Annotated in this window: 50 protein-coding genes (1 of these 50 only partly in view); 21 read left to right on the top strand and 29 right to left on the bottom strand. The window is 74.7% G+C overall.

The genetic code is table 11. From position 1 onward, the window contains the following. A protein-coding gene (locus tag Ani05nite_RS38760) for a Tex family protein (protein ID WP_239131064.1) crosses the window boundary here: on the top strand, nt 1-198 show its end. It extends 2271 nt beyond the left edge of the window; 198 of the gene's 2469 nt are visible here — the last part of the coding sequence; its start codon lies beyond the left edge, outside the window; it ends in the stop codon at nt 196-198. 52 nt (nt 199-250) lie between these two features. Here the strand turns inward: Ani05nite_RS38760 and Ani05nite_RS38755 are convergent, their stop codons facing one another. The 6 genes from Ani05nite_RS38755 to Ani05nite_RS38730 form a co-directional block, all read right to left on the bottom strand. Continuing rightward, nucleotides 251-2014, bottom strand: a complete 1764-nt coding sequence (locus Ani05nite_RS38755) for a serine/threonine protein kinase (RefSeq protein ID WP_203776802.1) — start codon at nt 2012-2014, stop codon at nt 251-253. Between the two features lie 213 nt (nt 2015-2227). Beyond that, nucleotides 2228-4042 (bottom strand): serine/threonine-protein kinase, encoded by a 1815-nt coding sequence (locus Ani05nite_RS38750; protein ID WP_239131063.1) that lies wholly within the window; start codon nt 4040-4042, stop codon nt 2228-2230. A 2-nt stretch (nt 4043-4044) separates the two neighbouring features. Beyond that, nucleotides 4045-4866, bottom strand: coding sequence for a cytochrome c biogenesis CcdA family protein (locus Ani05nite_RS38745; protein ID WP_203776846.1), 822 nt, complete (start codon nt 4864-4866; stop codon nt 4045-4047). 39 nt (nt 4867-4905) lie between these two features. Next, nucleotides 4906-5466, bottom strand: a complete 561-nt coding sequence (locus Ani05nite_RS38740) for a TlpA family protein disulfide reductase (RefSeq protein WP_239131062.1) — start codon at nt 5464-5466, stop codon at nt 4906-4908. Further along, nucleotides 5463-6935 carry an NADH-quinone oxidoreductase subunit NuoF family protein gene (locus Ani05nite_RS38735; RefSeq protein WP_203776800.1) on the bottom strand — a complete coding sequence of 491 codons (1473 nt, stop codon included), beginning with the start codon at nt 6933-6935 and terminating at the stop codon, nt 5463-5465. Before Ani05nite_RS38735 ends, Ani05nite_RS38740 begins: the two co-directional genes overlap by 4 nt. Before the next feature lie 61 nt (nt 6936-6996). Then, on the bottom strand, nt 6997-8856 hold the full coding sequence (locus Ani05nite_RS38730; protein ID WP_239131061.1) for a translation initiation factor III: 1860 nt from the start codon (nt 8854-8856) through the stop codon (nt 6997-6999). Between the two features lie 456 nt (nt 8857-9312). Between Ani05nite_RS38730 and Ani05nite_RS38725 the strand changes: the two genes are divergently transcribed. Continuing rightward, on the top strand, nt 9313-10116 hold the full coding sequence (locus Ani05nite_RS38725; RefSeq protein WP_203776796.1) for a hypothetical protein: 804 nt from the start codon (nt 9313-9315) through the stop codon (nt 10114-10116). A gap of 122 nt (nt 10117-10238) precedes the next feature. Further along, nucleotides 10239-10826 carry a DUF3455 domain-containing protein gene (locus tag Ani05nite_RS38720; RefSeq protein WP_203776794.1) on the top strand — a complete coding sequence of 196 codons (588 nt, stop codon included), beginning with the start codon at nt 10239-10241 and terminating at the stop codon, nt 10824-10826. 106 nt (nt 10827-10932) lie between these two features. On the opposite strand, the gene Ani05nite_RS38715 is transcribed toward Ani05nite_RS38720, so the two are convergent. The 6 genes from Ani05nite_RS38715 to Ani05nite_RS38690 form a co-directional block, all read right to left on the bottom strand. Next, nucleotides 10933-11772, bottom strand: a complete 840-nt coding sequence (locus Ani05nite_RS38715; RefSeq protein ID WP_203776792.1) for an LLM class flavin-dependent oxidoreductase — start codon at nt 11770-11772, stop codon at nt 10933-10935. A gap of 125 nt (nt 11773-11897) precedes the next feature. Then, complete coding sequence (locus Ani05nite_RS38710; RefSeq protein WP_203776791.1) at nt 11898-12377, bottom strand: GNAT family N-acetyltransferase; 480 nt, start codon at nt 12375-12377, stop codon at nt 11898-11900. A 243-nt stretch (nt 12378-12620) separates the two neighbouring features. Then, nucleotides 12621-14306: an RCC1 domain-containing protein gene (locus Ani05nite_RS38705; protein WP_203776790.1), complete on the bottom strand. Its 1686-nt coding sequence runs from the start codon at nt 14304-14306 to the stop codon at nt 12621-12623. 105 nt (nt 14307-14411) lie between these two features. Continuing rightward, a complete protein-coding gene (locus tag Ani05nite_RS38700; RefSeq protein WP_203776789.1) occupies nt 14412-15272 on the bottom strand; it encodes a methyltransferase domain-containing protein in 861 nt (286 codons plus the stop codon). Next, the gene (locus tag Ani05nite_RS38695; protein WP_203776788.1) at nt 15269-15697 is read right to left on the bottom strand and encodes a hypothetical protein; all 429 of its coding nucleotides are present in this window, start codon (nt 15695-15697) and stop codon (nt 15269-15271) included. The genes Ani05nite_RS38700 and Ani05nite_RS38695 overlap by 4 nt, the downstream gene beginning before the upstream one ends. 61 nt (nt 15698-15758) lie before the next feature. Next, nucleotides 15759-17528 carry a glycoside hydrolase family 6 protein gene (locus Ani05nite_RS38690; protein WP_203776787.1) on the bottom strand — a complete coding sequence of 590 codons (1770 nt, stop codon included), beginning with the start codon at nt 17526-17528 and terminating at the stop codon, nt 15759-15761. Nucleotides 17529-17711: 183 nt separating this feature from the next. Between Ani05nite_RS38690 and Ani05nite_RS38685 the strand changes: the two genes are divergently transcribed. Both Ani05nite_RS38685 and Ani05nite_RS38680 read left to right on the top strand, forming a co-directional pair. Next, on the top strand, nt 17712-18551 hold the full coding sequence (locus tag Ani05nite_RS38685; RefSeq protein ID WP_239131060.1) for a methyltransferase domain-containing protein: 840 nt from the start codon (nt 17712-17714) through the stop codon (nt 18549-18551). Further along, a complete protein-coding gene (locus Ani05nite_RS38680; RefSeq protein WP_203776783.1) occupies nt 18548-19105 on the top strand; it encodes a hypothetical protein in 558 nt (185 codons plus the stop codon). The genes Ani05nite_RS38685 and Ani05nite_RS38680 overlap by 4 nt, the downstream gene beginning before the upstream one ends. Here the strand turns inward: Ani05nite_RS38680 and Ani05nite_RS42485 are convergent. Beyond that, nucleotides 19080-19187, bottom strand: coding sequence for an MFS transporter small subunit (locus Ani05nite_RS42485; RefSeq protein ID WP_438846025.1), 108 nt, complete (start codon nt 19185-19187; stop codon nt 19080-19082). The two genes, Ani05nite_RS38680 and Ani05nite_RS42485, sit on opposite strands and share 26 nt — an antisense overlap. Beyond that, complete coding sequence (locus Ani05nite_RS38675) at nt 19184-20575, bottom strand: OFA family MFS transporter (protein ID WP_203776781.1); 1392 nt, start codon at nt 20573-20575, stop codon at nt 19184-19186. The genes Ani05nite_RS42485 and Ani05nite_RS38675 overlap by 4 nt, the downstream gene beginning before the upstream one ends. A gap of 101 nt (nt 20576-20676) precedes the next feature. Here Ani05nite_RS38675 and Ani05nite_RS38670 point away from each other — a divergent pair, with 101 nt between their 5' ends. Both Ani05nite_RS38670 and Ani05nite_RS38665 read left to right on the top strand, forming a co-directional pair. Next, nucleotides 20677-21249: an RNA polymerase sigma factor gene (locus Ani05nite_RS38670; RefSeq protein WP_239131059.1), complete on the top strand. Its 573-nt coding sequence runs from the start codon at nt 20677-20679 to the stop codon at nt 21247-21249. After that, the gene (locus Ani05nite_RS38665) at nt 21246-22076 is read left to right on the top strand and encodes a hypothetical protein (RefSeq protein ID WP_203776777.1); all 831 of its coding nucleotides are present in this window, start codon (nt 21246-21248) and stop codon (nt 22074-22076) included. The genes Ani05nite_RS38670 and Ani05nite_RS38665 overlap by 4 nt, the downstream gene beginning before the upstream one ends. 39 nt (nt 22077-22115) lie before the next feature. On the opposite strand, the gene Ani05nite_RS38660 is transcribed toward Ani05nite_RS38665, so the two are convergent. After that, nucleotides 22116-24620 (bottom strand): LamG-like jellyroll fold domain-containing protein, encoded by a 2505-nt coding sequence (locus Ani05nite_RS38660; RefSeq protein ID WP_203776775.1) that lies wholly within the window; start codon nt 24618-24620, stop codon nt 22116-22118. 212 nt (nt 24621-24832) lie between these two features. Here Ani05nite_RS38660 and Ani05nite_RS38655 point away from each other — a divergent pair, with 212 nt between their 5' ends. Continuing rightward, nucleotides 24833-25501, top strand: coding sequence for a copper homeostasis protein CutC (locus Ani05nite_RS38655; RefSeq protein ID WP_239131058.1), 669 nt, complete (start codon nt 24833-24835; stop codon nt 25499-25501). A 3-nt stretch (nt 25502-25504) separates the two neighbouring features. Here the strand turns inward: Ani05nite_RS38655 and Ani05nite_RS38650 are convergent, their stop codons facing one another. After that, nucleotides 25505-26872, bottom strand: coding sequence for a UDP-glucose dehydrogenase family protein (locus Ani05nite_RS38650; RefSeq protein ID WP_203776771.1), 1368 nt, complete (start codon nt 26870-26872; stop codon nt 25505-25507). Nucleotides 26873-26999: 127 nt separating this feature from the next. On the opposite strand from Ani05nite_RS38650, the gene Ani05nite_RS38645 reads away from it, so the two are divergent. The 3 genes from Ani05nite_RS38645 to Ani05nite_RS38635 all read left to right on the top strand — a co-directional run bounded on the left by Ani05nite_RS38645 (nt 27000) and on the right by Ani05nite_RS38635 (nt 30917). Beyond that, nucleotides 27000-28526: a diguanylate cyclase domain-containing protein gene (locus Ani05nite_RS38645; RefSeq protein ID WP_377882777.1), complete on the top strand. Its 1527-nt coding sequence runs from the start codon at nt 27000-27002 to the stop codon at nt 28524-28526. 577 nt (nt 28527-29103) lie between these two features. Continuing rightward, complete coding sequence (locus Ani05nite_RS38640; RefSeq protein ID WP_203776769.1) at nt 29104-29868, top strand: ThuA domain-containing protein; 765 nt, start codon at nt 29104-29106, stop codon at nt 29866-29868. Further along, nucleotides 29865-30917 carry a Gfo/Idh/MocA family protein gene (locus Ani05nite_RS38635; protein ID WP_203776767.1) on the top strand — a complete coding sequence of 351 codons (1053 nt, stop codon included), beginning with the start codon at nt 29865-29867 and terminating at the stop codon, nt 30915-30917. Before Ani05nite_RS38640 ends, Ani05nite_RS38635 begins: the two co-directional genes overlap by 4 nt. A 34-nt stretch (nt 30918-30951) precedes the next feature. Here Ani05nite_RS38635 and Ani05nite_RS38630 read toward each other — a convergent pair whose 3' ends face one another. From Ani05nite_RS38630 to Ani05nite_RS42310, 3 genes are all read right to left on the bottom strand, one after another. Then, nucleotides 30952-31593, bottom strand: a complete 642-nt coding sequence (locus Ani05nite_RS38630) for a DUF4360 domain-containing protein (RefSeq protein WP_377882780.1) — start codon at nt 31591-31593, stop codon at nt 30952-30954. A gap of 229 nt (nt 31594-31822) precedes the next feature. After that, nucleotides 31823-32464, bottom strand: coding sequence for a class I SAM-dependent methyltransferase (locus Ani05nite_RS38625; protein WP_203776766.1), 642 nt, complete (start codon nt 32462-32464; stop codon nt 31823-31825). A gap of 137 nt (nt 32465-32601) precedes the next feature. Next, a complete protein-coding gene (locus Ani05nite_RS42310; RefSeq protein ID WP_203776765.1) occupies nt 32602-33525 on the bottom strand; it encodes a Sir2 family NAD-dependent protein deacetylase in 924 nt (307 codons plus the stop codon). A gap of 153 nt (nt 33526-33678) precedes the next feature. Here Ani05nite_RS42310 and Ani05nite_RS38615 point away from each other — a divergent pair, with 153 nt between their 5' ends. Next, the gene (locus Ani05nite_RS38615; RefSeq protein WP_239131056.1) at nt 33679-34536 is read left to right on the top strand and encodes a L,D-transpeptidase; all 858 of its coding nucleotides are present in this window, start codon (nt 33679-33681) and stop codon (nt 34534-34536) included. A gap of 7 nt (nt 34537-34543) precedes the next feature. On the opposite strand, the gene Ani05nite_RS38610 is transcribed toward Ani05nite_RS38615, so the two are convergent. Continuing rightward, nucleotides 34544-34846, bottom strand: a complete 303-nt coding sequence (locus Ani05nite_RS38610) for a helix-turn-helix transcriptional regulator (protein ID WP_203776764.1) — start codon at nt 34844-34846, stop codon at nt 34544-34546. A gap of 64 nt (nt 34847-34910) precedes the next feature. Between Ani05nite_RS38610 and map the strand changes: the two genes are divergently transcribed. Then, nucleotides 34911-35693: a type I methionyl aminopeptidase gene (gene map, locus Ani05nite_RS38605; RefSeq protein WP_203776763.1), complete on the top strand. Its 783-nt coding sequence runs from the start codon at nt 34911-34913 to the stop codon at nt 35691-35693. A gap of 157 nt (nt 35694-35850) precedes the next feature. After that, nucleotides 35851-36303, top strand: coding sequence for a DoxX family protein (locus Ani05nite_RS38600; RefSeq protein WP_203776762.1), 453 nt, complete (start codon nt 35851-35853; stop codon nt 36301-36303). Between the two features lie 28 nt (nt 36304-36331). Here Ani05nite_RS38600 and Ani05nite_RS38595 read toward each other — a convergent pair whose 3' ends face one another. Together Ani05nite_RS38595 and Ani05nite_RS38590 are read right to left on the bottom strand one after the other, a co-directional pair. Further along, a complete protein-coding gene (locus tag Ani05nite_RS38595; protein ID WP_203776761.1) occupies nt 36332-36937 on the bottom strand; it encodes a class I SAM-dependent methyltransferase in 606 nt (201 codons plus the stop codon). 10 nt (nt 36938-36947) lie between these two features. Further along, the gene (locus Ani05nite_RS38590) at nt 36948-38099 is read right to left on the bottom strand and encodes an acyl-CoA dehydrogenase family protein (RefSeq protein WP_239131054.1); all 1152 of its coding nucleotides are present in this window, start codon (nt 38097-38099) and stop codon (nt 36948-36950) included. Nucleotides 38100-38143: 44 nt separating this feature from the next. On the opposite strand from Ani05nite_RS38590, the gene Ani05nite_RS38585 reads away from it, so the two are divergent. Next, the gene (locus Ani05nite_RS38585) at nt 38144-41080 is read left to right on the top strand and encodes a glycine--tRNA ligase (protein ID WP_203776760.1); all 2937 of its coding nucleotides are present in this window, start codon (nt 38144-38146) and stop codon (nt 41078-41080) included. Nucleotides 41081-41091: 11 nt separating this feature from the next. On the opposite strand, the gene Ani05nite_RS38580 is transcribed toward Ani05nite_RS38585, so the two are convergent. Both Ani05nite_RS38580 and Ani05nite_RS38575 read right to left on the bottom strand, forming a co-directional pair. Further along, a complete protein-coding gene (locus tag Ani05nite_RS38580; protein ID WP_203776759.1) occupies nt 41092-41829 on the bottom strand; it encodes a DUF6392 family protein in 738 nt (245 codons plus the stop codon). A 185-nt stretch (nt 41830-42014) separates the two neighbouring features. After that, on the bottom strand, nt 42015-43160 hold the full coding sequence (locus Ani05nite_RS38575) for a hypothetical protein (protein WP_203776757.1): 1146 nt from the start codon (nt 43158-43160) through the stop codon (nt 42015-42017). A gap of 150 nt (nt 43161-43310) precedes the next feature. Between Ani05nite_RS38575 and Ani05nite_RS38570 the strand changes: the two genes are divergently transcribed. Next, complete coding sequence (locus Ani05nite_RS38570; protein WP_239131053.1) at nt 43311-44429, top strand: glycerophosphodiester phosphodiesterase; 1119 nt, start codon at nt 43311-43313, stop codon at nt 44427-44429. Here the strand turns inward: Ani05nite_RS38570 and Ani05nite_RS38565 are convergent, their stop codons facing one another. The 3 genes from Ani05nite_RS38565 to Ani05nite_RS38555 all read right to left on the bottom strand — a co-directional run bounded on the left by Ani05nite_RS38565 (nt 44430) and on the right by Ani05nite_RS38555 (nt 49003). Next, nucleotides 44430-46640: a helix-turn-helix domain-containing protein gene (locus Ani05nite_RS38565; RefSeq protein WP_203776753.1), complete on the bottom strand. Its 2211-nt coding sequence runs from the start codon at nt 46638-46640 to the stop codon at nt 44430-44432. It lies immediately after the preceding gene. 93 nt (nt 46641-46733) lie between these two features. Next, the gene (glpK, locus tag Ani05nite_RS38560; protein WP_203776751.1) at nt 46734-48227 is read right to left on the bottom strand and encodes a glycerol kinase GlpK; all 1494 of its coding nucleotides are present in this window, start codon (nt 48225-48227) and stop codon (nt 46734-46736) included. Between the two features lie 20 nt (nt 48228-48247). Beyond that, entirely contained in the window at nt 48248-49003 is a 756-nt protein-coding gene (locus Ani05nite_RS38555) for an IclR family transcriptional regulator (RefSeq protein WP_203776749.1), read from the bottom strand. Between the two features lie 126 nt (nt 49004-49129). Between Ani05nite_RS38555 and Ani05nite_RS38550 the strand changes: the two genes are divergently transcribed. From Ani05nite_RS38550 to Ani05nite_RS38540, 3 genes are read left to right on the top strand one after another with little or no spacing between them, the layout of a single operon-like run. Beyond that, nucleotides 49130-49969, top strand: a complete 840-nt coding sequence (locus Ani05nite_RS38550) for an MIP/aquaporin family protein (protein WP_203776748.1) — start codon at nt 49130-49132, stop codon at nt 49967-49969. After that, nucleotides 49962-51479, top strand: coding sequence for a glycerol kinase GlpK (glpK, locus tag Ani05nite_RS38545; protein ID WP_203776746.1), 1518 nt, complete (start codon nt 49962-49964; stop codon nt 51477-51479). Before Ani05nite_RS38550 ends, glpK (Ani05nite_RS38545) begins: the two co-directional genes overlap by 8 nt. Further along, nucleotides 51472-53178 carry a glycerol-3-phosphate dehydrogenase/oxidase gene (locus tag Ani05nite_RS38540; protein WP_203776745.1) on the top strand — a complete coding sequence of 569 codons (1707 nt, stop codon included), beginning with the start codon at nt 51472-51474 and terminating at the stop codon, nt 53176-53178. The genes glpK (Ani05nite_RS38545) and Ani05nite_RS38540 overlap by 8 nt, the downstream gene beginning before the upstream one ends. 65 nt (nt 53179-53243) lie before the next feature. Here the strand turns inward: Ani05nite_RS38540 and Ani05nite_RS38535 are convergent, their stop codons facing one another. Beyond that, nucleotides 53244-53756: an SbtR family transcriptional regulator gene (locus tag Ani05nite_RS38535; protein ID WP_203776744.1), complete on the bottom strand. Its 513-nt coding sequence runs from the start codon at nt 53754-53756 to the stop codon at nt 53244-53246. Nucleotides 53757-53831: 75 nt separating this feature from the next. On the opposite strand from Ani05nite_RS38535, the gene Ani05nite_RS38530 reads away from it, so the two are divergent. Next, on the top strand, nt 53832-54242 hold the full coding sequence (locus Ani05nite_RS38530; RefSeq protein ID WP_203776743.1) for a nuclear transport factor 2 family protein: 411 nt from the start codon (nt 53832-53834) through the stop codon (nt 54240-54242). A gap of 3 nt (nt 54243-54245) precedes the next feature. On the opposite strand, the gene Ani05nite_RS38525 is transcribed toward Ani05nite_RS38530, so the two are convergent. Continuing rightward, nucleotides 54246-54935 (bottom strand): hypothetical protein, encoded by a 690-nt coding sequence (locus Ani05nite_RS38525; RefSeq protein ID WP_203776742.1) that lies wholly within the window; start codon nt 54933-54935, stop codon nt 54246-54248. A 172-nt stretch (nt 54936-55107) separates the two neighbouring features. On the opposite strand from Ani05nite_RS38525, the gene Ani05nite_RS38520 reads away from it, so the two are divergent. Then, the gene (locus tag Ani05nite_RS38520; protein ID WP_203776741.1) at nt 55108-55638 is read left to right on the top strand and encodes an RNA polymerase sigma factor; all 531 of its coding nucleotides are present in this window, start codon (nt 55108-55110) and stop codon (nt 55636-55638) included. Nucleotides 55639-55812: the final 174 nt, after the last annotated feature.

Genomic DNA, 55812 nt, shown 5'->3' with positions numbered 1-55812 from the left:
CAGTCCGCCGGCCAGGGTGGCCGGCCCCGCCAGGGCGGCCAGCCCTCCGGTCAGGGTGGTCGGCCGCGCCAGGGCGGGCAGCCGGGTCAGGGCGGCGGGGGTCAGCGCTCCGGTGGACAGTCCGCCGCCGGGGGCAGCAGTTTCGGCAACAGCGCGATGGCCGACGCGCTCCGGCGGGCCGGGCTGACCAAGGACTGAAGGTGGCGGCCGGGCCCGGCTCTCGGGCCCGGCCCGGCCCGACCGCGCCCGGTCAGCGCTCGATCGGCCAGAGCTTGATGTCGTTGAAGGCGACCGCGTAGGGCCCCTTCACCGGCGCGCTGCGCTCGGTGTAGATGCCGAGCACCACCCGGCCCCCGCTGATGTCCTTGTCCTGCACCGGCACGGACCCCAGCAGCTCGCTGTCGCGCAGCACCTCGAGGGTCTCGCCCACGATGCTCACGGTGATGAGCGTGGCGGGCGCGCCCACCTCGATCGGGCGGTCGTCGAGCGGGAAGGTCTTGTAGACCTCCGTCACGTCCGACTTGTGCGTGCCGACGTAGACGTTGCGCTCGCAGACGCGCACCTGATAGCCGCGGAACTGCGCGAAGCGCATCCAGATCGAGGCGCAGCTGTTCGGGGTCAGCAGCCGCACCTTGACCTCGGCCTGCACGTCCGGGGGTTCGTAGTCCACCGGGCCCTTGCAGCGGAACACGCCGCGGGTCTCGCGCCGCACCACCAGGCCGCCGTCGAACGAGCAGCCGGCCCGCTCCTTGTCGTCCGACGAGGCGATCCAGAGCCGTTGCCGGCCCAGGGGGTCGGCGAGCAGCACGGTGGCGTCGGATCCGCTGTCACCCGGATCGTCCGGGCCGGTCGTGGCGCCGGGGTCCGCCCCGCCGCGCGGCCACAGCGCCGCCACCACGCCGCCCACCGCGAGCATCGCGATGAGCAGCAGGCTCACCGCGGCGGGCAGCACCCACGGCCGGCGCGGCGTGGGATCGTGCGTGAACGGCGTGTCCGGCCCGGCCGCAGAGGTCGGCACCGGCTGGGTGACGATCGCGTTCTCCGAGTAACCGACCAGGGTCGGTTCGGCGGCCGCCGCGGCGAACTGCTCCACGGGCTGGACCCCGGTGACCGCCTGCGCCTCCTGAGCGGCGAAGCGCAGGCCGGGCTGGTGGTCGAGGGCGGCGCCGGACGCGGCCGGCCGCTGCGGCCCGTCGACCAGCAGGTCCAGCAGCTCGCGGGCGCTGGGCCGATTGGCCGGGTCCTTCTCCAGGGCGTGGCCGATGAGGTCGCGCAGCGGTCCGCTCAGCCCGCTCAGGTCCGGGGCCTGGGTCAGGATCCGCGCGGCGGTCGCGGGGGGCGAGTCGGCGCTGAACGGGGTACGGCCGGTGCCCGCGTACGCGACGACGCCGCCCCAGGCGAACACGTCGGCCGCCGGGGTGAGCGGCAGGTCGGTGTCGGGCCCGAACCGCTCGGGCGCCATATAGGCCACCGTGCCGAGCATCTGGTCGGTGCGGGTGTGCGCGCTCGTCGCCTCCAGCGCCCGGGCGATGCCGAAGTCGATGACCTTGGGGCTGCCCGGGGCGAGCAGGACGTTGCGCGGCTTGAGGTCGCGGTGGATGACGCCGGCGCCGTGGATGGCGGTCAGGGCGGTGGCGACGCCGATCGCCACACTGTGCAGATTGGACGCGGTGAGCGGGCCGCGTTCCTCGACGACCTCGGCCAGGCTGGGCCCGTCGACGTACTCGACCACCAGGTAGGGCTGCTCGTGGTCGGGGTCGGCGTCGAGCACCTCGGCGGTGCAGAAGGGCGGCACCTGGCGGACCCGGTTGACCTCGCTGCGGAACCGGCGCCGGAACTCGTCGTCGGGCGCCAGGTCGGCGCGGACCATCTTGACCGCCACGAGCACCCCGGCGGCGCTGCGGGCCAGGTAGACCGTGCCCATGCCGCCCTCACCGAGCCGGCCGACCAGCTCGTACGGCCCGAGCCGGCGAGGGTCACGCGGGCGCAGCGGGCTGGTCCGCTGGTCCGACATGCCGTTTACTCCTACGCCCCGGCAGCATGACGCCGCCCCACCCCCGACAGGAAAGGTCACCCTATCGGGACAGGTCGCCGCCTGCGAACACCCGTCCGGCGGTTGCCGCTCAACCGACACAGACGGCGGCCGACCGGCCCGGCCGAAACCCGACATCCCGCGGCGGCGGAACGCGCTGCGTCATCGCGCAGGAGCCGCGGGTGATCCGTCGCCCTACAGGGAGCGAATGTCCACATTGGCGAAGGTGACCGCGTACGGCGGCCGGGCGTCGACGGCCTCGGCGCTGAGGCCCAGCAGCACCGCGCCCTCCTCCGGCCCGTCCCTGGGCAGCCGCACCGACCCCGCGAAGTCGCCGCCCCGGAACACCTGCGCCTCGCCCTCCCGGACGACCAGGTGGATGCGGGTCGACCCGCGCGGAGCGATCCGTTCCCGCAGGGGGATCCGCCCGTACACCCGCCGGTCGTCCGGCCGGTCGGCGGCCACCGACATCTCGCCCGGGCAGACCCGGAGCACCTGCCCGCCGCGCCGCGCGTCCCAGTGGAACCAGATCGCGGCGCAGCTGCCCGCCGACTGCAGCGCGACGGTCACCGCCACGCCGAAGTCGTCCGCGATCGGCTCCTCGGGGCCGACACACTGGTAGGTGCCGCGATCGACCCGGACCACCCGCATCACGCCGAGGGTGGAGCAGGTCGCGTCCTGCTCGCGGATCTCGCTGTCCCGCCACTGGCCGGGCCGGGTCAGCGGGTCCTGGATGATCGGCTCACCACCGGTGGGTTCCACCGGCGACCGGCCGCTGTCGTCGCCGGGCTCGTCGTCCTCGTAGTCGGTCGGTGTCGTCGCAGGGGGGTCGTCCGGGGCGGGCGCCCCGTCGTCCGGCCGCGCCGTGGACTGCTCCACGCCGGCCGCCGCGCCGCCGCGCTGGGTTCCGTTGGTGCTCAGCGGGTCGCCGGCACGGCTGTGCGCGTTCAGCACGAGCGCCACCGTCGCCACGCCGGCCAGCACCAGCAGCACGGCCAGCACAGCGAGCAGCCGGTGACCCCGGGGCCGTCCGCGCGCACCGTACGGGACGGGGTGGCCGCCGTAGGTGCGCGGGCCGTACGCATCGGCGGACTCGAACGGGTGGGAGTCGTAGGACTCGTCGGGGTCCGCGGCCGGCGCGCGGCTGACCACCGTGGCGCGCTGCCGCGCCGCCGGACGGTCGCCGTCCAGCAGCATGTCCAGCAGCTCGCGGGCGGACGGCCGCTCCTCGGGGTCCTTCGACAGCGAGAGGGCGACGAGCTCCCGCAACGGCTCCGGCAGCCCGGCCAGGTGCGGCGGCTGGGTGAGGATCCGGGCCGCGGTCGCCGGGGGCGAGTCGCCGTGGAACGGGGTCCGGCCGGTGCCGGCGTAGGCGACCACGCAGCCCCAGGCGAAGATGTCCGCGGCCGCCGTCAGCGGCGTGCCCGGTTCCGAGGAGAAGCGCTCGGGCGCCATGTAGGCGACCGTGCCGACCATCTGGTCGGTGCGGGTGTGCTGGCTCGTCGCCTCGAAGGCGCGCGCGATGCCGAAGTCGATGACCTTGGGGCTGCCCGGCGCCAGCAGCACGTTGTCCGGTTTCAGGTCGCGGTGGATCACCCCCGCGCCGTGGATGCCGGTCAGCGCGGTCGCCACGCCGACCGCCAGGGAGTGCAGGGCCGCCGCCCGCAGCGGGCCGCGCTCCTCCACCACCTCGGCCAGGCTCGGCCCGTCGACGTACTCCACCACCAGGTACGGCGGGTTGTGGTCCAGGTCCGCGTCCAGCACCTCGGCGGTGCAGAAGGACGGCACCTGGCGGGCCCGTTCCACCTCGCTGCGGAAGCGGCCGCGGAACTCCGGATCGTGGACCAGCGTCGCGTGCACCAGCTTGATGGCGACGTAGTTGTCGTCGCGGTCGGTGGCCAGGTAGACGACGCCCATGCCGCCGGAGCCGAGCCGGCCGGTGAGCCAGTACTCCCCCAGCTGCTCGGGATCGCCCCGGCGCAGCGGGGTCACGCGGTACGCGGTGTCCACGGTCAGCTCCCCACTGAGGCACGGCGACGACGGGACAGCAGCAGCGCCGTCAGGACGAGCCCGGCCAGGACCAGCCCGAACCAGCCGGCCCCGAGCCGGCCGACCAGACCACTCAACCCGCGCTGGACCGCCGCGGCCAGCTCGACCACCGGATCCTGCCCGGAGGTCCGCCGGTCCTGCACCAGACGCAGCTCGTACCACCCGTAGTAGGCCACGTACGCGCCGGCGACGATCAGCACCGCCCCGCCGATCCGGGGCACGAAGGCGGCCGCCCGGCGCAGCCGCGCCACCGCGGACACCCGCAGCAGCGCGACGGCCACGGCGGTCACGCCGACCACCAGCCCCATCCCGGCCGCGAAGCTGACGAACAGGGCCACGCCCTCGATGATCGAGCCGGCGCGCAGGCTGGAGACCACGATCGCCAGGAACGGCCCGATCGCGCAGCCGAGCGACGCGACCGCGTACGCCATGCCGAACAGCACCATCGACGCGGCCGTGCCGGTCAACCGGGGCGCGCGCAGCCCCCGGCCCGGCGTCGGCACCGACCGGCCGGCGAGCAGCCAGCCGCCCAGCCCGGCCAGGCCGAGCCCGAACACGACCGTGAGCCACGGCAGCCGCGGCATCAGCACCCCGGTGAGCGGAGCCAGCACCAGCCCGAACAGGCCGAACACCACGACGTAGCCCGTGGTCAGCGCGACGGTGCACCGCAACGCCCGGCCGACGGCCCGGCGCGGCCCCGGGGACGCGGACTCATCCCCGGCGACCAGCACCGACAGATAGGCGGGCAGGAGCGCGAACCCGCAGGGATTGACCGCCCCGAGCATCCCCGCGGTCAGGGCGAGCACCAACGCGGCCGGCACGGCTCACGCCACCAGCGACTTGACCTCGGTGGTCAGCTGCAGGTCGTCCAGGTAGCCGGTGGTCACGATGCGCCCGGCCGGGTCGAGGATGACGTACGTGCTCTGCTGGGTGATGCCGAACTTCTTCCACAGCCGGCCCGGCGCGTCGTCCAGGTGCGGCACCGTGCCGACCTCCAGGTCGGCGACGAACTCGTGCATGTCCCTGGTGGTGCCCAGGCCCGCGATCCCGAGGATGTTGAGCCGGCCGGCGTACTGCTCCTGCAGGTCGGCGATCGACATCGCCTCGCTCGCGCAGGTCGCGCACCAGGGCGCCCAGAACCACAGGATGGTCGGCTTGCCGGCCAGGGTGGCGGCGTCGAAGGTCTTGCCGTCCAGGGTCGTGCCCGTGAACGCCAGCGACGCCGGCACCGCGACAGCCGGCGCGGCCGCCGCGGACGGGCCCGGGGCCGGGACGGCAGCCGGGCCGGGGGCCGGCGACACCGCGGCCGACGACCCGCAGCCCGCGAGCAGAGCGGTGAGCAGCCCGGCCGCGGCGCGTCCGGCGAGTCCGCGTCCGGAGGTCACTTCTTGACCGCTTCGGTCAGGCGCAGGGCCAGCGCCGGGCAGACGTTGACCGCCTTGCGGGCGCCGTTCTCCAGCCACGGCGGCAGCGGCGTCTGGGGGAACGCCGGGAAGCCGTTCGCGTCCAGCCGGATGATCTCCGGGGCGACCGCCGAGCAGAGGCCGTGGCCGTCGCAGCGCGACCAGTCCACCGCGAGCTTCCGCGCGCCCTGATCGGTGTGGTACGGCAGGGGCAGGATGCCGCGCACCTGCTTGCCGCAGCCCTCCCCGTTGGCGTGCAGTTCGACGTCGCGGGCGAAGACCTCGAGCGCGGAGAGGGCGAAGCGGGCCGTGCCGTCGGGGTGGCTGCACGCGCCGCGGCCCTTGACCACGCCGGCCGCCTGGCGCACGTTCTCCAGCGCGCTGCCGCCGAGCGCCACCAGGGTGACCGCGCGGGCCAGGTCGGGCAGGCCCAGCCGGCACGGGCCGCACTGGCCGGCCGACTCCCCGGCGAGGTACTGGGTGACCTGGGCGACCTCGCCCAGCGGGCAGGTGGACGAGCCGATCGGGATGAGCATGCCCGCGCCCAGCGTGCCGCCGACCTTGGCGAAGCCCTTGCGGGAGATGGTCACCGTCTTCGCCGCCTCGGCGGTGATCCACTTGCCGTGGTAGCCGCCGACCAGCAGGCCGGGGCCGATGTCGGCGCCGCACATGGTCAGCACGTCCATCAGCGGGGTGCCGGTCGGCGCCTCGACCACGGCGGGCGCGGTGGCCGAGCCGCCGACGGTCAGCATGACCGTGCCCGGCTCCTCCGGGATGCCGACCGCGTTGTACTCCCACGGGCCCAGCCGGGCGGCGATGGCCAGCTGCGAGTACGTCTCGGCGTTGGAGAGCAGCGTGGGCAGCCCGCCGACCCCGTTGTCGCTCGAGCGGACCTTGCGGCCGGGCGGGATGTGCGCCTCGCCATTGATGCCGCGGACCAGCGCGCCGCCCTCGCCGGAGATGAAGCGGTGCGGGACCGTGACGATCCGGGTCGGCACCGGCATCCGGCGCTCGGCCAGGGCCGCGGCCAGCGACTGCTGGCCGATGCCGTCGTCGGCGATGCCGATCACGATCTCCTCGGCGTCGAGCGCGGCCGCCGCCAGCGCCGCGCCGTCCAGGATCAGGTGCGGACCCCGGGTCAGCACCGCCTTGTCCTTCCAGGACGGTGGTTCGCCCTCGGTGGCGTTGACCACGATCACCGGGGGCAGGTCCTGGCGCTGGCACGAGTCGAGCACCGCGCGCACCTTGCGGGCGAACGGGAACCCGGCGCCGCCCCGGCCGCGCAGCTCGATGCGGTCGGCCAGACCGATCAGCTCACCGCTGGACAGGGCCGCGAAGCCGCCGTGGACCTCCTGGTGCGCGATCAGGTCGAGCCGGCCGTACTCGTCGAAACCGGCGGTGATGCGCGGCGTCCCGATGCTGGTGACCGGGGGCACCAGGTCGGCGCTCACCGCGTCACCCCGCTCGGCGGGGCAGCGCCGCGCGCGGCGGTGTCATCGGTGGAGCGCTCGGTCACTGTGCTTCCCCTCGCAGCTGACGCCAGTACACGTCGTCAGCCGATTCGTCCGTTCTGCCCTTGCTGCCGCGGCGAGCCCCCCGGCTCGCCGCCCGGGCGGGTTCCGGCATGCCGGCCCGGCGGGCGCGGCGCGACGCCATGTCGACCAGCGTCGGCGTCTCGTCGGGCTCCAGGTCCTCCCCGACCGCGAGCCGGGGGTCGCCGGCCAGGTCCACGAACTCACTGCGGCTGTGCCGTCCCGAGTCGGCGCTGTCGACGTCGGCGCCCCGGTCGCGCCGGGCCCGGGGCGCAGTGTCGGTCTCGTCGGCGTAGCGGGACGAGCGCGTCGGGCGGGGCGGCTCGTCGTCCGGATAGCGGGCGGCCCGGCGCCGGGGGGCGACCTCTTCGTAGGCGTCGTCCTCGGCGTAGCGGCGCTGGCGCGGCGCGGGCGCCTCGTCGTCGGCGTAACGCCGGGAGCGCGGCGCTTCGTCCTCGACGCCGCGCCGGCCGCGCGGGGCCGGCATGTCGTCCTCGTCGGCGTAGCGGCGGCCGCGGCTCACCGGCTCCTCGAACTCGGTGCCGGCGTAGCGGCGCGAGCGGGCGGGGGCGACGGGCGGCTCGTCCTCCTCGAACTCGGTGCCGGCGTAGCGGCGCGAGCGGGCCGGCGCCTCCGCCGCGTACGGGTCCTCGGCACGCCGGCGGGCGCGCGGCGCGGGCAGCTCGTCCTCGTCGGCGTAGCCGGCCGGGCCCTCGTCGAGGGCGCGGCGGGACATCGCGCGGGTCGGCTCGTCGAAACGCTCACCGGCGGCGGCGCGGCGCTGGCGGGGCGCCGGGGCGTCCTCGTCGGCGTAGCGGCGCGCCCGCGGCGCGGGCAGGTCGTCGTCCTCGAACTCCCAGCGCTGGGTGGGCGCGTCGTCGAAGTCGCGGCGGCGGCGCACCCGCTCCTCCTCGTCGACGCCGCGGCGCGGCCGGCGCTGCGGCTCCGGCGGGGCGCTGATCGGCGCGGCGGCCGGCTTGGCGCTGACCGGCCGGGCCGGGGTCTCCACGACCGGCAGCGCGCCCGTGACCGGGGACGCCGGCGCCCAGGGCTGGGGGGCGGCGGGGACGGCGGCCGGCTCGTCGCGGCGGCTCCGGCCGCGGCCGGTGACGCTGGGGGCGGTGGTCGGCACCAGCTTGCCCACCGGCTGGATCTTGCCGGTGCCGGTGCCGGCCTGCGACGCGAAGTCCTTGCGGCGGTTCAGCCGCACGGACAGCCGCACGGCTAGGCCGACCAGCACCAGCAGGATGCAGACGATGTACGACACGATGACCCACGGCTTGGCCGCGCGGCCGGCGCCCAGGCCGTGCAGCAGGGCGATCGGCCACATCAGGTACGAGATGGCGTGCACGCCGCGCCACATCCACGGCTTGCCCTTGCCGATGAACCGCGAGCGGGCGATGCCGGTCCACATGACCATGACCATGATGTAGCCGGAGATCGTGCCGAAGCCGATGAGCATCGTCTTGTACGGCGCCGTGAAGGGCAGGAACACGGCGATCACGCCGACCTTGCTCACGGCCACCTTCGTCCACACGTGGAAGAAGAGCGCGACGACCGCGATGACCCCGGTGGTGCGGTGCGCGGACTGCAGCAGCACCCGCTGGCGGATCGACAGGACCAGCCGGTCGGTGGCGACCAGTCCCACCATGATCGTGATCGAGAGCGACACGAGGGACAGCACGCCCACGTAGAACTCGGTGTACGCGAACACGTACACGTAGGCCATCTGACCGGCCGGGGTCAGCATCGCGGCGGCCCAGATGGCGGCGAGGATGGAGACGCCGAGCACCGCGAAGGTGATCATCGACGGCGGTGTTCGGCCGCCGGTAGCGCTCATCGGGACGTCCACACGACTGGCGGATCGCTGGTTCATCTTCGTCCGGGCCATAACTCCTCGTTCTCCGCAGCGGTGTGGCGTCCGTCCTGGGCGGTCGGGACGCCGGCATCCGTGGGGGATGCCCCGCGCTCGTTACTGTCGGGCCGTGTACCGGCGGGCTGCCCTTCCTCACTGTGTGTGAAAGCCGGTCTCCTGCCCTCCCCCATCTACGTGTACGGCCGAGGTTCGGATGAACGTTCGGGAAGTTCTTTGCGGCCGAGTTTGCGCGAGCATGCTACCGATCTCCGCCGAAAGGGCACTGACCAGGCGGGACACCGTGCGGAAACGCCAGGCTGAGGCAAAAATAAAGTGTTATCGACGGCGGAATCCCCGGCACCCGGTGAACCTTTCGCCCGGCTGCGCCGAACTACCTCACGTGCGTGCTCGTTGACGCCATTGAGTGAGGAGTTGATTGCTGTGCGGCATCGCGCTGCTCTGCTGTCCGCGGTTCTGGCCCTGGCCGCCGCGACCCTGGCCCTGCCGGGCCGGGCAGCCGCCGTGGAACCCGGCTTCCGGGTGGAGATCACCGAACTGCCCGCGACCTTCACCGCGGGGGCCGGCGCGCGAACGGTCACCGTGGTCGCCACGAGCGAACGGAACCGCTGTCTGAAGGTGCGCTGGTCGCTGCTGCTCTCGGTGGACGGCCCCGACCTGGACGACGTCGAGGTCGCCCGGGACGAGGACGGCGACTTCCCGGTGCAGGTCCGCAACGCCGGGGCCGGCGCCGCGCGGATCACCGACGTGCAGCTCGACCCCGGCCAGCTCTGCCGGGGCCGTACGGTCACCGCCCGGTACCGGATCGGCTTCGACGACGACGCCGACCCGGGCAGCGTCACGTTCCGGGTGCAGGCCTTCAACGCCGGCCGGACCCTGCTGCAGGAGGCCAGCTCGCGCAGCGAGGTCAAGGGCGAGCAGGAGGACCGGGACGAGACCCGCTCGCCCAGCCCCGAGGCCAGCCCGTCGCCGACCGAATCCACCGCCGAGCCGGAGGAGACCGCGGAGCAGGGGGCCACCCCGGAGCCCACGAGCACCGACGCCGACATCGCCGCGGTGCCGGCCTCCGGCCGCGACAGCGGCACGCCCAGCCTGCTCGGCGCCGGCCTGATCGTCGGCGGGATCCTGGTCTTCCTCGGGGTGGGACTGCTGCTGCGGCTGCGGCTGCGCGCCCGGCGGACGGAACCGGGCGGCCAGCTCCCCACCGGCTTCTACCCCACCAACTGAGCGCGATCTTCCTTCACAACCCGCTGGGGTAAACCTGCGGAAAACTTAGGCCACAGTTAAGGGACCGTCGCGCACCGTAGCCCTAGGGTGGGTCGGGCGCGACGCCCTACTGTGGAGGATCTTTGAACACCAAGAATGTCCGTATCGCGGCCGGGTTCGGCGCGGTCACGCTGGCCCTCGTCGGGGTCTCCGCCGGGGTCTCCTTCGCCGACGACAAGCCCGCCCCGGCCACCGCGGCGAGCGCGGCGGACCGGTTCCTGGGCGGCGCGACCACGGTGCCGCCCGAGCTGGTCCCCCCGGCCGGCAACACGCTGACCTCCGTCTTCAAGGCCAAGGGGGTCCAGATCTACGGCTGCGCCGACGCCAAGTGGACGCTGATCGAGCCGGCCGCGTCGCTCGCCGGCATCACGCTGAACCCGGTCCGGGTGGCCTCCGCGCTACACTTCCGCGGGCCGAGCTGGGAGTCGCCGGACGACGGCTCGCTCGTCGAGGGCACCGCCCCGGTGCCGGCCCCGTCGGCCACGCCCAACAGCATCCCGCAGCTGCTGGTCACGGCGAAGACGACCCGGGGGGCGGGTGTCTTCGGCGGCGTCACCTACATCCAGCGCCTGTCCACGGTCGGCGGCGTGGCCCCGGCCACCGCCTGCGCCGCGGGCGCCACGACCGCCGTGCCGTACCAGGCGGTGTACCGCTTCTTCAAGAAGAGCTGACCCCCGGCGCGAGGGCGGGCTCCCGCCCGGCCCGGCACATGAAGACATTCCCGAGGGGCCGGATGCCGGTGCCCCGCCGACCCGGCGGAGCACCGGCATCTCCCGTTCAGACCGGGAGGTCGGCCAGCCGGTCGACCTGCTCGGGATCGGTGGCCCAGCAGTACAGCATCACCTCGTCGGCGCCGAGATCCCGGCACTCGGCCACGAAACCCCCGATCGCCGCGGGCGTGCCCAACAGCCCGGCCGCGGCCTGCGCCGCGTACTCCCCGGGCCCGTAGTAGCGGAGGATCTCCGCGCGGGCCTGTTCGACGACGGCGGCCGGGCCGAGGGCGACGTTGCCCTGGGCCACCAGCCGGGGCCGGCCGGCGCGCCCGGCGTCGGCCCACATCTGTTCGACGGTCCGGAAGAGCCGGCCGAGGTAGCGCGGCGGGGTGGCGCCGAGGAAGCCGTCACCGAAGCGGGCCACGCGGCGCAGCGCGGGCGGCCGGAACGCGCCGAACAGGATCTCCGGGCGGCCCGGGCCGGGCACGACGGGGCCGGCGTGCGCGCAGTGGGGCTCCCCGGACCAGAGCCGGCCCAGCTCGGCCATCTGCTCGTCGAGGCGGTGGCCCCGGCGGCGCACGTCCTGACCGGCGGCCCGGTAGTCGTCCGGGCGGCCGCCGACGCCCAGCCCGAGGGTGAACCGGCCGCCGGAGACGCGGTCCAGGGTGGCGGCCTGCTTGGCGAGCAGCACCGTGTCGCGCAGCGGCGCGAGCAGCACCTCGGTCTGCACCCGGATCCGGCGGGTGGCGCCGGCCACGGCGGCCAGCGCGACGAGGGGTTCCGGGTTGTCGTAGACGAGGCGGTCCAGCAGGCCCAGGGTGCGGAACGGGCCGGCGTCCGCGCGCCGGGCCCAGTCGAGCAGGGCGGGGATGTCGGCGACGGGCAGTCCGATACCGATGGTCATGAGAACTCTCCCTTGAGGGTGTGCGGCATTGCTGCCGCTCCCTCCGGGCGCACTCATGGTGGCTGTGCTCCCACACTGCGGCGCATCTCCGGGGAGCCGGTTGGATTACCGGGCAGCGTACGCGATCACAGCCCGTCCAGGCGCAGCACCGTCTCCTCGATCTCCCGGCGGCGGGCGGTCGCGTAGGCGACCTCCTTGCCCACCGGCCGGAAGCCCGCCTTGCGCAGCACCCCCAGCGAGCCGGCGTTGTCGCTGGCCGCGCGGGCCGTGATCGGGCGTACCGGCACCAGGTCGAGCAGCAGCTCGACGGCGCGGGTGGCGACGCCGGCGCCCCAGAAGGCCCGGGCCAGCCAGTACGTGATCTCGGTGTCGGCGCCGACCGGGAAGCTGCCCACGGTGCCGGCGAGCGCACCGTCCACGGTGACCGCCAGCAGCAGGATCTCCGGGTCGTTGCGCAACCGGGCGATGTGCGCGTCGAAGGCGGCCCGGTCGTCGGGATCCTCGGCGGTGAACGCCGCCATCCACACCGAGACGGGATCCCGCCGCTGGTCGAAGATCTCGTCCAGGTCGTCGTCCCGAACCGCGCGCAGGCCGATCTGAGCCATCCGTCGCTCCCGTCCCGGCGCGCATCGCCGTGCCGTCGCCGCCGCCCACCCCGGCCGGGCGGACCCGCGGACCCGGCCGCCGGCGCGTCGCCGTCCCCACCGGGAACCGCCCTGGTCGCCGGGCATCGCGCCGCTGCCGGCCGGCGGGGACCCGCACCTCGGATCCCGTGGCGGCAGCCTACCGAACCGCGGGCCCGCGAAGGCACCGCCGATCGCGAAGCGGACGGAACGCCCGCGGCGGACTCACGCCGGGCGGCCCCGCGCCACCGGCCGGCGGAGTCGGCCCGGGCCGCGAGGGCGGCAGGCCGTCACCAGCAACCAGCCGGCCGCGACCAGAGCGACACCCGCCGCGCCGAACGGACCCGGCCCGGTGATCGGCAGGCCCGCGCCCGTCCCGGCGGCCAGCGCCGTGCCGTGCCCGAGCGCGCTGTAGGAGACGCCGCCGTGGCTGACCGCGGCGACCAGCACGGTGTAGCGCCGGCCACCGGTCAGCCCGGTGACCGTGCAGGCCCGGGCAGTGGTGGTGCAGGACCGGCTGCCCTCCAGCGTGCGGCCGGTGAAGGCCACGGCGACGTAGGCGCCGATCCGGTCCGCGCCCGAGCGCGCCGGCGCGGCCCAGGCGATCCGCAGGGCCCGTGGCCGGGGTGCGGCCCGGACGGCGGTGGCGGCGCCCGGGGCCAGCGGCACGGTCCGCAGCACACCGTCGCGGGTGCAGTAGACGACCAGCGAGGCGTCCGCCGCGCAGGTGCGGCCGGCGCCGACCGAGAGGTCGGCGAGAACCGGGGCCGCCCGGCCGAGGACCAGCCGGACCAGCGTCGACGTACGGATCCCGGTCCGGTCGACCGGCGCCGGCCGGGCCCGGTCGGCATGGTCGCCGACCGCGAGCTGGCCGTCGTCGTTGGCGCCCCAGCAGTACGCCGCCCCGCCGCCGGTGATCCCGCACGTGGAGTCCCCGCCGGCGCGCAGGCCGGCATAGGCCCGGTGGCCGACGCGCCCCGGCGCCGACGGGTCGCCGGCCCGGCCCAGCTGGCCCCGGTCGCCCGCGCCCCAGCAGGATGCGGCGGCCCGGCGATCCAGGGCGCAGGTGTGCCGGCCACCGGCGCTGACCTCGGTGTACGGCCCACCGCGCACCCGGACCGGGCTCGGTGCGGGAGCGCCGGCGCCCCCGCCGTCGCCGAGCCGGCCATCGGCGTCGGAACCCCAGCACCAGAGGTCGCCGTTCTGCCGGAGCGCGCAGGTGTGGTCGTCGCCGGCGGCCAGGTCGACGACGTCGGTGAGGCCCGGCACCGGCTGCGGGTTGGACTCGCTGGTGCCGAGCGTGCCGATGCCCAGCTGACCGGCGTCGTTGCGGCCCCAGCAGGACACGGTCAGCTCGATGGAGAGCACGCAGGTGTGTTCGGCGCCGGTGACGACCTGCGCGGCGTCGGCGGTGACCTGGGCCGGACGGGACCGGTCGGCGAAGCTGCCGTCGCCGAGCTGCCCCTCGTCGTTGCCGCCCCAGCAGTAGACGACCAGGCCCATGGCGGCGTACTCCAGCGCGAGCGCGCACGTGTGCACCCGCCCGGCGTGCACGGCCAGCAGCCCGGCGGCCCCGGCCAGCCGGCCGCTCGCGGTGACCCGCACCGGCCGGGCGGAGTCGCGGGTGCCGCCGTCGCCGAGCTGACCGTGGTGGTTGCGGCCCCAGCACCACAGGTCGGAGTACTGCACGACGGCGCAGGCGTGGCCGCCGCCGACGGCGGTGAGCCCGGAGCCGGGCCCGGCCGCCGCGGCGGACAGCCCGGGCGCGAGGCCGGTCGCGCGCAGCAGTCCGGCCTGGACGGCGCGGACGGCGTCCGGGCCGGGGTCGGCGCCCGCCCCGGCGGCGGGCCACACCGGTACGAGGGCAGCCGCCGCGAGCGCAGCGGCGACCCGCCGGACGAAGATCCACATGTCGGCCAGCGAATCACACCGGATGGCGGCAAAGAGCCGGAAAGGGCGATTCCGCCGGCGAGGACGAAACCGACCGCGGTGCGGGCGATCAGGTGCGGGCAGCCCTCAGGGACGGACCGCGCTCAGGTAGGCCGTCGCCGCCGTGTGCCGGGTCGGCCCGTCCCCCAGCGACCCCAGGTACGCGTCGAACCGCTCCCGCTCCCCCGGCGTCAACGCCTCGTCGATCATCTCGCCGTACGTCGGCACCAGCGGGTTCGGGGCGGTACGGCGCACCGCCGCCCAGTCGCCCAGCGGCGGCCCCGGCACGTCGAGCTCCGCGTGGTAGTCCAGGCGTACCCCGGTGAAGCCCGCCGCCACCGCCCAGCGCACCAGGTCCCGCTCGTCGAAGTCGTGCATCGTCGCGGCCTCGGGCGCCACCGCCGCGTAGGCCGCCCGCACCTTGGTGATCAGCTCGGCGATCGGGCCGGGGTCGACGCCGAGCAGCGGGTCGCGGCCGACGGTCGCCGGATAGCTGTTGATCGGCTCGAAGACGGACAGCCGGCCGCCGGGGCGCAGCACCCGGTGCATCTCCGCGAACGCCGCCGGGCGGTCGGCCACGTAGATCAGCACCGACCGGGTCGTCACCACGTCGACCGAGGCGTCCGGGACCGGGCCCAGGTCGTCGGCCGGCGCCCGCACGAAGCGGCAGCGGGCCGGGTCGGCCTGCCGGCGGCACTCCTCGAGCAGGGCGGCGGAGACGTCGCTGAAGATCACCCGGCCGGCCGGGCCGACCCGGTCGAGCGCGGCCAGGCCGATCAGTCCGGTGCCGGCGCCGACGTCCAGGACCGTGTCGCCGGGGGCGATCGCCGCCCGGTCGAGGACGCCGTCGCGGTAACGGGTCAGCTGGGGGGCGAACTGCGAGCGCAGGCCGGCCGAGCCGCCGTCGCGGCGCCGCAGCAGCCAGCTCGCCCACTTGTCCGTCGTCACCCGGACACGCTAGCGCCGCGCCCGGCCCGGCGGGGAGCCAGCAGCACGGCCGGCACGAGGGTCACCAGGCCCAGGGACAGCACGTTGCCCCAGCGGTCGGCGAGCGGGTAGTGGCCGAGGTGGCCGAGGTGGTAGGCCAGGTGTGGGACGGAGAAGACCAGCCAGGCCGCGGCGGTCAGCCGGACCAGGAAGTCGTCGGCCGGCCGGGCGGCCGCGCCCAGGGTGACCAGCGCCAGGGCCAGGTAGAGCGCGCCCACGTCGCGCGCCAGGTGTTCGTTGTAGGCGCCGAGCGCGGGCAGCCAGTGGTGGCCGGCGCCGGGGAAGGAACGCCACCAGGAGTCCGGCGCGGCGGCCGCCCACACCCCGACGTACAGGGCGGTGGCGGCCTGGAGGAGCAGCAGGGTGCGGCGCAGTGTCGCGGTCATGCACCCCAGACGAGCCGGACGGCCCGGTTGTGACAACCGGGCCGTCCGTTGTGGGAGCGGATCAGAGAGCGGGGTACGCGTTGGCCATCAGCTCACGGAACTGAGCGGAGAACCAGGCGCCCGAGATCGGCGCGTTGGGCAGCGCGCCCGTCATGCTGTTGCCGTTGCGCTCGTTGCCGGTGTAGGTCGGGTCGCACATCCGGTCGAAGCCCTTGCCCTCGTTGTTCGGGATCAGCGAGCTCGAGCCGTCCGACTCGCCCGGGGGCTTGACCCAGACGTAGGCGTCGATGCCCGGCTCCGGGTTCGCCCGGGGCCGCTCGCCCAGGCCGGCGCCGGACTGGTTGCACCAGTTGCCGGCGTGGATCCGGCGGTCGATGCGGGACTGGTTGACGAAGGTGTTCACATCGGTGGAGGTGCTCGCCGCGGCGGGCCGGTTGGCGCCGCCCCAGCCGTTGCGGGAGGTGTCGATCAGCATGCCGATGTTGGAGTTGAAGCCGGCCGCGACCAGCTGCTGGCGGTACGCCGTCGCGAAGGACAGCTCGTCGACGTACATGTTCCAGTCGACCCACTTCGACTGGCGCACGGACTGGCCGCCGACCGTCGAGTTGGCCTGGAAGAACGGCTCGTGCAGGGCCGAGTAGTTCGCGGTGTTGACGATGAAGCCGGTGACGTTGTTGACGCTGCCGGAGGCGCGGGCGGCCTCGAGCAGGATCTGCGCGGTCGGGCCCGAGTTGGAGTCCCAGCCGATCCAGCCGTGGTGCGCGGCGTCCACGTAGTTGTACCCGTTGCTGAGCGCGCCCAGCTTGTTCAGGGCGTAGCCGACACCCTGCACGTAGCCGCCGTTGGACTTCATGGTGGCGCAGGTGGCGACGTTGGTGTTGGTGACCAGGTTCGGCAGCGAGTCGATCTCGATCACGTTGATGATGCGCAGGTTGCGGTACTTGGCGTCGCCCTCGATCGCGGCGATCGGGTCGATGTACTCGGCCTTGTAGCGCGGCAGGTCGTTGACGCCGAGCTCACCGTTGGAGGCCAGCGCCGAGCAGTCGCGGCCGGGCAGGTTGTAGATGACCAGCTGGATGTAGCCGGCGCCCTGGGCGAGAGCCGCGTCCAGGTGGTCGCGCAGGCCCATGCTGCCGTTCGAGCTGCTGCCCGAGGTGCCGGCGATGGCCGCGATGCGGTCCAGCCACACGGCGGTCGGGTTGTTGGAGACCCGGCTGCCGCCGGGCTCGGCGTCGGCCTTGGCCTTCCACTCCGGGTTCACGTAGCCCTTGACCCCGGCGTACGGGTTGTCCACCTTGGTGCCGGCCGGCGGCGGGCTCGTCGGCGGGCTCGTCGGCGGGCTGGTCGGCGGGCTCGTGGGCGGGCTGGTCGGCGGGCTGGTCGGCGGGCTCGTGGGCGGGCTCGTCGGGACGGTGCCCGTGCAGGCCGTGCCGTTCAGCGAGAACGAGGTGGGGTTCGTGTTCGTCCCGGAGTACTCGGCGTTGAAGCCGAAGGTCGTCGACGCGTTCGTGCCCAGGCTGCCGCCCCAGGACGGGTTGGCCGCGGTGACCTGCTGGCCGCTCTGGGTGATATTGGCGCTCCAGCCCTGGGTGATGCGCTGGTTGCCGGGGAAGGCCCAGGTCACGTTCCAGCTGGAGAGCGGGTCGCCGAGGTTGGTCACCGACACGTTGCCGGTGAAGCCGGTGCTCCACGAATTGGCCGAGTAGGTGACCCGGCAGCCCGCGGCGGCGCTGGCCTGCTGCGCCGCGACGGCGATGCCGGCGCCCGTGAGGAGGGTGATCGCGGTGGCGGCCGTCAGGCCTCGCACCAACGTGTGGGGACGTGGACTCATGCGCAAGCGCTCCTGGAAGACATGGCGACGCCCGGGGCAGGCGTGCCGAGGGGAACGAACTTCCGGCGCGGGGATCGATCGCTGTCGCTGACCACCGCGTGAGCATCAGACTATGGGAGCGCTCCCATGACATCAATACGTAATGGCAGCGAAACTTTTCGGGTATTCCCCGGGCGACGGCCGATGATGATCTCTGTGTACGAGCTGACGGATCTGCTGTCCACCGGCGAGCCGGTGTCCCGCGACGCGCTGGTCGCCCAGCTCAGGGCGGGTGGCCAGCGTCGCGCGGCCCGGATCGCGGCCCGCCTGCCGGTCCGCGGCGGCGTCCTGGTGGGCGCCGAGATCGACGCGTTGCTGATCCGGGTGCACTGTGAACTCCAGCGGCTGGGCGAGGAGCTGCAGCTGCCCCGCCGCGTCGCCGAGTGGATCGTCCGGTTCCGCGCCGGGCGCCCCGCCACGCCACTGCGGGTCGTCGACGTGGGCTGCGGGCTCGGCTACGTGGTGCGCTGGCTGGCCGCGTACGAGATGCTCGGCCCCGGCGTCGAGCTGGTCGGCGTCGACCTGAACCGGGCGCTGGTCACCCGGGCCGCCGAGCTGGCCGCCGCCGAGCGGCTGCGCTGCCGGTTCATCGCCGGCGACGCGCTCGCCCCCGGAGTCGCCGGGAACGACGGCGTGTCCACGGTGGTCATCTCCTCGGGCCTGCTGCACCACCTGAGCACGGCCGAGCTGCCGGCCTTCTTCGCCGCCCAGCGCGCCCTCGGCGTTGCGGCATTCGCGCACTGGGACATCGACCCGGGCCCGTGGACGACGCTCGGCGCCCGGGTCTTCCACCGGGCCCGGATGCGCGAGCCGGTGTCCCGGCACGACGGGGTGCTGTCGGCCCGCCGCGCCCATCCGGCGGGCGTGCTGCTGGCCGCCGCGCGGGCCGGCGCCCCGGACTACCGGCCCGCCTGCGCCGACGGGCCGCGCTGGTGGCCGCGGCTGTCCGATGTGCTGCGCCCGGTCACCGGGATCGCGCCGTGACCGCCGCCGGGTGGGTGCCGGCCGGCCTGGTGGTGCTGGCCGCGCTGGACGGGGCGTTCGCCGGCTTCCGGTCCTCGTGCGGTCGGACCGGGCTGATCCGGCGCCGCCGCGAGGACATCCGGGCGCACCTGCGCGGGCTGGCCACGGCGGCCGCGCTGCTCGGCCCGGTGGCCGGGCTGGTGCTGGCCGACGTGCTCGCCCGGCCCGAGCGCTGGGACCGCTACCTGGCCGCCGGCCGCGTCATGCTGCTGCTCTACCTGCCGTTCGGGGCGGTCGTGCTGGCCGCGCTGGCCGGCTACGCCGTGCTCGGCTGGCGGCGGCGGTTCCTGGCCACCGCGCTGATCCTGGGCCCGTGCACCTTCGCCCGGCCGTACGTCGCGGCGGCCGGCGTCGTCCTCGCCGCCCGGGCCGGCGGGGACCTGCTGGTCACCCTGGCCGCCGCGGCGTCGGTGGCCGCGGCCTGCGCGGTGGAGCCCGTCCTGGACAGGTGGTGGGTGGCCACCGCGCGGCGGCGGCCACCCGACCGGCCTACTGGAACAGCTTCGCGGCGGTGATGGCCGTCTGGATCACGCCGTAGCCGAGGAACACCACGACGAGCGCCCAGGACAGGATCAGCCGTACCGAGGACGTCTTCATGCCACCGCCTCCTTCTCCGGCTGGGTGCGCGGCTCGTGGAACCGCTCGGGGACCGGCCGCACCAGCAGGTTGGCGACGAAGCCGACCGCCAGCACCCCGACCATGGTGAACAGCGCCGGCTGGTACGCCGACGCGGTGAGCGTGCCCGGCTTGCCCTGCGCGTCCAGGAAGCCGTTGACGATCAGCGGACCGGCCACGCCCGCGGCCGACCAGGCGGTCAGCAGCCGGCCGTGGATCGCGCCCACCTGGTACGTGCCGAACAGGTCCCGCAGGTACGCCGGCACGGTGGCGAACCCGCCGCCGTAGAACGACAGGATCACGCCGGCCAGCAGCACGAACAGGCCCACGGCGAGGTGGCCCACCGAGGCCAGCAGCGCGTACAGGACCATGCCGACGCCCAGGTAGACCAGGTAGATGCGCTTGCGCCCGATCAGGTCCGAGGCGGACGACCAGACGAACCGGCCGGCCATGTTGAACAGCGACAGCACCCCGACGAACCCGGCCGCCGCGGCCACCGCGACCGCGGACCTGCCGCCGCCGTCCCGGAAGAAGTCCTGGATCATCGGGCTGGCCTGCTCCAGGATCCCGATGCCGGCGGTGACGTTGCAGAACAGCACGATCCACAGCAGCCAGAAGGACCGGGTCCGGATGGCGTTGGCCGCCGACACGCTCGCGGTGGTGACCAGCGGCTTCTTCTTGACCGAGGCGGGGTCCCAGCCCTCGGGCGCCCAGCCCTCGGCGGGCACCCGGATGTTGGCGACGCCGAACATCATCACCACGAAGTAGCCGATGCCCAGGGTCAGGAACAGCGCCACGAGCGCGCCGCCGCCGGCCACCGAGGCCGACACGTTCGGGTCGTAGCCGGCGTCGTAGAACGACAGCAGCTGCCGCGACAGCGGGCTGGCGATGAGCGCGCCGCCGCCGAAGCCCATGATGGCCAGGCCGGTGGCCAGGCCGGGCCGGTCCGGGAACCACTTGATCAGCGTGGAGACCGGCGAGATGTAGCCGATGCCGAGGCCGATGCCGCCGAGGACGCCGTACCCGAGGTAGACCAGCCACAGCTGCTCGGTGAAGATGCCCAGCGCGCCGACCAGGAAGCCGGCGGCCCAGAAGCACGCCGACACGAACATCGCCTTACGCGGGCCGTTCGCCTCGACCCAGGTGCCGCCGACGGCCGCGGACAGCCCCAGCATGACGATGGCGATGCTGAAGATCACGCCCACGGACGTCGCGCCGGTGTCGAAGTGGGCGACGAAGGAGTTCTTGTAGACGCTGGTGGCGTACACCTGGCCGATGCACAGGTGCACGGAGAGCGCGGCCGGGGGAATCAGCCAGCGGCTGAAGCCGGGCGGCGCCACGGAATGATGACGGTCGAGCGCGGACAGCATGGGGGCGCCTCCTGACCCGGGGATGATCCATCGAGGCTCATCATCGACCCGCGGGAAAATTGCTGCAACAAATAGCGCTGCGGCGGACACAGCGGGGTGTGATGACGCAGACCGAGCCGACCGACCAGGAGCTCTGGGCCGCGGTCGCCGCCGGCGACGAGGCCGCCTTCGGCACGCTCTTCGACCGGCACTCCCGGGCCGTCTACAACCACGCCTTCCGGCTCTGCGGCTCGTGGAGCGTGGCCGAGGACATCACCCAGGCGACGTTCCTGGTGGCCTGGCGCCGGCGCGGCACGGCCCGGCTGGCGCACGGGACCGCGTTGCCGTGGCTGCTGGTGGTGGCCGGCAACCACGCGCGTACCGAATGGCGCTCCGCCCGCCGGCGCCGGGCCCTGCTCGGCCGGCTGCCCGCCGAGCGCGGCCCCGACCCGGCCGACGACGTCGCCGGGCGGCTCGACGACGAACGCGCGATGGGCCGGATCCTCGCCGCCGTGCGGCGGCTGCCGCGGGCCGAACGCGAGGCCGTCGCGCTGTGCCTGTGGTCCGGCGTCGGCTACGCCGAGGCCGCCGCGGCGCTGGGCGTCACCGAGGTGGCGGTCCGGTCCCGGGTGAGCCGGGCCCGCGCCCGGCTCGCCGCGCTGCTCGGCCCCGACGCGGAGGAGGAGGACCGATGAACCCCCTGACGATGCCGCCCGCCGAGCGGGACCTGCCGCCGGGACGGGCGGCCCGCATGCGCGCGGAGGTGCTGGCGGCGGCGCGCGGGTCGCGCCCGCGGGTGCCGCGGCGGCTGCTGGTCGCCGCCGCGGCGGTGCTCACGCTGCTCGCGGCGGTCGCCGTGAGCGTCGAGGTACGCCGCGAGGACAGCACCCAGATCCTGGCGATGGGTCCCGGCGAGCTGGACGGGTCGCTGCGCGGGGCCGCGCAGCGCTGCCTGGAATGGGCGCGCCCCAACGGCCCGGGCGGCGCGCCGGACCCGCAGTTCGTCCCGGTCTCGCTCGCCGACGTCGCCATCGCGGCCCGGCGGGGACGCTGGATCCAGGTGCTGTTCCTCAACCGCGCCGGGTACCTGGGCTGCGAGGCGTCCCTGGACCACGGCCGGCTGTCGTCGGGCGGCGTCGGCGGCGAGGCCTGGCCGCACCGCGGGTGGCTGCCGGGGCCGGTCCAGCGCCTGAGCCTGTCGTCGACGGAGGCCGACGGCGGCTCGGTGTCGGTGCTGGGGCGGGTGAGCGCCCGGGTGGCCCGCCTGGTGCTGGAGCACGGCAACGGGCGGACCACGACGGCCCGGCTGCGCGACGGCGCGTTCGGGCTGATCTCGCGCACCGACGACGTGGGCGAGGACGCCGAGCTGGTCAGCTACGACGCCGCGGGCCGGGAGATCGACCGGCGGCGGCTCTTCGCGTACGGGGAGCAGTTCCCGCACTGCTACACCGACCCGGCCGGCACGGTCATCTACGGCGATCCCGGCCCGGACTGCCGGCCCGCCGATCCCTGGAACCGGTGAGGGCGCGGCGGGCCCCGGCGCGGGCCCGCCGCTCCCCCGTCACTGGCCCGAGGCGTACAGGTCCTTGATTTCCGTGGCGGACAGCGCCCGGTCGTAGAGGTGGACCTGGTCGACGGCGCCGTCCAGGTAGTCGACCGGGTTGCCGCCGTACCGGCCGCGGCCGATCACGGTGTTGCCGGTCGGCGCCGCCTGCGGCAGGCACGCGCCGGTTCGGCCGGCGAGCTCTCCGTCGACGTAGAGCCGCAGCTCACCACGCACGCTGTCGCGCACGCCGGTCAGGTGGTACCAGCGGCCGGTCTCGGGCTTGGCCGGGCCCAGCGCCCGCACGCCCGCGAAGCTCATCGCGAAGCGCTGGTCGGCCCCGGAGTACTGCAGGAAGAAGTCGCTGACGCTCGCGCCGTCCTGGCTGACGATCGTCTGGAACGCGCCATCGGCCTTGTCGAGCCGGACCCAGGCCGAGGCGGTGTAGTCCGACGCGGTGTTCAGCACCGGCGCCCCGGTGTCGATGAACTGGCCGGATCCGTTCAGCGCCACACCCTGCCCGCGGTGCGCGTCGACGTAGCCGGGGCCGCCGACCAGGGTGGCGTCGTGGTCGCCGGCGGCGTCCTCGGCCGTGCCGTCCAGCGGGTAGAACGCGACGCCGGTCAGCCCCGGCGTGCCCGGGCCCGGCTGCGGTACGTTGCCCGCGCTGCCGTCGGCCCGGGCGATGATCTCCCGGTTGACCGCCCGCACCTGCCGCAGGTCCATCTTGGCCACCTGCCGGTCGTACGTCCAGAAGCCGTTGAGCTCCCCCTCGACGTCGGTGATCTGGGTGTAGATCGCCGCGCTGATGCCGCAGGACCGCGCCGAGGTGATGACCGCCCGCTGGTTCTCCACGTACTTGCGGGTCAGCGTGGCGGAGTCCGGCTCCATCTCGTACGCCTGGCCGTCGCCGAACCACATGTGGTTGGACGTCCGGAGCCCGAAGCCGCCGTGCTCGCCGTCGATCGACACCCGGGTCGCGTCCGGCGCGGGCGAGGCCGGGCCGAGGTACTGGTGGTGGTCGATGACGTCGCCCCGGCCGGAGTCACCGTGGGAGTTGCAGCAGTTGACCCCGCTGTGCGCGTTGACCAGCCGGCTCGGGTCCTGCTTCCGGACGTCGTCGGCGATGCGGCCGGTGGCCTCCCGGTCCCACTCGCCCCAGCCCTCGTTGAACGGCACCCAGGCGACGATCGAGGTCCAGCTGCGGTGCTCACGGACCAGCTCGTGCAGCTCGGCCTCGAACTGGGCGCGCCACGCCTCGGGGATCGGCCCGGTGTTGGCGGCCGGCATGTCCTGCCAGACCAGCAGGCCGAGCTTGTCGGCCCAGTAGTACCAGCGGTCGGGCTCGACCTTGATGTGCTTGCGGACCGCGTTGAAGCCCATGTCCTTGTGCTGCTGGAGGTCGAACTTCAGCCCGGCGTCGGTGGGCGCGGTGTTCAGGCCGTCGGGCCAGAAACCCTGGTCCAGGGTGGCCAGGTTGAACAGGATCTTGCCGTTGAGGGCGATCCGCAGCTTGCCGTCCGCGCCCGGCTTCTTCCCGATCTCCCGCATGCCGAAGTACGAGGTGACGGTGTCCACGGCGGTGCGCCCGCGCAGCAGGGTGACCTCGAGGTCGTACAGGTAGGGGTGGTCCGGGGACCACAGCTCGGCCCGGGGCACGGGCACGACGAGCTCCGTACCCGCGGCGCCGGTGACCGTGCCGACCACCCGGCCGCCCGCCTTGGCCACGGCGCGCACGGTCAGCCCGTCGCCCCGTACGGTCTCGGCGGTGAGCCGCAGCGCCGAGGCGGCCAGGTCCGGGGTCGTGACCAGCCCGGTGATGCTGGAGTCGGCGACCGGCTCCATCCACACCGTGCGCCAGATGCCGGAGCTGCCCTGGTAGAAGATCCCCCGGTCGGAGACCCGGCGCTGCTTGCCGATGGGCTGGCCGGTGGCGTCGGTGAGGTCCTCGGCCCAGACGATCAGCTCCTGCGGCCCGGTGCCCCGCAGCGCGTCGGTGACATCGATGTCAAAGCCGTCGTAACCGCCCCGGTGGGTCGCCACCCGGGTGCCGTTCACCCACACCTTGGCGTCGTAGTCGACCGCGCCGAAGTGCAGCATCAGCCGCTGCCCCGACCCGACCCGCCAGCCGGCCGGCACGGTGAAGGCGCGGCGGTAGAACATCCGGTCCTCGTGGCGCTGGATGCCGGACAGGGCGGACTCGATCGGGTACGGCACCAGCACCCGCTCGCCCAGCGGCTGCCCGACCGGCGGGGCCTGATCCACCGCGGCCCGGCCGAACTCCCAGACGCCGTTGAGGTTCTGCCACCGGCCACGGACCAGCTGCGGGCGGGGGTATTCGGGCAGGGCGTTCCGCGGGCCGACCTGGGCGGTCCAGGGGGTGGCGAGCGGCGGGATGCCCTTGTGCCACTGCGGTTCGGCCGCCGCGGCGGGCGCGACGCCGGCGGCGCCGGCCGTGCCGATGGCGAGCAGGGCGACCGCGACGGCGGTGACGGCCCGCCGGGCTGTCCGGGGTGTGGTCATGCGCTGGGGTCCTCTCGGTGGGAAAGAACGCGGGCAGCACCGGTCCGCACTCGGCCGCGACGTTCGGACGACACGGAGAGCGCTCAACGGTCCACCAGGTGCAAACACAGTTGAACAAGACTGCTCAGATCCCGTCAAGGTCTCGATGGAAGAACCTCGATGGTTCGGCCCGCTCGCACCGGCGCCGGGGACTAATGTGCGACGATGCCGCGGTGCCCCGATCGATCTTGGAAGTGATCGCCCTGGACGCGGCGGACGCGCGGGCGGCGCGCGACGGCGGCGCCGACCGGGTCGAACTGGTCGCCGACATGCGGCGCCAGGGCCTCACCCCGTCGGTCGCGACCTTCTCGGCGGTGAGGGAGGCGGTCGGCATCCCGGTCCGGGTCATGCTGCGCGCCGCCGACGGGTACGCGCTGAGCGACCCCGGCGCCCTGGCCGAGGCGGCGGCCGGCCTGCGCGCGGCCGGCGCCGACGAGTTCGTCCTGGGTTTTCTCGACGCGCGGGCCGCGGTCGACGTGGCCGCCGTCGAGGCGGTGCTCCCGGCGATCGAGGGCTGCCCGTGGACGTTCCACCGCGCGCTCGATCACGCCGCGGACCGCGCCGCCGCCCGCCGGACCCTGGCCGGGCTGCCCGGGCTGGACTGCGTGCTCACCGCCGGCGGACCGGCCACCGTGCAGGAGGGCCTGGCCACGCTCGCGGCCGAGGCCGGGTCGGGGCCACGGGTGCTGGCCGGCGGCGGGCTGCGGCGCCGGCACGTGCCGGCGCTGGCGGCCGCCGGGGTGGACGCGTTCCACACCGGCAGCGCGGTGCGCCCGGACGGCCGCTGGGACGCCCCGGTGGACCCGGCGCTGGTCGAGGCCTGGCGGGCCGCGCTGCCCTGACCGTCAGCCGCCGGTGACCGACAGGTAGCGGTAGCCCAGCTTGGCCAGGCGCTCCGGGTCCAGGCAGTGCCGGCCGTCCAGCACCACCGGGGTGCGCATCAGCGCGGCGAGCTTGGCCCAGTCCAGGTCCAGGTACGCCGACCACTCGGTGACCAGCACCACCGCGTCGCTGTCGTCGAAGACCTCCTCGACCTCGCCGGCCAGGTACGGCGCCAGGTCGGGCTGCTCGAGGCGGAACCGCTCGGCCGCGACCGGGTCGTGCACCCGGATCCGGGCGCCCCGGTCGAGCAGCATCCGCGCGATGTCCAGGGCCGGGGCGTCGCGCATGTCGTCGGTGTTCGGCTTGAACGCCAGCCCGAGCAGCCCGATCTTGCGGCCCTTGAGGATGCGCAGCTCGCCCAGCAGCCGGTCCACGACCAGCCGGCGCTGCAACTGGTTGACCTCGCGCGCGGCGGTGACGATCGGCATCTCGTGGTGGTACTCGGCGCCGGTGGCGATCAGCGCGGCGGTGTCCTTGCCGAAGCAGGAGCCGCCCCAGCCGATGCCCGGCTGCAGGAACCGCGGCCCGATCCGGGTGTCCAGGCCGATCCCCCGGGTGACCTGGGAGATGTCCGCGCCGACCCGGCCGGCGAGCTGGCCGATCTCGTTGGCGAAGCTGATCTTGAGGGCCAGGAAGGCGTTGGCGGCGTACTTGATCAGCTCGGCGGAGGCCAGGTCGGTGGAGACCATCGGCACCGCGCCGAGCTCCGCCGGGCGCGGCAGGTACGTCGGCGGCGTGAACGTCTGGTTGAGGATCACCCGGTACAGCCGGTTGAGCACGTCCAGGCTGCGCGGGTTGTCCGAGCCCACCACGATCCGGTCCGGGTAGAGCGTGTCCTGGATCGCCGCGCCCTGGCGCAGGAACTCCGGGTTCGAGGCGACCGAGAACTCGCCGTCGCTGCGCCGCTCGTGGGTGCGCTCGAAGGACTCGCGCAGGATCGAGTCGACCCAGTTGCTGCTGCCGATCGGCACGGTCGACTTGTTGATCACGACGGTGAACTCGCCGTCGATGTGCCGCCCGACGCTCTCCGCGGCCGACCGCAGGTACTGCAGGTCCGGGTTGCCGTCGGGCAGCGAGGGGGTCTGCACGGCGATGAACACCACGTCCGCCCCGGGCACCGCCGCCCGGTAGTCGGTGGTGAAGGAGATCCGGTCGGCCGAGTCGGCCAGCAGCGCGTCCATGTGCGGCTCGTAGATCGGCGAGCGGCCCCCGCTGAGCAGGTCGACCTTGGCCTGGTCGAGGTCCACGCAGGTGACGTCGTGACCGAGAAAGGCCAGGCTGACACCGGTGGTGAGACCCACGTAGCCGGTTCCGACGACGCACACCCTCATGCCGCACTTCCCTTCGATCGTTCCGGTCCCCGGCACACCCCGCTGGCTGCACGGTAATCCGTGCTGTCCCGTCGGCGGACATCGCCGGATCCTCAAGCGGGCCGGATCACTGCCGATCCAGTCAGCTGTGACTTTGAGCAACGCTGTGCGTACCGTGGGTGCTGGGGCGCCACCGGTCGGGCACCCGTTGCCCGGCGACGACCAGGCCCTGGTGCACAACGATCTGACCGCCGTGATGACCCGCGACATCCCCTCGGTGGCGCACGTGCTCGACATCATCGCCGGGCGGCTCGGCGGGCCCTGCGGCATGCGCGCCGCCTCGGTCTTCACGCTCGACCCGGACGACGGCAGCCTGGCCCCGGAGGCCACCCGCGGCGACCCCGGCCCCCGCGACATCGAGCTGGCCGGGCAGGTCTTCCGGGTCGCGGCGGGCGCGCCCCCGGTGCGCGACGGCGACCGTACGGCGCTGCGCCTGCGCATCGGCGGGCGGACCCTGGGCGTGCTGGTCCTCACCGGCGACACCATCGCCGCGTTGCGTCCCGAGGTGGCGGCCACGATCGGGCTGCACCTGGCCGCCACGCTCCAGGCGCTCGCCGCCGAGCAGGACCACCAGCACGTCGCGCACACCAACGCCACCATCCGCGCGCTGTTCGAGCAGGGCACCGCCGCCGCCACCGTCGAGGAGGCCGGCCGGCTGCTGGCCCGGGCCACCGGCGAGGCGTTCCGCACCGAGCGCGCCGCCGTGCACCTGATCGGCCCGGACGGGCGGATCTGCTACGCCGCCGGCGTCGGCCTCACCGAGCGGATCACCGACGACCTGGTCCGCAACCTCACCGGGCGGCTGGCCGCGGAATCACCGATCTGGCGGGCCGTCGCCGAGCGCGGCGACGGCGCGCCGATGCTCGTCGACGACGTCGCGCGGGCCGACGTGCGCCCCGGCGGCTTCGTGCAGACGATGCGGCTGCGCTCGTTCGTGGCGATGCCGCTGATGTCGGCGGCCGGGCCGGTCGGCATGGTCATGTGCGGCGACGCCGGCGGCCCGCGCCGCTGGACCGGGCGCGACCACGCGCTGGCCCGGCAGGTCGCGATGGAGGGCGCGCTGATCGTCGACAGCGCCCGGCTGCGCCAGGCCGAGCAGCAACACGTGGCGCAGCTGACCCGGCAGGCCTACCACGACCCGCTGACCGGGCTGCCGAACCGCACCCACCTGCGGGACCGGGCCGAGCAGGAGGTCCGGAACGCCCGCACCACCGGCGGCCGGCTGGCCCTGCTGCTGCTCGACCTGGACGGCTTCAAGCGGGTCAACGACACCGTCGGGCACCACGCCGGCGACGCCCTGCTGCAGGCGGTCGGGCTGCGCCTGGAAGCCGGGCTGCGCGGGCGGGACCTGGTCGCCCGGCTGGGCGGGGACGAGTTCGCCGTGCTGCTGACCGGCGATCCGGACCGGGACTCGGCGCTGGCCGCGGCCGGGCGGCTGCACGCGCGGCTGGCCGAGCCCTACGACATCGACCAGCGCGAGGTCCGGGTGGGCGCCAGCATCGGCGTCGCCCTGCTCGGCGAGCACGGCGGCGACCTGCCGACCCTGATGCGGGCCGCGGACGCGGCGATGTACGAGGCCAAGCGGGCGGGCGGCGGCGTGCGGTCCGGCGGCTGACCGCCTTGAACCACCCGCCCGGGCCCGGTTAGGCTCGGCCCGCCAGTCGATACGTATCGACGACGGGAGGCCGGCGTGGTCACGGGCAGGTGGTCACGCGCCGGGACGTGGCCCGGCTCGCGGACGTCCCGCAGAGCCCGGCCTCGTACGTGCTGAGCGGCCGCCGCCCCGCGCGTTCGCGGTGCGACGCGATCGTGCTGACGGACATCGAGACGCACGACGCCCGGATCCCGGTGGCGGCCGGGCCGGCCGTACCGGTGATCCCGATCGGCGTGCCGGCCGACCCGCACGGCCCGCCCCGCGTCGATCTCGACTCCGCCCGGGCCGGACGGCCGGCCGTGGACCACGAACCCGCCGGTCACCAACGTCTCGCCGGAGCCGCGGGGGGTGTCCCGACGGACCATGCGCGCGCTGTTCCGGCTGCTCGACCGCGACGGGCCGGCCCCGGCGCCCGTCGCGCTGATCGCCCCACGCCGCACCCCGCGCGGACCACCCGGTCCGGCTGACGCGCTCCCCGCACCCGCGGACCAGCGCCCGACGGCCGACCCGGGTCGGCCCCGAAGGAGGAGGACGCCGCATGGACCCGATCCGCGTGACCGTATGGGGCGAGAACCGCCACGAGCAGACCGAGGAACACGTCGCCGGGCTCTACCCCGAGGGCATGCACGAGACCATCGCGGCCGGCATCCGCGAACACCTCGGGGACGCCGCCGTGGTCCGCACCGCCACCCTGGACGAGCCCGGGCACGGGCTGAGCGAGCCGGTGCTGGCCGCGACCGACGTGCTGACCTGGTGGGGACACGCCGCGCACGGCGAGGTGGCCGACGAGGTGGTCGACCGGGTGCACCGGCACGTGCTCTCCGGCATGGGCCTGGTGGTGCTGCACTCCGGGCACTGGTCCAAGATCTTCACCCGGCTGATGGGTACGACCTGCACGCTGCGCTGGCGCAACGAGCACGACCGGGAGCTGATCTGGACGGTCGACCCGACCCACCCCATCGCCCAGGGCGTGCCGCACCCCATCGTCGTCGCCGAGGACGAGATGTACGGCGAGCACTTCGACGTGCCACCCCCGGACGAGCTGGTCTTCATCAGCTCGTTCAGCGGCGGCGAGGTGTTCCGCAGCGGCTGCACGTGGCGCCGCGGGCACGGCCGGATCTTCTACTTCAAGCCCGGCGACCAGGACTACCCGGTCTACCACCACCGCGACATCCGCCGGGTGATCGCCAACGGGGTGCGCTGGGCGCGCAGCGACCGGCCCGAGCGGGTGCTGCCCGAGCTGCTGCGCTACGACACCGGGGAGTTCTTCACCGGCCGCTCGTACCAGGGGCCGACCGCATGATCCGCGTGCTGCTGGCCGGCGCCGGCGCGATGGGCCGGGCCTGGCTCGCCGCGATCCACGCCGACCCCGGCGTCGAGCTGGCCGGGGTGGTGGACCTGGACCCGGCCGCGGCCCGGCGGGCGGCGGCGGGGCTGCCGGCCGGCGCCGACGTCGCCGTCCTGGGGGCCGAGACGGCGGCGGACGCCGTGATCGACGTGACCGTGCCGGTGGCCCACCACGCCGTCACCACCACCGCCCTGTTCGCCGGGATGTCGGTGCTGGGCGAGAAGCCGGTCGCCGACACCCTGGCCCGGGCGCTGTCGCTGGTGGCGGCGGCCGAGGTGAGCGGCCGGCTGTTCATGGTGAGCCAGTCCCGGCGGTGGAATCCGCAGCTGGCCACGCTGCGGGCGATGGCGGCGGCGCTGGGCCCGGTCGGCGCGGTCGGCACCGACTTCCACCGGGCGCCGCGCTTCGGCGGCTTCCGGGAGGAGATGGCGCAGCCGCTGCTGGTGGACATGGCGATCCACGCGTTCGACGCCGCCCGGTACCTGCTGGACGCCGACCCGGTGACGGTCTCCTGCCAGACCTGGAACCCGCCCTGGAGCTGGTACGCCGGCGACGCCTGCGCCGCCGCGGTGTTCGAGATGACCGGCGGCGCCCGCTACGTCTACCACGGCAGCTGGTGCAGCCCCGGCGCGGAGACGTCATGGAACGGCGAGTGGCGGGTCAGCGCGCAACACGGCACGGCCCGGTGGGACGGCGACCACGAGCCCACCGGCCCGGCCGTCGACCCGCCGGACGGGCAACGCTCCGGCATCGGGGCGGCGCTGCGGGCGTTCGCGGAGGCGCTGGAGAGCGGGGTGACGCCGATGGGCGAGGTGCACGGCAACGTGCTGAGCCTGGCCATGGTGGAGGCCGCGGTGGACTCGGCCGCGCGGGGCCGCCCGGTGCCGATCGACGACGTGCTGGCGCGGGCGCACGAGCGGGCCGTCCGCGACGAGACCCGGGCGGATGTCCGGGCCGCGCTGCGGAACTGGACGGACGTGCGCACGGCGCTCAGCTCGACGTGACCATGCGGCCACGGGGACCGGGGTCCCCCGGTGCTCAACAATGCCGCCAGGCGACCCGGTAGACGGTGTTGATGGCGGCGTCGGTGGAATCCATCGACATGATGCTCGTGTTCCTGGGGCGCGACGATCCGCCGTTGACCCGCAATTCCGTGTTGATGTTGAGATAGCGCCGCTCACCGCAGGGCAGGAAGCTCAGTGACGCAATTCCCACGGTGTCGGTGGTCTGCCAGTCGCTGTCCATCGGTCCCCAGAAGTCGTGCCGCAGCCGGGTCGTCTGGGAATGGCCCTGGAAGTAGTAGTTGGCCGCCTCGAGTCCCCGGGCGCCGGACGCCAGCCGGGCGTATCCGCGGTAGTTGGCGCTGGCGATCGCGAAGGTGAAGCCCGACGGCACCTTGATGTCGAGCGCGAGCTGGCAGTTCTTGCGGAAGTCCAGCACCGCGGCCTCGGGGCCCACCTGGGCCGTGTATTCGCTGTAGGTGACAGTGAAAGCCGTGTTGTCCGGCGACACCGTGATGGCGGCGGTGCCGGCCGGACAGCCGGAGCCGTTGGCGTTGACCACGTCGATGATCATCATCTGGTCGGGTGGCGAGACCGGGTGCGACGGCCCGGCGAGGGCCGTCCCGGGCAGGGCGAGAACCGCCAGCATGGCGGTCGCGACGGTACTGGTGCGCAGCATGACCACTCCTGATGAAACGTTGACGGAAAAAGCAGAGGAATTGTGGTACCTTGCTTTTCCCGACGTTACATTCCACGTCATTGCGCGACCGATGAACGTCTCAACAAAGGGCTGCCGTTATCCGACATCGGCCGTTCGGCCGGAATTCAGGAATGGTCGCCCCAGGCCGGATCGAGTGGTGCTAGGGACCGCGGTCCACGGGTGAATCACCGGCGTCGGCGGGCACCGGTCAACCGCCGCGGCGGGCCAGCAGATACGCCCGGTGGCTGGGGAACTCCGCCGGGTCCAGCGGGTCGCGCACCAGCGTGGACTCGATCCGGAAGCCGGCCGCCCGCAGGTCGGCGCCGACCGCGGCCGGGTCGAGGAAGTGCACGTCGACGTCGACCTCCGCGCCGAACCAGGTGCCCAGGTGGGTGGTGTCACCGGCCGCGGCGTCGGGACCGTCGACGTGGAACGACACCAGCAGCCGCCCGCCGTCGCGCAGCACCCGGGCCAGCTCCGCGAAGGCGGCGGCGCGCTCCGGCGGGCTCAGGTGAATGATCGAGTAGAGGGCGACCGCACCGGCCCAGGCGCCGTCCGCGACCGGCAGCTCCAGCATCGACGCGACGGTGAACGACAGGCCGGGGGCGCGTTCCCGGGCGATGGCGATCATCTCCGGGGAGAGGTCCACGCCCACCACGTCCGGGTGCCGTGCGGCCAGGAAGCGGGTGACGTGCCCGGGGCCGCAGCCGACGTCGGCGACCGGGCCGGGCCCGGCGAGCTCCAGGAACGCCGTCAGCAGGGCCCGGTCGAGGGGTTTGTGGTCGAGTTCGCCGGCGAGCTGGGCGTCGTAGGCGCGCGCGACCGTGTCGTAGGTGTCCCGCAGTCTCATGGCCGCCATCGTCCCGCGTCCGTCGGCGCACGCCGGGCCCGTGGCGTGCTCATCGGCTGCCAGCCGGCATCAGCGAGCCCCGCGACGCCGGAAGACGCGCCGGCCGCACGGCGGGCCTTACGGCCGGCCGCACGACATCAGCGAGCCCCGCGACGCCGGAAAGCGCGCCGGTCGCACGGGATCAGGCGGCGCCCGGCGGCCCGCAGGTGCCCACCGCCCCGGCCGCGATCGGCCCGCGGACCACCGCGACCCCCCTCGGCCCGCGGATCGCCGCGGCCCCGGGACCGCCGGACGGCGCGGGGTCCCGTGCGATGGTCGGTCTCACCCGGCCCTGCGGGCCCGCGGCCGCGGCGCGAGGCCACCGGCTCGACGAGCAGCGAGCTGCCGGCCACCAGCAACACGCCGTCGTGCGCCGCGAGACGCCCGGCCAGTCCGGCCGTACCCGGGTCCGGGCGCCCGCCGAACAGCACCACCGCCAGCTTGAGGATCCCGCCGCAGGCCGGGCACCGGGGGTCCGCCTCCCCGGCGGCCACCCGGTCCAGGATCCGCCGGCCGGGGAAGCGCTGCCCGCAGCCGCTGCAGAGGGCACGGTGCGCCGCCCGGCGGGCGCGGGAGCCGGCCGGCCGGCGCGTTTCGCCGCGCTCCCGCGTGCCCGGCGCCCAAGGCCCACCGTCCGGCCCGACCCGCCGGCCTCCCGGGCCGGAACCAGCCCGCCAATCGCCCAGGCCGGAACCAGCCCGCCAATCGCCCGTTCCGAGACCGGCCCGCCAGCCACCCGGGCCGATGCCAGCCCGCCAGCCACCCGGGCCGATATCGGCCCGCCAGCCACCCGGGCCGATGCCAGCCCGCCAGCTACCCGGGCCGATGCCAGCCCGCCAATCGCCCCGGCCGGCACCGGTCGCCCGGAACGGCGCGCGGACCTCCGCGTCATCCCCCGGCCAGGGCCAGGCGGACGCCGCGACGCCGGGCCGGTGCCGGCCCGGCGTCGCGGCGTCGATCGAAGGGGCGGCGCCGGCCGGGACCACCGCCCGCGAGGCGCCGGGCTCCCGGCTCAGGTTCATGGTGGCCGATGCTAGGCGGCTCCGGCGCGGTGGGCGATCCGTTTACCGTGCCCGGGTTACGGGGCGCGGGGCGGTTCGGCCGAGATTCCTCCGTTCCGGTGGACGGGCGCGTGGTGCCGGTGGCCGGGCGGCCGGCCCGCATACGGTGGGCGGGTGGTCCGAGCCCTGCGCGTCACCCGTACCCGGGCGGGGTTGATCGGCCTGGCCGCCTGCGTCGCCGCCGGCGCCGGATTCCTGAGCGGCGCCGGCGGTCAGCGGCCCGCGCCGCGGGCGGCCCCGGCGCCGCCGCCCAGCGCCGCCGCCCCGCGCGTCCCGGCCCCGACCCTGTCCGCGGCGCCCGCCCCGCCCGGCCTGCCGGTGATCGACTACTGGACGGCGCCCCGCGGGTTCCCGGCCGACCCGCAGGCGTCGTCCCGCACGGCGCTGACCGAGGGCCTGCACCCGGCCCGCTCGATCCCGGTCTACGACGCGCCCGGCGGCCGCCCGCGCGCCCGGCTCACGCCCGAGATCAGCGGCATGCCGCTGGTGCTGCCGATCGCCGCCCGCCGCGCCGGCTGGGTGGCGGTGCTGCTGCCCACGGCCAACCGGCGGATCGGCTGGCTGCCGCCGAAGGGCTGGTCGTCCCGCCCGCTGCGGGACCATCTCATCGTGCAGCGCCGGGCCCACCGGCTGACCTGGCGCCGCGACGGCGTACGGCGGGCGGTCTGGTCGGTCAGCACCGGTACGGCCGCGACACCCACCCCGCTGGGCCGCGGCTTCGTGCTCGGCCGCACGCCCACCAGCGGCGCGATCTACGGCGGGCTGGACGCCCTGGCGCTGAGCACGGTGCCCGACGACCGGCAGTCGCTGCCGGCCGGCCTGCGGACCGCCCACACCGGGATCCACGCCTGGTACCGCTCCGACGCCTTCGGTCGCAGCGCCTCCAACGGGTGCGTACGCCTGCCCCGGGCCGCGCAACGGATGCTGCTGAAGCACATCCCGCACGGCACGGTGGTCACCGTCGTCGACTAGCGGCGCCTCACGAGGCCAGCCGCTCGCCCGCGCGGGGACCCGGTCCGGCCAGGGCGGTCCCGCCCTCCGGCCGGTTGATCTCCGACCACACCGCGTCCAGGGAGAGGCCGAGGACCTGGGCGATCGCCGCGATGGTGGGGAAGGCCGGGGTGGCCACGCGGCCCGTCTCGATCTTGCGGAGGGTCTCCGGGGAGACGCCGGCGTGCAGCGCGGTCTCCAGCATCGAGCGCTCTCCCCGGGCCAGCCGCAGGAGGGCGCCGAGGCGCTGCCCGCGTTCGACCTCGGCGGGACTGAGCGGCAACCTGACCATGATCCCGATTCTAGTACCGGGATAATATGGCCGGGATAGTTATTGGACGCTGGAAAGGCGCCGCATGATCGAGATCTTGGAGCTCACCGACCTGCCCCGGGCCAAGGAGACGGGCGTCCTGGTCGCCGACATCCTGCAGGCGCTCAGGAGCCGCTGCGCGGTGGGTACGAACCTGCTGGACATCGACCGGTGGGCCGCCACCATGATCGTCGAGGCCGGCGCGCTGTCCTGCTACGTCGACTACGAGCCGTCCTTCGGCCGCGGCCCGTTCGGCCACTACATCTGCACCTCGGTGAACGACGCCGTGCTGCACGGGCTGCCGCACGACTACGCGCTCGCCGACGGCGACCTGCTCTCCCTCGACCTGGCCGTCTCCCTCGGCGGGATCGTCGCGGACTCGGCCATCAGCTTCGTGGTGGGCGACGCCCGGCCCCCGGAGAGCCTGGCCCTGATCGACGCGACCGAGCGCGCCCTGAGCGCCGGGATCGCCGCGGCCGGGCCGGGCGCCCGCATCGGCGACCTCTCGCATGCCATCGGCGCGGTCCTCAGCGCGGCCGGCTACTCGATCAACACGGAGTTCGGCGGCCACGGCGTCGGATCGACCATGCATCAGGACCCCCACATCTCCAACACGGGCCGTCCCGGCCGGGGCTACCGGCTGCGCCCCGGGCTGCTGCTGGCCCTGGAACCCTGGGTCATGGCCGACACCGACCGGCTCGTGACCGATGCCGACGGCTGGACCCTGCGCAGCGCGACCGGCTGCCGGACGGCGCACAGCGAGCACACGATCGCCATCACCGGCGACGGCGCCGAGATCCTCACCCGGCCCAGCCGGACCCGCCCGTGAGGTGAGCCGCCGTCGCCCGCGCTGCCGCGGGGGCGCGGCCCGGGCCGGCCGCGTCCCGCAGGATGGGAGCGCTCCCAGATATTGACGGGCTTCATTGCCTTCCGACCCGGGGCTCCCTAGTCTGCAAGCACCTCCCCTCTCCCGCGAAGGAGACCCCATGTCCCTGCAACGCTTCGAGGCCCCGGTGTGGGCGCTGTTCCGCATCGTGGTGGGCCTGCTGTTCCTCTGCCACGGGCTGGCCTCCGTCTTCGGCGTCCTCGGCGGCAACCGCGGATCGGGCCACGCCATCGAGGCGGGCACCTGGCCCGGCTGGTACGCCGGCGTGATCCAGCTGGTCTGCGGCGCCCTGGTCATGGTCGGCCTGGTCACCCGGCCCGCGGCGCTGCTGGCGTCCGGCTCGATGGCCTACGCCTACTTCGTCGTCCACCAGCCGGAGGGCGTGCTGCCCATCCAGAACGGCGGGGTCACCCCGGCGCTCTACGCCTGGGCCTTCGTCACGATCGCGGTGTTCGGCGCCGGCCGGTGGTCGCTCGACGCGCTGCTGGCCCGCCGCCGGGACCCGGCCCGTACCCCCGGCGCCGACCGGGTCCTCACGCCGAGCCGCCGATAGTCGGCCACCGGCCGGCCCGCGGCGTGCCCTACTCGCCGGCGTCCCGGCGCAGGACGTCCAGCCGGAACCACTCGTCCTCGTGCTGGATCACCCGCGCCAGCCCGGGCCGGCCGGCGAGCGCCTCGTGCACCGCCGCCCCGTCGTAGGTGCCGCCGGTCAGCCGGTCGCGGAAGTGCACCGCCACGAGGTCGCCGCCCGGCTCCAGCCGCTGGACCAGCCCGTCCAGCAGCTCCTCCAGGTCGGCGGCGGACAGGTAGTAGAGCAGGTCACCGATCACGATCAGGTCGAAGGTGGCCGCCGGCAGGTCCGCGGGCAGCATCGCGGTTTCCACCCGTACGTGGGAGAGGTCCCGGAGCTCCGCCCGGGCCGTGCCGACGGCCTCGGCCACGCAGTCGACGGCCAGGACCTCGTCGCACCGCGCGGCGAGCCCACGGGTCAGCATGCCGATCGAGCAGCCCGGCTCGTACGCGCTGCGGTACCGCTCGCGCGGCAGGCTGGCCAGGGTGACCGCGTACTTGCGCCGGTTGTGCCAGCTCGTGGCGTTGTCCCAGGGGTCGGTCTTGGCCAGGTAGAGGCCGATGAAGTGCTCCTGGGAAGCCGTGGCCCGCGGGGGCCCGGCCGCTGCGTCCGTCACGCCGAGGACCCTAGACGAACGCGCTGAGCCCGGTCACCGCCCGCCCCACGATCATCGTGTTGATCTCGCGGGTGCCCTCGTACGAGTACAGCGCCTCGGCGTCGGCCACGAACCGGCCGATGTCGTAGTCCAGCACGATGCCGTTGCCGGCCAGGATCTCCCGGGCCCAGCCGACCACCTCGCGCATCCGGGTCGTGGTGTACGCCTTGGCCAGCGCCGAGTGCTCGTCGCGGAACTCGCCCGCGTCCTGCAGCTGGGTCAGCCGCACCACCAGGCCCAGCGACGAGGTCACGTTGCCCAGCATGCGCACCAGCAGGTCCTGGACCAGCTGGAACGAGCCGATCGGGCGGCCGAACTGCTCGCGCTCCTTGGCGTAGGCCAGAGCGATCTCGTACGCCGCCAGCATGACCCCGACCGCCTGCCAGGCCACCCCGCTGCGGGTCTGCCGCAGGATCTTGGCGGTGTCCTTGAAGGTGTGCGCCTCCTGCAGCCGGTCGGCCTCCGGGACCACGCAGTCGGTGAGCGTGATGTCGGCGTTCTGCACGATCCGCAGGGCGATCTTGTTCTCGATCTTGGTGGCGGTGAAGCCGGGCGTGTCCTTGCCGACCACGAAGCCCTTCACCTGGTTGTCGGCGAGGTCGCGGGCCCACACCACGGTCAGGTCGGCGAAGGTGGCGTTGCCGATCCACCGCTTCTGGCCGTTGAGCACCCAGTGGTCGCCGTCGCGGCGGGCCGTGGTGCGCAGGCCCGCGGCCACGTCCGAGCCACCGGTCGGCTCGGTCAGCGCGAAGGCGCCGATCTGCTCGAAGCCGGCCATCGCGGGCAGCCAGCGCTCCCGCTGCTCGGGCGAGCCGCAGGTCTCGATGCTGCCCATCGCCAGCCCGGCGTGCACACCGAAGAAGGTGGCCATCGAGGCGTCCGCGTGCGCCATCTCCATCGCCAGCCAGCCGGAGAGCAGGTTCGAGCGCTTGCGCCCGGCCAGGCCCAGGTCGGCGAAGCCCTTGATCAGGGCGAACGGGAACTCGGCGCGGGCCCAGTGGTCGTTCGCGATCGGGACGACCTCGGCGGCCAGGAAGGCGCGGACCCGTTCGGCGACGGCGGCCTCCTCGGCGTCCAGCAGGTCCTGGAAACGGTACAGATCTCCTACCAGCAGCTCCGACATTGCCCGGGTATACCCAGGTGACGGCCTCACTAGACTGTGACGCCATGCTCACCATGCAGGACGCCCTCGCCCGCCTCACCGCGTACTGGACCGATCAGGGTTGCCTGGTCGTGCAGCCGATGAACACCGAGGTCGGCGCCGGGACCCTGAACCCGGCCACCTTCCTGCGGGTGCTCGGCCCGGAGCCGTGGCGGGTCGTCTACGTCGAGCCGTCCGTGCGCCCCGACGACTCGCGCTACGGCGAGAACCCGAACCGGCTGCAGACCCACACCCAGCTCCAGGTGGTCCTCAAGCCCGACCCCGGCAACCCGCAGGAGCTGTACCTGGGCAGCCTGTCGGCGCTGGGCATCGACGTGGCCGCGCACGACGTGCGGTTCGTCGAGGACAACTGGGCCTCCCCCGCGCTGGGCGCCTGGGGCCTGGGCTGGGAGGTGTGGCTGGACGGGCTGGAGATCACCCAGTTCACCTACTTCCAGCAGGCCGGCGGCCTCAACCTCGACCCGCCGTCGGTGGAGATCACCTACGGCATCGAGCGGATCATCATGGCGCTGCAGGGCGTCACCCACTTCAAGGACATCGAGTACGCCCGCGGCGTCAGCTACGGCGAGGTGTTCGGCCAGGCCGAGTACGAGATGTCGCGCTACTACCTCGACGACGCCGACGTGGCCACCAACCGCCGCCTGCTCGACCTGTACGCGGCCGAGGCCCAGCGGCTCATCGACGCCGGCCTGCCGGTGCCGGCCCACACGTACGTGCTGAAGTGCTCGCACGCGTTCAACGTGCTCGACTCGCGAGGCGCGGTCTCCACGGCCGACCGGGCCGCCGAGTTCGCCCGGATGCGCCGCCTGGCCGGCGAGGTGGCCCGGCTCTGGCTGGCCCGCCGCGACGAGCTGGGGCACCCGCTCGGGCTGGTCGCGCCGCTGCCGCCGGCCGCCGCGTTCGACGCGGGCGCGGCCGGCGACGCCCCCCGGACGCTGGTCCTCGAGGTCGGCACCGAGGAGATGCCGCCGAGCGAGGCCCGCTCCGCCGCGGCGTACGTGCGCCGGGAGCTCACCGAGCGGCTGGGCGGCACCCGGCTGGCCCACGGCGACGTCCGCGTGCACGCCACCCCGCGCCGGCTGATCGCGGTGGTGACCGAGGTGGCCGCCCGCGAGCCGGACCACGAGCGCACGGTCAAGGGGCCGAAGGTGGGCGCGCCGGAGAAGGCGGTCGCCGGGTTCGCGCGCTCCCAGGGCGTACCGGTCGAGACGCTGGAGACCGCCGAGGTCGGCGGCGTGCCGCACCTGGTCGTGCGCCGGCCCGAGGTGGGCCGCGCCGCGCCGGCGGTGCTGGCCGACGTGCTGGCGAAGGTGGTCGGCGGCCTGCGCTCGGCGAAGAACATGCGCTGGAACGACCCGCAGCTGTCCTTCACCCGGCCGATCCGCTGGCTGGTCGCGCTCTGGGGCGACGAGGTCGTCCCGCTCGCCGTGTCGTCGCTGCTGGCCGGGCGCGAGACCCGGGTGCTGCGCACGGCCGAGCGGCCGGTGCTGGCGGTGGCCTCGGCCGAGACGTTCATGGAGACGCTGGCCGTCAACGGCGTCGTCGCCGACGCCGAGGACCGCCGCGAGCTGATCGTCACCGGCGCGCAGGACCTGGTCTGGGACACCGGGCGGATCGACGTGGCCGGCGAGGCCGCGCTGATCGACCAGATCACCTACCTGGTGGAGCAGCCGACGCCGCTGCTGGGCACCTTCGACGAGCGGTATCTGGAGCTGCCGGCCGCGGTGCTCACGACGGTGATGCGCAAGCACCAGCGCTACCTGCCGGTCCGCGCCGCCGACGGCACGCTGCTGCCGATGTTCGTGACGGTCGCCAACGGCCCGGTCGACGTCGAGCTGGTCCGCGCCGGCAACGAGGCGGTGCTGCGCGCCCGCTACGAGGACGCGGCGTTCTTCTACCGGGCCGACCGGCAGACCCCGCTCGCGGCGATGCGGGACAAGCTGGGGCAGCTCACCTTCACCGACAAGCTGGGCTCGATGGCCGACCGGGCCGGACGGATCGCCGCGCTGGCGGCCGAGCTGGCCCCGCGGCCGTCGGCCACCCTGGAGCGCGCCGCGCAGCTGGTCAAGGTCGACCTGGGCTCGCAGCTGGTCACCGAGATGACCAGCCTGGCCGGGGTCATGGCCCGCGACTACGCGCGCAACGCCGGCGAGACCGAGGCGGTCGCGCAGGCGGTCTACGAGGCCGAGCTGCCGCGCAGCGCCGGCGACGACCTGCCGGCCTCGCTGCCGGGCGCGCTGCTGTCGCTGGCCGACCGGCTGGACCTGGTGGCCGGGCTGGCGGCGACGGTCGGGCTGCCGACCGGCAGCAGCGACCCGTTCGCGGTACGCCGGGCCGTGCTGGGCCTGCTCGCCGTGCACCGGGCCCACCCGGAGCTGTCCGGCGTCGACCTCACCGCCGGGCTGGCCGCCGCGGGCGCGCTGCAGCCGGTCGACGTGCCGGCCGCGGTGCTGGCCGACGCCGGCGCCTTCCTGGCCGGGCGCCTCGAGCAGGTGCTGACCGAGGAGGGTCACCCGGTGGACCGGGTCCGTGCGGTGCTGCCGCACGCCGGCCGGCCGGCGTTCGCCGATCTGCTGCTGGCCCAGCTGGGCCGGCTGATCGCCGACCCGGGGTTCCGGGCGCTGGCCGAGGCGATCCAGCGGGCCCGGCGGATCGTGCCCGACGGCACCGCGGCGGGGTACGACCCGGCGCTGCTCAAGGAGCCGGCCGAGGTGAGTCTGCACGAGACGGTCCGGGCGGTCCGGGCCGGGCTGCCGGCGGACACCGACCTCAGTGGCTTCACCGCGCTCGCGGGACCGCTCACCACGCCGGTCACCGTGTTCTTCGACGAGGTCTTCGTGATGGCGGACGACCCGGCGCTGCGCGCGGCGCGGCTGGGACTGCTCGCCACCGTCCGCGACCTGGGGGCCGGCCTGCTGGACTGGCCGCAGCTGCGGCTCTGACCACGCCCGGGTCAGGCGGCCCGGGGCCGCCGGTCGGGCCGGGTGAGGGTGATCCGCTCCAGCCGTTCACCGTCCACGCCGTACTGGGCGTGCAGCGCGAAACCGGCGAGCACCCACCGGTCCCACGGGCCGTAGTCGCCCAGGTAGCGGTCGCGGTACGGGTCACCCTGCTCGCCGGGCCGGCCCAGCGTCGCCCACAGGCTGCTGCGGCGCGGGTCGCTGCCCGCCCCGCCCGGGATCTCCCCCTGGAACGGGGCGAAGCCGTCGTCGCCGTGGAAGTGCAGGAACACGGTGGTGACCATGCCGTGGGCGTCGGCGGCCAGCTCCACCCCGGCGTCGCGGGACAGGTACGACCGGGACAGCCCGGAGCCGACCGCCTCGCCGGAGCGCGGGATGAGGCCGTACTCGCGGCAGATCTGCTGGACCCGCGCCTCCAGGACGGTGCGGCCGAGCAGCGTGGTGAGGTCGCTGCGCGCGGCGGGCCGGACCGCGGGAGCGGCGGCCGGCGCGTCGACGGGTGCGGCGGCCGGCGGCGCGGGTGCGGGGGCCGGCGGGGCCAGGGGCGAGGTGGGCAGGCCGACCGGGTCGAGGTTGGACCGGCGGACCGGTGCGGGTTCGAACAGCGGCTCGTGGGAGCCGCCGGGGCGCGGGCCGGGCTTGGTGCCGTACCGGTCCTCGGGCCGGGCCGGGCGGGTCGCGCCCGCGCCGGCGGGCCGGTGCTGATCAGAGTGACGCTCCGGAAATCCCATGGTGACACTCCACGAAGGCTTTTCACTGTGAGCGTTCGGACCACCACCGTAAGCCGATCTTCGACCCCGCTCAAGGGGACGAAGAGGCGGTGGACCGGACCTTCCGGACGACCACGGCAGACATCCGGCTTTGCTGGACAAGACGTTCCCCCGACCGCCCCGGATACACGTGCCGGATCGGGTGATCAGAGAACGCGCAGCACCCCGTCGGCCAGGACGTGCCCCGCGCGGACCGCGACCGGCAGACCCGGCGCCCGCAGCCAGCCCTCCTCGCAGCTGTCGTCCCAGGCCACGATGCCCGCCGCCAGGTCCTCCGCGCGGCCGTCGGCGCCGCTGATCAGCGCGTGGGCCAGGGACAGGAACGCGCCCTGGCTCGTGCCCGCGTGCTCCGCCGCCAGCGCGGCCATGCCGGCGGCGAGCGCACCGCCCCGCTCCGGGAAGAGCGCGGCCAGGCAGGCCAGCACCAGGCGGATCCGCGGCGGTTCGTCATCCCAGCGGGTGACCAGCGCGGCCACCTGGTCGCCGACCGCGGCGTGCACCTCGGGCGCCCACGGCCCCGGTCGCGGCTCCGCGCCGGTCACCTCGGCCGTCCCGGCGTCGGCGACCAGGTCGGCGAGCAGGCCGTCGGCGGCGACGAGCAGCCAGACGTACAGGTCCAGGCGCCGGCCGGCCGGCAGCGCCCCGGACCGGATCAGCCGGGTGAGGAACGGCAGGGCCGCCGCCGTGGCCGGGTAGCAGGTGCCCTGGTGCAGCAGGTTGTCGCCGAAGAGCTCGTCGAGCGTGTCGTCCCAGTCGCCGTCCGGGTCGGCCAGGGCGAGCAGCAGGTCCGGGATGTCCTCGGCCGGGCCGTGCGCGTGGCTGAGCTCGGCCCAGCGCACGTCCCGCAGGCCGGGAAGGGCGATCTCCCCGTCGGCGGCGGTGTCCGGGACCAGCGGCAGCGGCGCCGACGGCGGCGCCGGCGCCAGCACGATCTCGGGCACCGGCGGCCGGGCGCCGGGGTTTTCCCGGGTCACGGCGGCGGTCCGCCTGTCCCGCAGGGTTTGCAGCATCGCCGGATCGCACCGCGTGCCCCCGTCGGCGCGCACACCGTGGGCGCGGACCACGGCCGCCGCCGCGTCGGCCACCGCCTCGATCTGCCGGTGACCCACGGCGTCGACCGGGTAGGGGCCCTCGTCCCAGGCGGTCACCGTCCAGCCCGGGCCCAGGCGCGCCGGGTCGGCGGTGACCTTCGCGAACCCGTACGCGCACAGTGCCCCGGCCGCGGCGGTCGCGCTAGGCTCATCGTCCGCCGTGAATTGATGCGTGCCGGCCATCGCCGTCCAGGTCGCCATGATCGGGGAGTGTGCCACGCCCCGCCGGTGAGCCTTACCGCGGCGTTGGCCCGGCCGCCACCGTCACTTCGCCTGCCGGACGGACTGATCGCCTGGACTCGGCGGCGGGAGGCCCGGCGACGGTCGCCGGCCGATCCGATGGAGGAAACCGTGGCAGATCGCCGTCAGGTGCTGCGCCTGGGCGTGCTGACCGCCGCCGTCCCGACCGTGCTGGGGCCGGCCGCGACCCCGGCCCTCGCGACCGTCGAGCACGGCGGGTCCGGCGGCCGCCGGCGCCCGCTGGTCGTCGGGCACCGGGGCGCGTCCGGCTACCGGCCGGAGCACACCCTGGCCTCGTACGAACTGGCCGCCCGGATGGGCGCCGACTACATCGAGCCCGACCTGGTCATCACCAGGGACGGGGTGCTGGTCGCCCGGCACGAGCCGGAGATCGGCGGCACCACCGACGTCGCGTCGCGGCCGGAGTTCGCCGGCCGCCGCCGCACGGTGCCGGTCGACGGGGTGCCGGTGACCGGCTGGTTCACCCACGACTTCACCCTGGCCGAGCTCAAGACGCTGCGGGCCGTCGAGCGCATCCCGCAGCTGCGCCAGCACAACACCCTCTACAACGGGCTGTTCGAGGTGCCGACCTTCCAGGAGGTGCTGGACCTGCGCCGGCGGCTGAGCCGGGAGCTGGGCCGCGAGATCGGCGTGTTCCCGGAGACCAAGCACCCCACGTTCTTCCGCGGGCTGGGGCTGGAGCTGGAGGCGCCGCTGGTGCGCGCGCTGCGGCGCAACGGCCTGGACCGGGCCGACGCCAAGGTCTTCGTGCAGTCCTTCGAGGCCAAAAACCTGATCGCGCTGCGCGCCGACTACCGGCTGCGGGCCCCGCTGGTGTTCCTGAGCAGTGCCACCGGCGGGCCGTTCGGCGACACCAGGAGCTACGCCGACTACCTGACGCCCGCCGGCCTGCGGGAGCTGTCCCGCTACGCCGACGGCATCGGCCCGGACAAGGCGCAGGTGATCCCGCGCCGGGCCGACGACACCCTGGGCACGCCGACGAGCCTGGTCGCCGACGCGCACGCGGCCGGTCTCAAGGTCATCCCGTACACCTTCCGGGCGGAGAACCAGTTCCTGCCGGCGGACTACCGGACCGGCGCCGACCCGGCGGCCTACGGCCGGGCGATCGACGAGCAGGTCACCTTCCTGCGGACCGGGCTGGACGGGTTGTTCACCGACCAGCCGGACATCGGCGTGCTCGCCCGCGAGGCGGCCCGCGCGCGGGTCTGACTAGGACAGCCGGCGGGCCAGCTCGGTGCGCGAGCGCACGCCGAGCCGGGCGAAGACGTTGCGCAGATGATGGTCGATCGTGCGGGGGCTGAGGAACAGCTGCTGGGCGATCTCCCGGTTGGTGGCCCCGTCGGCCACCAGCCGGGCGATCCGCTCCTGCTGGGCGGTCAGCTCGCGGGCCCCGGCCGGGTCCGGCGGTACGGGCGCCCCGGCCGCCCGCAGCTCCACATCGGCCTGCGCCGCCCACGGCTCGGCCCGCAGCAGCCGGAACGTCTCCACCGCGCTGCGCAGATGCTCCCGGGCCGCACCGGGCCGTCGGCGGCGCCGCAGGTCCCGCCCGAACAGCAGCTCGGTGTGGGCCCGGGCGAAGTCGGCGTCGCCGCGGCCGTGCTGGCGCAGCGCCTCCCGGAAGTGCTCCTCGGCGGTCTGCGGCTCGGCCGCGCGCAGCGCCCGGCACCGCGCGCGCAGGGCCAGCCAGGCCGGCTGCCCGGTCCCGGCGGTCCACCGGTCGAACGGCTCGAACGCCCGGTCCAGCGCCGCCGCGTGCGGGTCGCGCCCGGCCGCGGGGGTCGGCGGGTCACAGCGCCAGACCGCCTCGACCAGGTGCGGGGTGGCCGCCACCTGCACGATCAGGTTGCCGCGGCCGGACGCGGCCACCACCAGGGCGCCGAGCCGGGCCACGGTCGCCCGCGGCCGGTCCTCGACCAGGTCCAGCAACGCCAGCGCCCACTGGCACAGCGCCCGGGCCTCGCCGGGGCCCTGGGCGGTGTCGTGGGCGCCGGCCTCGCGGATCCGCAACACGCAGCTCTCCCGGTCACCCACCAGCGCGGCGAGCACCGCGAGGACGCCGAGGTGGCTCTGGGCCAGGGCCGGCTGGCCGGTGGCCCGGGCCAGCGCCGCGCCCTCGGTAGCGGCGGCGGTGGCGGCCTCGTGGTGCCCGGCGGCGAGCCCGGCGAACGCGGCCATCTCCAGCCCCTGCGGCACCAGCGTGACCTCGCCGCGGTCACGGGCCAGGGCGACCGCCCGCCCGGCCAGCGCGCGGGCCCGGGGATCGTCGCCGACCAGCACGGCGGCCCCGGCCGCCCGGATCAGGGCGGCGGGCTCGTCGACGCGGGCGGCGAGCCGCAGGACGTCGCGCAGGCGGGCGAAGGCGGTCGCGTGGTCGCCCGCGTACATGCCGGCCAGGCCGGCGACCTGCTGGAAGGCGAGCGCGACGGGGGGCGCCTCGTCGCCGCGGCGCAGCGCCAGGGCGCGCCGGGCGACCTCGCCGTAGCGGCCGTGCTCGCCGGCCAGGTGCACCGCCTCGCCGGCCAGCAGCAGGGCCTCGAGCGCGGCGGGCACGTCGTGCGGGACCAGGTGCGCGGCGGCGTCGAGCAGGATGTCCCGGGCGGCGACCGGGTCGCCCTCACGCAGCTCCATCTCCCCGGCCAGCCCCCGGGCCCGGGCCCGGACCTCCGGACGCCGGCTGACCCGGCGCAGCAGCAGCCCGGCCTGCTGGCGCTCGCCGGCCAGCCAGGCCTGCCGGGCCGCGGCGACCAGCGAGCCCGCCGCGGCGGCCGGGTCGGTGGTCAGCTCGGCGGCCTGGCGGTAGGCGGCCGCGGCCGTCCGGGGCGGTCCCTCAGCCGCCGCGGCGCGCAGCTCGCGGGAGAGCGTCTCGTCGGCTCCCCCGGCCGCGGCGGCGCGGTGCACGAGGGCGCGCAGCCGCTCCCCGCGCCGGTCCAGCACCCGGGCGAGCAGCTCGTGCGCCGAGCGCCGGCCGGCCAGCGGAGCGTCGTAGTAGACGATCGCGCGCAGTACCGAGGGCGTGAACTGCACCGCGCCGGCGGTGACCGCGACCAGCCCGGCCCGCTCGGCCGGCGCCAGGTCCTCGGCGGCGCCGGCGGCCAGCAACTCGCCGGGGGCCAGGTCGGGGTCGGTGGCGGCGAGCAGCAGCGCGCAGCGGGTGCGCGCGGGCAGCACGGCCAGGGCGGCCCGGCAGCGGCGCCCGAGCGGGCCGTCGGGCAGGGTGCAGGGCGGCGGCTGGGCGCCGCGGATCTGCTCGGCGGTCAGCGCGCCGGCCACCTCGCGCAGGACGCCCGCGTCTCCCCCGGCCAGGCCGAGCACGGCCGCGGCGATCTCCGCCGGCAGGCCCGGGACCAGGCGGGCCAGCTCGGTGCGCAGCGGCGCGTCGTCCCGCCCGGCGGCCCGGCCGTAGCGGAAGGCTTCTTGCACTATTGGTGCAATTACCATGCGACACAGTGTCGGCCGCCCCGGCCCGCGGGGGCAAGACCGGGGATTTCATCGATGTGTCAAAAGTGTTACCGGTCAGGCCGGCTTGATCCAGTCGAAGGTGCGCTCCACCGCGCGCCGCCAGTTGTCGTACTCGCGGTCGCGCCCGCCCGGGTCCATCGCCGGCATCCACTGCGCCGCCCGGTGCCAGTTGCGCCGCAGGTCGCCGAGGCCCGGCCAGTGCCCGACGGCCAGCCCGGCCGCGTAGGCCGCGCCCAGCGACACCGTCTCGCTGGCCAGCGGGCGCACCACGGGCACGTCCAGCACGTCGGCGATGAACTGCATCAGCAGGTTGTCGGCGGTCATCCCGCCGTCCACCTTGAGGGTGGTCAGGGCCAGGCCCGAGTCGGCGTTCATCGCGTCGACCACCTCGCGGGTCTGCCAGGCCGTCGCCTCCAGCACCGCCCGGGCCAGGTGCCCCTTGGTGATGTACGAGGTCAGCCCCACGATCACCCCGCGCGCCTCGCTGCGCCAGTGCGGGGCGTACAGCCCGGAGAAGGCCGGGACGATGTAACAGCCGCCGTTGTCGCTGACCGTCCGGGCCAGCGTCTCGATCTCGGGCGCGCTGGTGATCAGCTCCAACTGGTCCCGGAACCACTGCACCAGCGAGCCGGTGATCGCGATCGAGCCCTCCAGGGCGTACTGGGCCGGTTCTCCGGCGATCTGGTACGCCACCGTGCTGAGCAGCCCGTGCGTCGAGCGGACCAGCTCCGTGCCCGTGTTGAGCAGCAGGAAGCTGCCGGTGCCGTACGTGCATTTCGCCTCGCCCGGGGTGAAGCAGGTCTGCCCGAACAGGGCGGCCTGCTGGTCGCCCAGCGCCGCGCCGATCCGCACCCCGGGGAACGCCGCGGTGGCCGTGCCGAACACCCCGACCGACGGGCGCACCTCGGGCAGCATGGCCATCGGCACCCCGAAGAAGTCGCACGCCTCGGCCGACCAGCGCAGGGTGCGCACGTCCAGCAGCATGGTCCGGCTGGCGTTGGTCACGTCGGTCACGTGCAGCCCGCCGGTCAGGTTCCAGATCAGCCAGGTCTCCATCGTGCCGAACAGCACCTCGCCGCGTTCGGCGCGCTCGCGCAGCCCCGGGGTGTGGTCCAGGATCCAGGTCAGCCGCGGCCCGGAGAAGTACGTGGCCAGCGGCAGCCCGCTGCGGTGCTGCACCTGCTCCGCGCCGGGCGCCGCCAGCAATGTGCTGACCAGCGTGTCGGTCCGGGTGTCCTGCCACACCACGGCCCGGCCGACCGGCGCCCCGGTGCGCCGGTCCCAGAGCACGGTGGTCTCCCGCTGGTTGGCGATGCCGACGGCGGCGACCTGGTCGGTGGTGATCCCGGCCCGGCTCAGCGCCTGCGGGGCGAGCCGTTCCACGTTGCGCCAGATCTCCGCCGCGTCGTGCTCGACCCAGCCGGGCCGGGGGAAGTACTGCTTGTGCTCCTGCTGGGCCAGGGAGACGAGCTGGCCGCGCCGGTCGAACACGATGCACCGGGTCGACGTGGTGCCCTGGTCGATCGCGATGACGTAGCGCTCGGTCATGGTGGACTCCCCCTGCGGGTTCAATGCCGGGCGGCCCCGAGGTCCCGGGAGACCGCGCGGGCGGCGTCGCGGACGTAGCCGACCAGCCGTGGATGCGGCCGGTACCTGGTGTCGCAGATCCGTTCGACGAGCCCCGAGACGCCGATCGCGCCGACCACCAGGCCGCCGTACCCCCGGATCGGCGCGGCGATCGCCGCCTGCCCGGGGGTGAGCTCCTCGATCTCGGCCGCCCAGCCGGCCGCGCGCACCTCGTCGAGGGCGGCGGCCAGCTCGCGCGGCGAGACCACCGTGCGCCGGGTGAACCGCTCCAGCTCCCCCACCGGCCCGGCCGACCGGTACGCGAGCAGCACCTTGCCCAGGGCGGTGGCGTGCAGCGGCAGCAGCGTGCCGATGTCGAGCGTCTGGAACGTGTCGTCGGGCCGGAAGACGTGGTGCACGACCAGCACGCGTCCCTCCAGGACGGTGCCGATCCGGACGGCCTCGCCGCTGCGCGCGGCCAGCGGGTCGGCCCAGTTGATCGAGCGGGAGCGCAGCTCGTTGATGTCGAGGTAGCTGGTGCCCAGGTGCAGCAGGGCCGCCCCGAGCTGGTAGCGGCCCGACACCCGGTCCTGTTCGACGAAGCCGACGCCCTGCAGCGTGCGCAGGATGCCGTGGGTGGTGCCCTTGGCGAGATCGAGGGACCGGGCGATCTCGCCCAGGCCCAGCCGGCCCGTGCCACCGGCGAGCATCCGCAGGATCGCGGCCGCTCGCTCGATGGACTGCACCGTCCCGGGCATGGTTCGGATGCTAGGCCACCCGTAACGGCATGGTCACGGTCAGCGTTCGACAATGCCGAATGGCGTTCATTGCCGCGCCGGGTGGCCGTCCCTAGCGTCTGAGCACATCAGAACCCTGGAGGGCACATGGCAGCACGACTGAAGATTCCGGGAATGCTCGGCGAGCTCGCCGCCGAGTTCGCCGGGACCATGATCCTCATCCTGTTCGGTGTCGGCGTCGTCGCGCAGGTCGCGGGCGGCGGCATCGGCGACCACGACAGCATCGCCTGGTCCTGGGGGCTGGGCGTCATGCTCGGCGTCTACGTGGCGGGCCGGATCAGCGGCGCGCACCTCAACCCCGCCGTCACCATCGCGCTCGCGGTCTTCAAGGGCTTCGCGTGGCGCAAGGTGGCCCCGTACTCGATCGCGCAGTTCCTCGGCGCCTTCGTCGCCGCCCTGCTGGTGCGGTGGAACTACACCGAGGTGCTGCACGCGGCGGACCCGAACCTGACCATCAAGACCCAGGGCGTCTTCTCCACCCTGCCGGGCAACGGGGCGTTGCCGGTCGGCGAGTGGGGCGCGTTCCGGGACCAGGTGATCGGCACCGCCATCCTGCTGTTCCTCATCCTGGCGATCACCGACGCCGCCAGCACCCCGCCGGGCGCCAACATGGCGCCGTTCGTCATCGGCCTGATCGTGGTCGCGATCGGCATGGCCTGGGGCACCAACGCCGGCTACGCGATCAACCCGGCGCGTGACTTCGGGCCGCGACTCGCCAGCTTCTTCACCGGATACGGTGGCGCGTTCCGGGACCAGACGGGTTATCTGTACTTCTGGATCCCGATCGTCGGTCCCATCGTCGGCGGGATCCTGGGCGCCGGGCTCTACCAGGGTCTCGTCGGCCGGTTCCTGCCGTCCGCCGAACCCCCCGAGCCGGGCCGGCTCCCGACCCCAGAACCCGAACGCGTGGAGGCAAACCGTGGCTGACTTCGTCGGTGCCGTCGATCAGGGCACCACCAGCACCCGCTTCATGATCTTCGATCACGGCGGCAACGAGGTCGGCCGTCACCAGCTCGAGCACGAGCAGATCCTGCCGCAGGCCGGCTGGGTCGAGCACAACCCGATCGAGATCTGGGACCGCACGGTCTCGGTGATCCGGACCGCCATGCAGAAGGCCAACCTGCAGGCCAGTGACCTGGCGGCGCTGGGCATCACGAACCAGCGGGAGACCACGGTGGTGTGGGACCGGCGCACCGGGCGGCCGTACTACAACGCGATCGTCTGGCAGGACACCCGCACCGACCGGATCGCCTCGGCGCTGGACCGCGACGGCCGCGGCGACGTGATCCGGCGCAAGGCCGGGCTGCCGCCGGCCACGTACTTCTCCGGCGGCAAGATCCAGTGGATCCTGGAGAACGTCGACGGCGTCCGGGAGGCGGCCGAGCGCGGCGACGCCATCTTCGGCAACACCGACAGCTGGCTGCTCTGGAACCTGACCGGCGGGGTCGACGGCGGCAACCACATCACCGACGTGACCAACGCCAGCCGCACCATGCTGATGGACCTGGAGAGCCTGCAGTGGGACGACGAGCTGCTGTCGTTCTTCGGTATCCCGCGGCAGATGCTGCCGGAGATCCGGCCGTCGTCGGACCCCAACACCTACGGCATGGCCCACGCGCCCGGCCCGCTGGGCGGCGACGTCCCGCTCACCGGCGACCTGGGCGACCAGCAGGCCGCCATGTTCGGCCAGGTCTGCTTCGCCCCCGGCGAGGCCAAGAACACCTACGGCACGGGCAACTTCATGCTGCTCAACACCGGCACGGAGCTGGTCCGCTCGAACAACGGCCTGCTCACCACCGTGTGCTACAAGTTCGGCGACTCCGCCCCGGTGTACGCCCTGGAGGGCTCGATCGCGGTGACCGGCTCGGCCGTGCAGTGGCTGCGCGACCAGCTGCACGTCATCAACTCCGCGGACGAGAGCGAGACCCTGGCCCGCTCGGTGCCGGACTCCGGCGGGGTGTACTTCGTGCCGGCGTTCTCCGGGCTGTTCGCGCCGTACTGGCGCTCGGACGCCCGCGGCGCGATCGTCGGGCTGTCGCGGTTCAACACCGACGCCCACCTGGCCCGGGCCACCCTGGAGTCGATCTGCTACCAGAGCCGCGACGTGGTCGAGGCGATGGAGCAGGACTCGGGGGTGCGGCTGGACGTGCTCAAGGTGGACGGCGGCATCACGATCAACAACCTGTGCATGCAGATCCAGGCGGACGTGCTGGGCGTGCCGGTGAGCCGGCCGGTGGTGGCCGAGACGACCGCGCTGGGCGCCGCGTACGCCGCCGGGCTCGCGGTCGGTTTCTGGAAGAACACCGACGAGCTGCGGGAGAACTGGAACGAATCGCAGCGCTGGCAGCCGTCCTGGACGGACGACCAGCGCGAGAAGGGGTACGGCCAGTGGAAGAAGGCCGTCCAGCGCACTCTCGATTGGGTCGACGTTGACTGACACGACGCTCTCCCCGCACGGCCGGGAGGCGGCCCTGACCGCCCTGGCCGGCGACGAGGTCGACGTGCTCGTCGTCGGTGGCGGGGTCGTGGGCGCCGGTTGCGCCCTCGACGCCGCCACCCGCGGCCTGTCCGTCGGCCTGCTGGAGGCGCGCGACTTCGCCTCGGGCACGTCCAGCCGGTCCAGCAAGCTCATCCACGGCGGCCTGCGCTACCTGGAGATGCTGGACTTCGGCCTGGTCCGCGAGGCCCTGCGGGAGCGCGGCCTCATCCTGACCCGGCTGGCGCCGCACCTGGCCCGGCCGGTGCCGTTCCTCTACCCGCTGCAGCACCGCGGCTGGGAGCGCCTGTACGCCGGCGCCGGGGTGCTGCTCTACGACACGATGGCCGCGGCCGCCCCCGGCCTGCCCCGGCACCGGCACCTGTCGCGCCGGGGCGCGCTGCGGGCCGGCCCGGCGTTGCGCCGCGACGCGCTGGTCGGCGCGTTGCAGTACTACGACGCGCAGCTCGACGACGCCCGGCACACCATGTTCCTGGCCCGCACGGCCGCCGCGTACGGCGCGCACGTCGCCTCGCGGGCCAAGGTGGTCGGCTTCCTGCGCGAGGGCGAGCGGGTCACCGGCGTCCGGGTGCACGACCTGGAACACGACCGCACCTTCGAGGTACGCGCCCAGCAGGTCATCAACGCCACCGGGGTGTGGACCGACGACACCCAGGCGCTGGTCGGCGAGCGCGGGCAGTTCCACGTGCGCGCCTCCAAGGGCATCCACCTGGTGGTGCCCCGCGACCGGATCCAGTCCTCGACCGGGCTGATCAGCCGCACCCCGACCAGCGTGCTGTTCATCATCCCGTGGGGCCGGCACTGGATCATCGGCACCACGGACACCGACTGGGCGCTGGACAAGGCGCACCCGGCCGCGTCCAGCACCGACATCGACTACCTGCTCGACCTGGTCAACAAGGTGCTGGCCACCCCGCTGACCAGGACGGACGTGCAGGGCGTGTACGCCGGGCTGCGCCCGCTGCTGTCCGGGGAGTCGGAGTCGACCTCCAAGCTGTCCCGCGAGCACACCGTGGCCAGCCCGCAGGCGGGGTTGGTCGTGGTGGCGGGCGGCAAGTACACGACGTACCGGGTGATGGCCAAGGACGCGGTGGACGCCGCGGTGCACGGGCTGGGCCGTTCGGTGCCCCGCTCCTGCACGGAGCGGGTGCCGCTGCTGGGCGCGGACGGCTACCCGGCCCTGTGGAACCGGCGCCGGCTGCTGGCCGAGGAGTCCGGCCTGCACGTCGCCCGGATCGAGCACCTGCTGGGTCGCTACGGCGCCCTGGCGCACGAGGTGCTGGACCTGATCGCCGCCGACAAGGACCTGGCCGGCCCGGTCGAGGGCGCGGAGGACTACCTGCGGGCGGAGTTCGCGTACGCGGCCAGCCACGAGGGCGCCCGGCACCTGGAGGACGCGCTCACCCGGCGTACCCGGATCTCGATCGAGACGTTCGACCGCGGGATCGCGGCGGCGCCGGTGGCCGCGGAGCTGATGGGCGCGGTGCTGGGCTGGACGGACGAACAGCGCGACCGGGAGATCGAGCACTACCGGCTGCGGGTGGCGGCCGAACGCGCCTCGCAGGAGCAGCCGGACGACGAGACGGCGGACGCGGCCCGGCTGGGCGCGCCGGACGTGGTGCCGCTGCGGGTGCGCTGACCGGCCGGTCCCCGGGTGCGGCCCGCCGGGCGCATCCGCGGGACCGCCGGTCGCCGCCGGCACCGTCAGGCGGCCAGGCCGGCGAAGACCACGGCCAGGGTCCGGGCCTGCAGGTCCTCGTCCCAGCCGCCGTGCAGGGCGCCCTGGCAGACGCTCACCAGCAGCGCCATCACCTCGGGCCGCTGCACGTCACGGCGTACGGTTCCCGCGGCCTGGGCCTGGCGCAGCAGCTCGCCCACGGCGTCGCCGAGCCGGCCGACCGCCTCCGGGACGTCGACGCCGGCCAGGCCGACCACCGTGCGCCGGGCCGCCGCCCGGGCGACCAGCCGGGTGAAGAACGTGTGCAGGCCGTCCGCCCCGCCGAGCGCCGCCGCGTCCTCGGCCAGCCGGGCCAGCAGGCGCTTGAGGATCGCCGTCAGCAGGTCGTCCTTGGCCGGGAAGTGCCGGAAGACCGTGCCGATGGCGACCCCGGCCCGGCGGGCCACCTCCTCGGTGGACGCCGCCGCGCCGTGCCGGGCGAAGACCTCCTCGGCGGCGTCGAGGATGCGTTCCCGGTTGCGCTGCGCGTCCGCCCGCACGCGGCCTCCTAGCAAAATGAGTCCAGACTCACTATATTAAGTCGAGTCGGTACTCAGCTTATCCGGGAGGCAGCCATGGATCCCCGTGAGGTCTTCGCGCGCATGCGGGCGCACTGGATCGCCAACGAGACCACGTTCGACGAGGACTCGCTCACCGCCGACGTGGTGCTGGAGATGCCGTTCGCGGCGCCCGGGCGGCCGGCCCGGATCGCCGGCCGCGACGCGGTCCTGGCCTTCGTCCGGGCCGGCCACGCGGACCTGCCGTTCCGCTTCGACGACTGCCGGACCCGGGCCGTGCACGACACCGCCGACCCGGCGACCATCGTCGTGGAGTACGAGCTGGCCGCGACGATGACCGCGACGGGGGTGTCCGCCGCGGCCCCGTTCATCGGCGTGCTCACCGTCCGGGAGGGACGGATCGCGCGGTGGCGCGAGTACCAGAATCCGCTCGCGGTCGCCTGGGCGCTCCAGGCCGCGGCGTCCTGAGGGCTAGCCTCCGGAGACCACGGCGGCCCGCCCGACGGCCACCGGTGCCAGGTCGCGCACCACGGCCTCGTGCCCGTCCGCGGTCTCCCAGCCGGTGTCGGCCACGACCACCAGCGCGCGCCCGGTGCGGGCCACCACCACGTAGGTGTCCTTGTCGGTGTCGGCGTAGTCGATGTGCTCCCGGTGGCGCAGCAGCACGGACTCGTCGCCGGCCACTCCGGTGGCCAGCACCGCCCAGCCGGGTCCGCAGCCGGCCACGGCCCGGCGCAGCTGGCGCAGGTACCGGTGGGCCCCGTCGGCGGCGTAGATCGCGACGTCGTTGACGACGACCGTCGGGCGGTCGTCCACGCCGATCATCGCCTGAACCGCCCGGTCCGCGCGCCGCAGCCGGGCGGACGGGTACGGACCGCAGGGCTGCGGCGGCTGCAGCGCCGCCCAGTAGTCGTCGGTGACCGCCGTGGTCCCGGCCCCACCCAGGTCGGCCGGCTGGAGCAGCGCCGAAGCGGGAACGGTGCGCGGGGCCGCCCGGTGGTGCGCGACCGGGCTGAGCGCCGCGGGCCGGGAGGCGTCGGACGCGACCGGGGCCGCCCCGGCGGACGGCGCGCCCGTGGCGACGAGCGCCCCGGAGAGCGCCGCGGCGACGGCCAGCCGGAGGGCGGTGCGGCGACGGGACGGTGTGGTGACTGCAGGCATGACGAGCTCCGTTTCTCGGTGGACTGATGCTTGGTTCGTCCACCGGCCGGGCGCGCTGGTTCACGGCTGTCGGTCACGCGACTTGTCCGTTTTCACGGAAGTGGCATGGGTCGTTCACTCTGAGCCACCCCGTGCGGATGCATACCGAGCACCGAGAGGACGGCATCACGCCATGCCGAAACCGGACCTCGACCACCTGGCCACCATCGCCGCCGCCGGCGACATCGGCGCCCTCAACGTGCTGCTCGTGACGGTCCGCCCCGAGGTGCTGCGGGTGTGCGCGCGGCTGCTGCCCAACCGCGAGGACGCCGAGGAGGCGTGCCAGGACACGCTGTTGGCGGTCGCCCGTGGCCTGCCCCGCTTCGAGGGCCGCAGCGCGTTCCGCACGTGGATGTACCGCCTGGCCATGAACCGGGCCCGCTCGGCGTACCGCCGGTCCGGGCCGGCCGGCCCCACCGCCGGCGCCGACGGGCTGGCCGACGTGGCGGACCCACGCCGGGTCAGCGTGGTCGCCACGACCCGGCTGGACCTCATCGACGCCCTGGCCCGGCTGCGCCCGGAGCTGGCCGAGGCGGTGGCGCTGTGCGACGTGCTCGGCCTGAGCTACGCCGAGATCGCGGTCCTGCACCACGTGCCGGAGGGCACCGTGAAGTCCCGGATCCACCAGGCCCGGCGGGAACTGCGCAAGCTGCTGACAGCCTGACGGGGCCACCGCGAGCGGTGACCCCGTCAACGACAGTGCTCAGTGCCGGTCGGCCGGTCGGCCGGTCAGCCGTTCAGCGAGCAGGTGGCGAACTTCTCCAGGCCCTCGGGCCGCGGCGCGTTGCGGCCGATGGCCGTCTCGATCCGGTTCAGGGTCGCCACGCGCTTGTCGGCC

This window comes from Actinoplanes nipponensis (assembly GCF_016862275.1).
Classification (GTDB): Bacteria; Actinomycetota; Actinomycetes; order Mycobacteriales; family Micromonosporaceae; genus Actinoplanes; species Actinoplanes nipponensis.
The sequence above is the reverse complement of the archived record's forward strand: the minus strand, read 5'-3'. Positions and strand labels throughout refer to the sequence as shown.

Excerpts from the sequence above, each read along its gene's own strand:
- Ani05nite_RS38755 (WP_203776802.1), bottom strand. The coding sequence starts at position 2,014 with ATGTCGGACCAGCGGACCAGCCCGCTGCGCCCGCGTGACCCTCGCCGG.
- Ani05nite_RS38745 (WP_203776846.1), bottom strand. The coding sequence starts at position 4,866 with ATGCTCGGGGCGGTCAATCCCTGCGGGTTCGCGCTCCTGCCCGCCTAT.
- Ani05nite_RS38730 (WP_239131061.1), bottom strand. The coding sequence starts at position 8,856 with ATGAGCGCTACCGGCGGCCGAACACCGCCGTCGATGATCACCTTCGCG.
- Ani05nite_RS38715 (WP_203776792.1), bottom strand. The coding sequence starts at position 11,772 with ATGACCATCGGTATCGGACTGCCCGTCGCCGACATCCCCGCCCTGCTC.
- Ani05nite_RS38710 (WP_203776791.1), bottom strand. The coding sequence starts at position 12,377 with ATGGCTCAGATCGGCCTGCGCGCGGTTCGGGACGACGACCTGGACGAG.
- Ani05nite_RS38705 (WP_203776790.1), bottom strand. The coding sequence starts at position 14,306 with ATGTGGATCTTCGTCCGGCGGGTCGCCGCTGCGCTCGCGGCGGCTGCC.
- Ani05nite_RS38695 (WP_203776788.1), bottom strand. The coding sequence starts at position 15,697 with ATGACCGCGACACTGCGCCGCACCCTGCTGCTCCTCCAGGCCGCCACC.
- Ani05nite_RS38690 (WP_203776787.1), bottom strand. The coding sequence starts at position 17,528 with ATGAGTCCACGTCCCCACACGTTGGTGCGAGGCCTGACGGCCGCCACC.
- Ani05nite_RS38685 (WP_239131060.1), top strand. The coding sequence starts at position 17,712 with ATGATGATCTCTGTGTACGAGCTGACGGATCTGCTGTCCACCGGCGAG.
- Ani05nite_RS42485 (WP_438846025.1), bottom strand. The coding sequence starts at position 19,187 with ATGAAGACGTCCTCGGTACGGCTGATCCTGTCCTGGGCGCTCGTCGTG.
- Ani05nite_RS38675 (WP_203776781.1), bottom strand. The coding sequence starts at position 20,575 with ATGCTGTCCGCGCTCGACCGTCATCATTCCGTGGCGCCGCCCGGCTTC.
- Ani05nite_RS38670 (WP_239131059.1), top strand. The coding sequence starts at position 20,677 with ATGACGCAGACCGAGCCGACCGACCAGGAGCTCTGGGCCGCGGTCGCC.
- Ani05nite_RS38665 (WP_203776777.1), top strand. The coding sequence starts at position 21,246 with ATGAACCCCCTGACGATGCCGCCCGCCGAGCGGGACCTGCCGCCGGGA.
- Ani05nite_RS38660 (WP_203776775.1), bottom strand. The coding sequence starts at position 24,620 with ATGACCACACCCCGGACAGCCCGGCGGGCCGTCACCGCCGTCGCGGTC.
- Ani05nite_RS38650 (WP_203776771.1), bottom strand. The coding sequence starts at position 26,872 with ATGAGGGTGTGCGTCGTCGGAACCGGCTACGTGGGTCTCACCACCGGT.
- Ani05nite_RS38640 (WP_203776769.1), top strand. The coding sequence starts at position 29,104 with ATGGACCCGATCCGCGTGACCGTATGGGGCGAGAACCGCCACGAGCAG.
- Ani05nite_RS38635 (WP_203776767.1), top strand. The coding sequence starts at position 29,865 with ATGATCCGCGTGCTGCTGGCCGGCGCCGGCGCGATGGGCCGGGCCTGG.
- Ani05nite_RS38630 (WP_377882780.1), bottom strand. The coding sequence starts at position 31,593 with ATGCTGCGCACCAGTACCGTCGCGACCGCCATGCTGGCGGTTCTCGCC.
- Ani05nite_RS38625 (WP_203776766.1), bottom strand. The coding sequence starts at position 32,464 with ATGAGACTGCGGGACACCTACGACACGGTCGCGCGCGCCTACGACGCC.
- Ani05nite_RS42310 (WP_203776765.1), bottom strand. The coding sequence starts at position 33,525 with ATGAACCTGAGCCGGGAGCCCGGCGCCTCGCGGGCGGTGGTCCCGGCC.
- Ani05nite_RS38610 (WP_203776764.1), bottom strand. The coding sequence starts at position 34,846 with ATGGTCAGGTTGCCGCTCAGTCCCGCCGAGGTCGAACGCGGGCAGCGC.
- map (WP_203776763.1), top strand. The coding sequence starts at position 34,911 with ATGATCGAGATCTTGGAGCTCACCGACCTGCCCCGGGCCAAGGAGACG.
- Ani05nite_RS38600 (WP_203776762.1), top strand. The coding sequence starts at position 35,851 with ATGTCCCTGCAACGCTTCGAGGCCCCGGTGTGGGCGCTGTTCCGCATC.
- Ani05nite_RS38590 (WP_239131054.1), bottom strand. The coding sequence starts at position 38,099 with ATGTCGGAGCTGCTGGTAGGAGATCTGTACCGTTTCCAGGACCTGCTG.
- Ani05nite_RS38585 (WP_203776760.1), top strand. The coding sequence starts at position 38,144 with ATGCTCACCATGCAGGACGCCCTCGCCCGCCTCACCGCGTACTGGACC.
- Ani05nite_RS38580 (WP_203776759.1), bottom strand. The coding sequence starts at position 41,829 with ATGGGATTTCCGGAGCGTCACTCTGATCAGCACCGGCCCGCCGGCGCG.
- Ani05nite_RS38575 (WP_203776757.1), bottom strand. The coding sequence starts at position 43,160 with ATGGCGACCTGGACGGCGATGGCCGGCACGCATCAATTCACGGCGGAC.
- glpK (WP_203776751.1), bottom strand. The coding sequence starts at position 48,227 with ATGACCGAGCGCTACGTCATCGCGATCGACCAGGGCACCACGTCGACC.
- Ani05nite_RS38555 (WP_203776749.1), bottom strand. The coding sequence starts at position 49,003 with ATGCCCGGGACGGTGCAGTCCATCGAGCGAGCGGCCGCGATCCTGCGG.
- Ani05nite_RS38550 (WP_203776748.1), top strand. The coding sequence starts at position 49,130 with ATGGCAGCACGACTGAAGATTCCGGGAATGCTCGGCGAGCTCGCCGCC.
- Ani05nite_RS38530 (WP_203776743.1), top strand. The coding sequence starts at position 53,832 with ATGGATCCCCGTGAGGTCTTCGCGCGCATGCGGGCGCACTGGATCGCC.
- Ani05nite_RS38525 (WP_203776742.1), bottom strand. The coding sequence starts at position 54,935 with ATGCCTGCAGTCACCACACCGTCCCGTCGCCGCACCGCCCTCCGGCTG.
- Ani05nite_RS38520 (WP_203776741.1), top strand. The coding sequence starts at position 55,108 with ATGCCGAAACCGGACCTCGACCACCTGGCCACCATCGCCGCCGCCGGC.